43 protein-coding genes and 1 pseudogene (1 of these 44 running past the window's edge) are annotated in these 57,671 nt (G+C 72.8%); 19 read left to right on the forward strand and 25 right to left on the reverse strand.

The features are described from left to right. The first annotated feature begins 45 nt into the window (after positions 1-45). A complete protein-coding gene (gene fxsT, locus GA0115242_RS29545) occupies positions 46-4,092 on the forward strand; it encodes an FxSxx-COOH system tetratricopeptide repeat protein (protein ID WP_093833846.1) in 4,047 nt (1,348 codons plus the stop codon). 262 nt (positions 4,093-4,354) lie between these two features. On the opposite strand, the gene GA0115242_RS29550 is transcribed toward fxsT, so the two are convergent. Together GA0115242_RS29550 and GA0115242_RS29555 are read right to left on the reverse strand one after the other, a co-directional pair. Continuing rightward, the gene (locus GA0115242_RS29550) at positions 4,355-6,226 is read right to left on the reverse strand and encodes an HEXXH motif domain-containing protein (protein WP_093833848.1); all 1,872 of its coding nucleotides are present in this window, start codon (positions 6,224-6,226) and stop codon (positions 4,355-4,357) included. Between the two features lie 6 nt (positions 6,227-6,232). After that, positions 6,233-6,442, reverse strand: coding sequence for a hypothetical protein (locus GA0115242_RS29555; RefSeq protein WP_141721802.1), 210 nt, complete (start codon positions 6,440-6,442; stop codon positions 6,233-6,235). A gap of 195 nt (positions 6,443-6,637) precedes the next feature. Here GA0115242_RS29555 and GA0115242_RS29560 point away from each other — a divergent pair, with 195 nt between their 5' ends. Then, positions 6,638-7,042 (forward strand): CU044_2847 family protein, encoded by a 405-nt coding sequence (locus tag GA0115242_RS29560; protein WP_093833852.1) that lies wholly within the window; start codon positions 6,638-6,640, stop codon positions 7,040-7,042. Here GA0115242_RS29560 and GA0115242_RS29565 read toward each other — a convergent pair. The 16 genes from GA0115242_RS29565 to GA0115242_RS29640 all read right to left on the reverse strand — a co-directional run bounded on the left by GA0115242_RS29565 (position 7,016) and on the right by GA0115242_RS29640 (position 26,708). Further along, positions 7,016-7,819: an endo alpha-1,4 polygalactosaminidase gene (locus GA0115242_RS29565; protein ID WP_093833854.1), complete on the reverse strand. Its 804-nt coding sequence runs from the start codon at positions 7,817-7,819 to the stop codon at positions 7,016-7,018. The two genes, GA0115242_RS29560 and GA0115242_RS29565, sit on opposite strands and share 27 nt — an antisense overlap. After that, positions 7,816-8,478 carry a spherulation-specific family 4 protein gene (locus GA0115242_RS29570; protein ID WP_093833856.1) on the reverse strand — a complete coding sequence of 221 codons (663 nt, stop codon included), beginning with the start codon at positions 8,476-8,478 and terminating at the stop codon, positions 7,816-7,818. The genes GA0115242_RS29565 and GA0115242_RS29570 overlap by 4 nt, the downstream gene beginning before the upstream one ends. Then, positions 8,475-9,377, reverse strand: a complete 903-nt coding sequence (locus GA0115242_RS29575; protein WP_093833858.1) for an NAD-dependent epimerase/dehydratase family protein — start codon at positions 9,375-9,377, stop codon at positions 8,475-8,477. Before GA0115242_RS29575 ends, GA0115242_RS29570 begins: the two co-directional genes overlap by 4 nt. 7 nt (positions 9,378-9,384) lie before the next feature. Next, complete coding sequence (locus GA0115242_RS29580) at positions 9,385-10,098, reverse strand: nucleotidyltransferase family protein (RefSeq protein ID WP_093833860.1); 714 nt, start codon at positions 10,096-10,098, stop codon at positions 9,385-9,387. Positions 10,099-10,160: 62 nt separating this feature from the next. Next, the gene (locus GA0115242_RS29585; RefSeq protein WP_093833862.1) at positions 10,161-11,162 is read right to left on the reverse strand and encodes a GDP-mannose 4,6-dehydratase; all 1,002 of its coding nucleotides are present in this window, start codon (positions 11,160-11,162) and stop codon (positions 10,161-10,163) included. Positions 11,163-11,223: 61 nt separating this feature from the next. Beyond that, entirely contained in the window at positions 11,224-12,648 is a 1,425-nt protein-coding gene (locus tag GA0115242_RS29590; RefSeq protein WP_093833864.1) for a hypothetical protein, read from the reverse strand. Continuing rightward, the gene (gene pelF / locus GA0115242_RS29595; RefSeq protein WP_093833866.1) at positions 12,645-14,165 is read right to left on the reverse strand and encodes a GT4 family glycosyltransferase PelF; all 1,521 of its coding nucleotides are present in this window, start codon (positions 14,163-14,165) and stop codon (positions 12,645-12,647) included. The genes GA0115242_RS29590 and pelF overlap by 4 nt, the downstream gene beginning before the upstream one ends. A 152-nt stretch (positions 14,166-14,317) precedes the next feature. Next, positions 14,318-16,444: a hypothetical protein gene (locus GA0115242_RS29600; protein ID WP_093833868.1), complete on the reverse strand. Its 2,127-nt coding sequence runs from the start codon at positions 16,442-16,444 to the stop codon at positions 14,318-14,320. 407 nt (positions 16,445-16,851) lie between these two features. Then, positions 16,852-17,373 (reverse strand): hypothetical protein, encoded by a 522-nt coding sequence (locus GA0115242_RS29605; protein ID WP_093833870.1) that lies wholly within the window; start codon positions 17,371-17,373, stop codon positions 16,852-16,854. A 362-nt stretch (positions 17,374-17,735) separates the two neighbouring features. Beyond that, positions 17,736-19,871 (reverse strand): galactose-binding domain-containing protein, encoded by a 2,136-nt coding sequence (locus GA0115242_RS29610; RefSeq protein ID WP_370672331.1) that lies wholly within the window; start codon positions 19,869-19,871, stop codon positions 17,736-17,738. Between the two features lie 108 nt (positions 19,872-19,979). Continuing rightward, complete coding sequence (locus GA0115242_RS29615) at positions 19,980-21,581, reverse strand: glycoside hydrolase family 13 protein (protein ID WP_093833874.1); 1,602 nt, start codon at positions 21,579-21,581, stop codon at positions 19,980-19,982. Between the two features lie 31 nt (positions 21,582-21,612). Then, positions 21,613-22,488: a carbohydrate ABC transporter permease gene (locus tag GA0115242_RS29620; RefSeq protein ID WP_093833876.1), complete on the reverse strand. Its 876-nt coding sequence runs from the start codon at positions 22,486-22,488 to the stop codon at positions 21,613-21,615. After that, the gene (locus GA0115242_RS29625) at positions 22,485-23,441 is read right to left on the reverse strand and encodes a carbohydrate ABC transporter permease (RefSeq protein WP_093833878.1); all 957 of its coding nucleotides are present in this window, start codon (positions 23,439-23,441) and stop codon (positions 22,485-22,487) included. The genes GA0115242_RS29620 and GA0115242_RS29625 overlap by 4 nt, the downstream gene beginning before the upstream one ends. A gap of 6 nt (positions 23,442-23,447) precedes the next feature. After that, entirely contained in the window at positions 23,448-24,794 is a 1,347-nt protein-coding gene (locus tag GA0115242_RS29630; RefSeq protein ID WP_093833880.1) for an ABC transporter substrate-binding protein, read from the reverse strand. A 113-nt stretch (positions 24,795-24,907) separates the two neighbouring features. After that, on the reverse strand, positions 24,908-25,903 hold the full coding sequence (locus tag GA0115242_RS29635; RefSeq protein WP_093833882.1) for a LacI family DNA-binding transcriptional regulator: 996 nt from the start codon (positions 25,901-25,903) through the stop codon (positions 24,908-24,910). A 148-nt stretch (positions 25,904-26,051) separates the two neighbouring features. Continuing rightward, a complete protein-coding gene (locus GA0115242_RS29640) occupies positions 26,052-26,708 on the reverse strand; it encodes an MmyB family transcriptional regulator (protein ID WP_161353357.1) in 657 nt (218 codons plus the stop codon). A gap of 223 nt (positions 26,709-26,931) precedes the next feature. On the opposite strand from GA0115242_RS29640, the gene GA0115242_RS29645 reads away from it, so the two are divergent. The 3 genes and pseudogenes from GA0115242_RS29645 to GA0115242_RS29655 all read left to right on the forward strand — a co-directional run bounded on the left by GA0115242_RS29645 (position 26,932) and on the right by GA0115242_RS29655 (position 28,711). Then, complete coding sequence (locus GA0115242_RS29645; protein WP_093833885.1) at positions 26,932-27,582, forward strand: helix-turn-helix domain-containing protein; 651 nt, start codon at positions 26,932-26,934, stop codon at positions 27,580-27,582. A 32-nt stretch (positions 27,583-27,614) separates the two neighbouring features. Beyond that, a pseudogene (locus GA0115242_RS29650) lies at positions 27,615-28,162 on the forward strand (toxin-antitoxin system, toxin component). Between the two features lie 321 nt (positions 28,163-28,483). Further along, a complete protein-coding gene (locus GA0115242_RS29655) occupies positions 28,484-28,711 on the forward strand; it encodes a hypothetical protein (RefSeq protein ID WP_093833887.1) in 228 nt (75 codons plus the stop codon). 16 nt (positions 28,712-28,727) lie between these two features. Here the strand turns inward: GA0115242_RS29655 and GA0115242_RS29660 are convergent, their stop codons facing one another. Both GA0115242_RS29660 and GA0115242_RS29665 read right to left on the reverse strand, forming a co-directional pair. Next, entirely contained in the window at positions 28,728-29,408 is a 681-nt protein-coding gene (locus GA0115242_RS29660; RefSeq protein WP_093833888.1) for a 4'-phosphopantetheinyl transferase family protein, read from the reverse strand. After that, the gene (locus GA0115242_RS29665) at positions 29,405-30,265 is read right to left on the reverse strand and encodes a metallophosphoesterase family protein (protein WP_093833890.1); all 861 of its coding nucleotides are present in this window, start codon (positions 30,263-30,265) and stop codon (positions 29,405-29,407) included. The genes GA0115242_RS29660 and GA0115242_RS29665 overlap by 4 nt, the downstream gene beginning before the upstream one ends. Before the next feature lie 590 nt (positions 30,266-30,855). Here GA0115242_RS29665 and GA0115242_RS29670 point away from each other — a divergent pair. Both GA0115242_RS29670 and GA0115242_RS29675 read left to right on the forward strand, forming a co-directional pair. After that, positions 30,856-32,010, forward strand: coding sequence for an ATP-grasp domain-containing protein (locus GA0115242_RS29670; RefSeq protein ID WP_093833892.1), 1,155 nt, complete (start codon positions 30,856-30,858; stop codon positions 32,008-32,010). 168 nt (positions 32,011-32,178) lie between these two features. Further along, positions 32,179-33,864: a carbohydrate binding domain-containing protein gene (locus GA0115242_RS29675; protein WP_093833894.1), complete on the forward strand. Its 1,686-nt coding sequence runs from the start codon at positions 32,179-32,181 to the stop codon at positions 33,862-33,864. Positions 33,865-33,882: 18 nt separating this feature from the next. Here the strand turns inward: GA0115242_RS29675 and GA0115242_RS29680 are convergent, their stop codons facing one another. The 4 genes from GA0115242_RS29680 to GA0115242_RS29695 all read right to left on the reverse strand — a co-directional run bounded on the left by GA0115242_RS29680 (position 33,883) and on the right by GA0115242_RS29695 (position 40,237). Further along, positions 33,883-34,758, reverse strand: coding sequence for a sulfotransferase family protein (locus tag GA0115242_RS29680; protein WP_093833896.1), 876 nt, complete (start codon positions 34,756-34,758; stop codon positions 33,883-33,885). A 175-nt stretch (positions 34,759-34,933) separates the two neighbouring features. Continuing rightward, positions 34,934-37,984: an alpha-mannosidase gene (locus GA0115242_RS29685; RefSeq protein ID WP_093833898.1), complete on the reverse strand. Its 3,051-nt coding sequence runs from the start codon at positions 37,982-37,984 to the stop codon at positions 34,934-34,936. Positions 37,985-38,138: 154 nt separating this feature from the next. Next, positions 38,139-39,476, reverse strand: coding sequence for a 6-phospho-beta-glucosidase (locus GA0115242_RS29690; protein ID WP_093833900.1), 1,338 nt, complete (start codon positions 39,474-39,476; stop codon positions 38,139-38,141). Then, positions 39,473-40,237, reverse strand: a complete 765-nt coding sequence (locus tag GA0115242_RS29695; RefSeq protein WP_093833902.1) for a DeoR/GlpR family DNA-binding transcription regulator — start codon at positions 40,235-40,237, stop codon at positions 39,473-39,475. The genes GA0115242_RS29690 and GA0115242_RS29695 overlap by 4 nt, the downstream gene beginning before the upstream one ends. A gap of 128 nt (positions 40,238-40,365) precedes the next feature. Between GA0115242_RS29695 and GA0115242_RS29700 the strand changes: the two genes are divergently transcribed. The 9 genes from GA0115242_RS29700 (at position 40,366) to GA0115242_RS29740 (ending at position 53,290) form a co-directional block, all read left to right on the forward strand. After that, complete coding sequence (locus GA0115242_RS29700) at positions 40,366-41,385, forward strand: carbohydrate kinase family protein (RefSeq protein ID WP_093833904.1); 1,020 nt, start codon at positions 40,366-40,368, stop codon at positions 41,383-41,385. 115 nt (positions 41,386-41,500) lie between these two features. Then, the gene (locus GA0115242_RS29705) at positions 41,501-42,787 is read left to right on the forward strand and encodes an ABC transporter substrate-binding protein (RefSeq protein ID WP_093833906.1); all 1,287 of its coding nucleotides are present in this window, start codon (positions 41,501-41,503) and stop codon (positions 42,785-42,787) included. Continuing rightward, complete coding sequence (locus GA0115242_RS29710; RefSeq protein WP_093833908.1) at positions 42,787-43,746, forward strand: carbohydrate ABC transporter permease; 960 nt, start codon at positions 42,787-42,789, stop codon at positions 43,744-43,746. Before GA0115242_RS29705 ends, GA0115242_RS29710 begins: the two co-directional genes overlap by 1 nt. A gap of 13 nt (positions 43,747-43,759) precedes the next feature. Then, positions 43,760-44,596, forward strand: a complete 837-nt coding sequence (locus GA0115242_RS29715; protein WP_093833910.1) for a carbohydrate ABC transporter permease — start codon at positions 43,760-43,762, stop codon at positions 44,594-44,596. Next, positions 44,593-47,517: a glycoside hydrolase family 2 TIM barrel-domain containing protein gene (locus GA0115242_RS29720; protein ID WP_093833912.1), complete on the forward strand. Its 2,925-nt coding sequence runs from the start codon at positions 44,593-44,595 to the stop codon at positions 47,515-47,517. The genes GA0115242_RS29715 and GA0115242_RS29720 overlap by 4 nt, the downstream gene beginning before the upstream one ends. A gap of 1,152 nt (positions 47,518-48,669) precedes the next feature. Beyond that, a complete protein-coding gene (locus GA0115242_RS29725) occupies positions 48,670-49,458 on the forward strand; it encodes a Crp/Fnr family transcriptional regulator (RefSeq protein WP_093833914.1) in 789 nt (262 codons plus the stop codon). A gap of 116 nt (positions 49,459-49,574) precedes the next feature. Continuing rightward, entirely contained in the window at positions 49,575-50,096 is a 522-nt protein-coding gene (locus tag GA0115242_RS29730; RefSeq protein ID WP_093833916.1) for a hypothetical protein, read from the forward strand. Between the two features lie 225 nt (positions 50,097-50,321). Next, complete coding sequence (locus GA0115242_RS29735; RefSeq protein ID WP_093833918.1) at positions 50,322-51,590, forward strand: L,D-transpeptidase; 1,269 nt, start codon at positions 50,322-50,324, stop codon at positions 51,588-51,590. A gap of 299 nt (positions 51,591-51,889) precedes the next feature. Further along, positions 51,890-53,290, forward strand: a complete 1,401-nt coding sequence (locus tag GA0115242_RS29740; protein WP_093833920.1) for a glycoside hydrolase family 16 protein — start codon at positions 51,890-51,892, stop codon at positions 53,288-53,290. 119 nt (positions 53,291-53,409) lie between these two features. Here GA0115242_RS29740 and GA0115242_RS29745 read toward each other — a convergent pair whose 3' ends face one another. Further along, complete coding sequence (locus GA0115242_RS29745; RefSeq protein ID WP_093833922.1) at positions 53,410-54,309, reverse strand: helix-turn-helix domain-containing protein; 900 nt, start codon at positions 54,307-54,309, stop codon at positions 53,410-53,412. A gap of 801 nt (positions 54,310-55,110) precedes the next feature. Here GA0115242_RS29745 and GA0115242_RS40390 point away from each other — a divergent pair. The 3 genes in view from GA0115242_RS40390 to opcA are tightly spaced (each overlapping or abutting the next) and all read left to right on the forward strand, a layout consistent with a single transcriptional unit that may run on beyond the window. Then, positions 55,111-55,299: a hypothetical protein gene (locus tag GA0115242_RS40390; protein WP_141721804.1), complete on the forward strand. Its 189-nt coding sequence runs from the start codon at positions 55,111-55,113 to the stop codon at positions 55,297-55,299. Further along, on the forward strand, positions 55,296-56,855 hold the full coding sequence (gene zwf / locus GA0115242_RS29755; RefSeq protein ID WP_093833926.1) for a glucose-6-phosphate dehydrogenase: 1,560 nt from the start codon (positions 55,296-55,298) through the stop codon (positions 56,853-56,855). The genes GA0115242_RS40390 and zwf overlap by 4 nt, the downstream gene beginning before the upstream one ends. Beyond that, positions 56,852-57,671, forward strand: the 5' portion of a protein-coding gene (gene opcA / locus GA0115242_RS29760; protein WP_093833928.1) for a glucose-6-phosphate dehydrogenase assembly protein OpcA. The gene runs 116 nt beyond the window's last position; the window shows 820 of its 936 coding nt (coding positions 1-820); its start codon is at positions 56,852-56,854; its stop codon lies off the right edge, out of view. Before zwf ends, opcA begins: the two co-directional genes overlap by 4 nt.

The raw sequence follows: 57,671 nt of genomic DNA on the forward strand, positions 1-57,671 counted from the left end.
TCCGGTGCGGCGGGCGGGCCGTCGCGGGAGCGGGCGGGAGCGCCGGTGCCCGTGCGGGTCGGCGCCTTCGCGCGGTCCGTGCGGTCCGGCGCGTACGGACCTCCCGCCCTGGAGGGCGCGCGGCCGATCGAGCGGGCGCTGCGTCCGCTGCGGCTGCGGCTGCCGTCCGGGCGCGTCCGGCTGCTCGACGAGGAGGCGACCGCCGAGTCCCGCGCGGAGCACGGCAGTTGGTTACCCGTCCTCCGCCCGGCCGCGGAGCGCTGGCTGTCGCTGACGCTGGTCGTCGACAGCGGCCTGTCGATGGGCCTGTGGACGCGCACCGTCCGGCAGTTCGAGGCGACGCTCCTCGGCTCGGGCGCCTTCCGCGACGTCCGGGTGTGCCGCTGGGACGACGTGACGGGCCGCGGGCGCCGGGCCGTCGCCCCGGACCGCCCCGGCCGCCGCGCGGTGCTGGTGGTGACCGACATGTACGCGCACCACTGGCGGGACGGCAGCGCCCACCACCGGCTCGCCCGCTGGGCCGCGACGATGCCCACGGCCGTCGTCAGCACCCTGCCGGAGCATCTGTGGGCGCGGCTGCCCACGGTGCCGCTGCGCAGCCGGTTGCGCAGTCCCGGCCCGGCCGCCGCCAACGCCGTCTGGTGGCACCGCCCGGACGACTTCGCGCTGCCCGGGTTCCCCGAGGACAGGCAACCCCCCTGGCAGCCGGTTCCGGTGCTGGAGCTGACGCCGGACGCCGTGGCGCAGTGGGCGCGGCTGGTGCGGCACGAGCGGCCCGCCGAGTACGCGATGCGGGTGCTGCCGGTCTCCACCGGGACGCCGCCGCTGCCCCGGCCGCCGACCCCGCCCCGCCCGCTCTCCGCCGCCGACCACGCCCGCCGTCTGCGCGCCCAACTCAGCCCGACCGCATACCACTTGGCGCAGCTCGGGGCGGCCAGCCCGCTCAACCTGACGATCCTGCAACTGCTGCGGCGCACCCTGCTCCCGGAGGCCAGGCCGTGGCATCTGGCCGAGCTGCTGGTGAGCGGGCTGCTGCTGCCGTCGGCCGCGGGCCCCGACACCCCCGAGGTGCCGGGCCCCGCCCGGGTCGACCTGGAGTTCGCGACGGCGGGGCTGCGCCAGGAGCTGCTGGCCGAGGGGACCCGCGGGGAGACCGCGCGGGCGCTGCGGCTCGCCTTCGACCACCTGGCGGACACCGTGCCGGGCGCCACCGGGGGCGTACTGCGCCAGGTGCGGGACCTGGTCGCCGATCCGGAGAGCGCCGCGCGGCTGCCGCTGGAGGGGGTGCGGACCTGGCTGACCCCCGTCCTGCCCGCGCTGACCGCGCTGGACGGGCGGCACACGGCCGCCGCGGTCCTGCTGGACCGGCGGCTGCGGCACGACGCGCAACCGGCACCACCACCAGCGTCAACTGTGACCCAGCGTCACAACAGTGATACACAGGGCGAAGATTCCAGCGCTCCGGTCCCCGACCGCACCGTCGGCGGGACCCCGGCCGACCCGCGGGGAGAGGACGGGACCGGAGCACCCGAGGACGATGGAGGGAACGTGTCCGTGACGGGCGTGCGGTCCGATGCCGCGACGACAAGGGGGGACGGGACCCGGAAACCGCCGCCCGTCTGGGGCAACGTGCCCCCACGGAACCGCGCCTTCACCGGACGCGAACAGTTGCTCGAAGACCTGCACCGACGGCTCCAGGAGGGCACCACCGCCGTCCTCCCCGAGGCGCTCCAGGGCATGGGCGGGGTCGGCAAGTCGCAGCTCGCGGTCGAGTACGTGTACCGCCATCTGAACGAGTACCAGGTCGTCTGGTGGATTCCCTCCGAACAGTCCCAGCAGATCCGCCAGGTGCTGGTGGAACTGGCGCGGCGGCTGGGACTCGACGTCGGCACCGGCGAGGCCAACACCGCCGTCCCCGCCGTCATCGAGGCGCTGCGGACGGGCGAGCCGTACAAGAACTGGCTCCTCGTCTTCGACAACGCGGAGGTTCCCGAAGCCGTTCGCGAGTTCTTCCCCACCAACGGTCCAGGACGCATTCTCGTGACTTCCCGCAATGCCCAGTGGGCCACCGCAGCCCGCCCGCTGGAGGTCGACGTGTTCGCCCGCGAGGAGAGCCGCGAGCTGCTCCAGCTCCGCGCCCCGAGCCTCGACGACGACACCGCCGACCGGCTGGCGGAGACGCTCGGCGACCTGCCGCTCGGCATCGAGCAGGCCGCCGTCTGGCTCTCCGAGACCGGTATGCCCGCCGACGAGTACCTGCGCCTGTTCGAGCGGCAGGCCGCCGACCTGATGGTCAGCGACCCGCCCCCCGACTACCCGCTGTCGGTGGCCGCCGCCTGGAACGTCTCCCTGGAGCGGCTCCAGAAGAACCACCCCGCCGCCCTCCAACTCCTCCAGGTCTGCGCCTTCTTCGCGCCCGAGCCGATCTCCAGGCGGCTGCTCACCGGCGTCCGCGACGCCCCGGTGCCGCCCGAGCTGGCCGCCGCCCTGAGCGACCCGATCCGGCTCGGCCGGGCCATCCGGGAGATCAACCGGTACGCGCTCGCCCGCATCAACCACGCCACCAACACCGTCCAGTTGCACCGACTGGTCCAGCGCGTCCTGATCAACCAGATGTCGGACACGCTCAAGGAGCAGATGCGCAACGGCGCCCACCGGCTGCTCGCCAAGGGCGACCCCGGCGCCCCCTCCGACTCCGGGCAGTGGCAGCAGTACGGCGAGCTGCTGCCGCACGTGATCAGCAGCCACGCGGTGGAGTCCGGCGACCCGTGGGTGCGCCAACTCGTCCTGAACGAGATCCAGTACATGTTCACCTGGGGCGACCACGAGGGCTCCCTCGAACTCGCCAAGCAGGCGTACGAGACCTGGCGCGCGGTCGACGGCGAGCGTGCCGAGCCGGTCCTGATGGCGGCGAAGCTCTACACCGACGCGCTGCGCATCCTCGGCCACTACCGCGTCGCCTACGAGCTGGACCAGCGCACCCTGGAGCTGATGACCGAATCCCTGGGCCCCGAGCACGAGATGACCCTGGAGATCACCGGGATGCTCGCCTGGGACCTGCGGATGCGCGGCGACTTCGGCGCCGCCTCCGACCTGGACCGGCAGTGCTTCGACGCGTGCAGGCGGCTGTTCGGGCCCAACGACCTGTCCACCCTGATCGTGGCCCACCGGGTGGCGCTGAACCTGCGGCTGACCGGCGACTTCCGCGAGGCGCTGGAGCTGGACCAGGACACCCACCGCCGCAAGGTGGAGGAGCTGGGCGAGAACGCCCTGTCGACCCTCGGCACCCTCGCGGGCGTCGTCGTGGACCGGCAGGAGGCGGGCGAGTACATGCAGGCGCGCGACCAGCAGCAGGACGTGGTCGGGCGCTACGAGTACAACTACGGCGTCAAGAACCCCACCACGATCTCCGGTTACCGCGGCCTCGCGGTCGCCGAACGGCGGGCGGGGCGGCACCCGGAGGCCATCGAGCTGTCCGCGAAGGCGCTGCGGATGTTCCGCAACCGCTACGGCGACCACTACCCCGACACGCTGGCCGCGCTGCTCGCCCACTCCGTCGACGTCCGGCACAGCGGCGACCTCCCGCGCGCCCTCGACCTCAGCGCGCAGGGCTGCGCCGGGTACCAGCGGCTGTTCGGCGCCGACCACCCGCACACCCTGGGCGCGCAGGTCAACCACGCGGTCTGCCTGCGGCTGCTGGGGCGCGGGGAGGAGGCGCGGCAGCTCAACGAACGGCTGCTCGCGGCCCTCGCCGGGGCGGTCGGCGAGGACCACCCCAACACCCTGGCCTGCGCCACCAACCTCGCCGCCGACCTGTACGAACTGGGCGAGGTCCAGGCGTCGGTGGAGCTGAGCACCGCCACCCTCGAACACAGCCGCCGACGGCTCGGCGAGGACCACCCGGCGTCCCTCGCGGCCTCCGTCAACCTCGCGGCGGGACTGCGGCTGCTCGGCCGCGCCGAGGAGGCCGACGCCCTGCACGCCGACACCGTCACCCGGTACGGCCGCACCCTGGGCGACGACCACCCGGCGACGGCGGCGGCAGCGGCCCACAAGGTGGCCAACTGCGACATCGACCCGATGCCGCTGTAGGACGGGAGCGTCGGACCGTCCCCGTGCCGGGACCCGTCCCCGTCACGGGGTGGCGCGGCCCGGGGGGGCGGTCCCGAAGGTCGCCCGTCGTCATCGGGACCGCGCCGTCCCGCCGGGCACAGCGGCCGCCGTCACCGGGACCACGCCGTCCCGCCGAGTGGACGGCGGCCGTCGCCCGCCCGCGTCGTGCCCCGGGCAGGATGGCCCCCCGTCCGGCCGGTGACGGCCCCTTCGCCCCGTCGGCCGTGCCGGACGGCCTGCGTCACCCCGCCCCTCCCGTCGTCCCGCCGAGCCAGGCGGCCGTCGCGGCCGGGTCGGCGGGGCCGGGGGCGTGCGCGTGGAGCGCTCTGACCAGTTCCGGGCGGCGCAGGAGGGCGTCCGCGGCGGCCGGGGGGCCGCAGTCGCGCAGGGCGAGGCCGAGACCGGCCCACGCGGACACCGCCTCGGGGCGGTCGGCCAGCACCGCCCGGTAGGCCGCGGCCGCCTCCCGGGCCGCACCGCGCAGCAGCAGGACGTCCGCCTCGGCCAGCGCCACGGACCGGGTGGCGGACGTCGCGAGGCGGGCCTGCCGCTCCAGCGCGTCGGGGTCGGCCAGCAGCACCCGGCGCAGTTCGCTGCGCGGATCGGGGACGACGACGCCCGGGTCGGGGCTGACCACGGACCGCACCGCGGGGACGGCGCGCGGGTCGGCGCCGGAGCGCAGGGCCTCGGCCAGCGCGGCGGTCCCGGCGGGGTCGGGCCGCAGATGGTGCACCCGCCACACCGCGCGCAGGTCGGCGAGTTCGGCGCGGGCGAGCGCCCCGGGGCGGGCGGGCACCGTCTCCCGGTCCCAGGTCGCGGCCCGCGCCGCCAGCCGCCCGGTGAACAGCCGCCCGGCGGTGGTCAGTCGGGGCGAGGCGAGCAGCGTGGCGAGCGTCTCGGCGACCGCGGCGCGCCACACCGCGAACTCGAAGTGGGCCAGTTCCGCCGCCGGTCCGCGCAGCGCGTGCCGTTCGACCCGCCAGAAGTCGGCGACCCCGGCGAACGCGTAGGCGCCGTGCAGGAGTCCGGAGAGCGGGCGCGGATCGCCGCGCCACGGCGCGTACAGCAGCAGCTCCTCCTCCCCGCTGTGCAGGGCGAGTTGGTGGAGCAGGCCGTTGAGCACCGAGTGCCGGGCCTCGTGCACCAGGGTGACGGCGAGGTCCTGCGGGGTCGGGGGCAGCGAGAGCAGGGCGCTGCCGACGGCCTCCTCGTAGGAGGCGCTCGCGGTGCGGAAGCGGGGCGCGGTGGGCAGCGGCACCAGGACCCGCAGGGTACGGGCGAGCATCCCGGCCGCCTCCGGGTGCCGTTCGCGCAGGAGGTCACCGGCCGCGCGCAGCAGCAGGTGCCAGTCCCGGGTCTCGGGGCCGGTGAGCGGGGGCGCGGTGGCGGGCGGGAGCGCGGTCCTGAAGTCGCGGTAGGGGTCGGCGTCCTCCAGGGTGAGCGGCGGGTCCTGCGGCCGGGGGCTCCAGGCGATCCGGCGGGACGGTTCCCAGGGGCCGCGCGCCCGGCGCAGATCAGCGGGGAGCGCGAGCGGCAGCTCCCCGGTGAGCAGCAGCGCGGGGCCCGCGCCCGCGGCCGGGACGCGCAGGGTGACGACGGCGGGCGGTCCCGGCAGCGCGGTGCCGGGGAGGCGGACGCGGCCCAGGGTGGGGAAGGCGACCAGGGTGCCGTGCACCGGTAAGCGAATCGTTCCTTCGATGCCGGAGCGCAGCGCCCCCGCGGCGGCCAGGCAGTGCAGGTACCCGACCTCGGCCCACAGCGGCGGCGCCGGCGCGCGGGGCCGCTCGGCGGAGTTCAGCCGCTCCAGGGCGCGGACGGCCCAGACACCGGTACCGGGGTGTTCCAGCAGGTCGGCGACGACGTCGGGGCGGACCCGGTCGACGCGCAGCAGCAGGTCCATCGCGGCGTCGGGGGGCAGCGGCGCGGCCGGGGCGCGGCGGCGGGCGAGGTCCGTGACCGCGCGCAGCATCAGCAGCCTGCGGCTGCGCTCCACGGCCCACAGACGGCGGGCGGCGCCGGGGGTGACGCGGCCTGCGGCCAGGTCGTCCAGATCGGTCGCGGGCGTGCGATGACGCCCCAGCACGGTCCGGGTGCGGGCATGCGGCTCGGTCATCCCGGGCTAGTGCTCGGCGCCGTCGCAGTCCGCGGCCAGGTACGGGCTGTTGCCTGCTCCGCTGTTGCTCTGGAACGTCGGCCGCTCGCCGAGATGCCGCACCAGGACGTCCAGCGCGTCCACGAACAGCGGGTCGTGGAGGGTCATCACCTCGTGGAGCCCGCATCGGCTGAGATCGACCAGATCGGACTCGAACTCGGTCGCAGTAGTCGTCACGTCCCGCTGCCCCCTAGTCGGCGCGTTGGAGAGGTCGCCTCGCATCCGCGGGCTCCCCCTCATACTGACCCCTCGATTGCGTCACCGAAAGGGCACCCGGCAGCCACCGGGGCCGGAACTGGGCCGTCCACGCGGGGTGTTCGGGCCTCCGGGCGCCCGGCGCGCGAGGGTTCGCGGGGCCCGGCGCGGGGCACAGTGAACGCGTCCGGGACGGCGGTCGAGCGGGGCGGGGGCGCGTTCGTGGGGGAGTTGCTGCGTTTCGAGCTGGAGGACGGCGGGTCCGTGGTGGCGCGGATGGACCCCTTCGACAGCGGTGTGGTGGAGGCGACGGGCGCGTCGGACGTGGTGGCGCGGGCGACCGGCTCCTTCGAGTCGGCGCTCGAAGGCGTGCGCAGGGCCGCCGCCGCGACCCTGCGCCGGATGGGGGACCTGCCCGAGCGGCCCGACGAGATCACCGTGGAGTTCGGCATCCAGCTCGACGCGGAGGTCGGCGCGGTGCTCGCCCGCACCGGCGCGCAGGGCCACCTCCAGGTGCAGGTGACCTGGCGCCGCACTCCCCCGCCCACGGGTCCGTCAGCAGGGCTGCCGCCAGACGTCTAGGTCCAGCCGCTTGCGCATGGAGGAGAGGCCGAGCCTGCGGGACTCGGCGCAGAACGCGCTGTTCTTCTCCTTGTACTCGACGTGGAAGACCGCCTTGCCCGCCTCGATGAACGGGGTGAGCCGGGCGCACTCGCCGTACTGGGCGCACTCCTCGTTGACGGCGAAGTCGAAGTGCGCCAGGAGCTGCGGGATCTGCGGGAGGTCGTTCTTCAGCCCGACGGAGAGGCCGCGCCGGTGGGCGAGGTCGGCGATCATCCGGTTGAACCTGAGCTGGTCGCCTGCGGTGAGCGGGAACCCGGTGTCGTTGCCGTAGCCCTCGACGAGGTCGGGTTCGACGGCGTCGAAGCCCTTCTCCCTGCACATGTCGAACCGGCGCTCCATGATCGGGCGCAGCACGTCCAACCGCCGGATGTCGAGCCAGCGTTCGCCCTCCCAGCCGTTGGTCCGGCCGAGCACGGAGGCCGGGAAGTCGGCCTGGTCGGGGCGGAACCTCTCCCAGGCGCCGACATTGATGTAGCAGATGACCTTGCGGCCGTCGCGGTGCAGCCGGGCGACGTCGTCCCGGGAGTTCTCGAAGCCGTCGATGTCGTAGACGGGCACGTCCGCCGACGGCGTGACCCTTCCGTCGAGTTGCCACTGCCAGGCCAGGCCGGGGGCGGGCCGCCAGCGCCGGTCGGCGGGTTCCGGCGGTGCCGTCCGGCCCTCGGTGCGCGCGCATCCGGCGAGGAGCGCGGCGGCCAGCAGCAGGGTGGCCAGCGTCCCCGGCCTCGTCCTCATCGTTCGGCTCCCGTCAGGGCGGGCGTCAACGCGGCCCAGGGGTTGGGGGGTTCACCGGTGACCGGGCCGCAGACGGCCGCGCCGCGCTCGTGCGCGGTGCGCACCGCGAGCGGGACGAGCGCCTCGGGCACCCCGTACACCAGGTGGCAGAGCCGCTCGGGCGGCTGCCGCACCGTCCAGTCGGGCCTGCTGAAGGCGGAGACGTACGTCGACCAGTGGCCCTCGAAGGTGACGGTCAGGTCGGCGATGCGGGCGTACCCGGCGGCCGGGTGCACCCCGGGGTTGAGGACGACCGTCGCGGTGCCCGAGCGGCGCACGGCGCGCACCAGGCGGCGGCAGGCGGGCAGCGCCTGCGGGGTCGCCGTCACCCGGTCGAGGAAGCAGCCGTCGGCCGCGTACCACTCGCGGTGGCGGCGCAGGTCCTCGGTGATGTCGGCGGTCGCGCGCATGCCGTAGTCGGTGTCGACGTAGCCGAGGAGGCGGGCGCCCGCCGCGCGCAGCGCCGAGGCCGCCGCGGTGAACGCGGGGTCGGGCCGCTCCCCCGGGCCGTCGGCCGGGTTGAGGACGACGCCGTAGGTGCGGGTCGCCGCGGAGATCAGGCGGTGCCAGGCGCCCGGGTCCTCGGCCGGATGGACGTAGAGCGGGACGAGCAGGTTCACGGGGTGCCGCCGCCTTCCCAGAGGGCGGCCAGCGCGTCGTCCAGGGTGTGCGCCGGGCGCCAGCCGAGGGCCTCGCGCGCGGCGGTGATGTCGGAGCACTGCCAGGAGACCCGAGCGGAGCGTACCGAGCCCGCCCGGTCGTCGGCGCTCTCCTCGATCCGGCCCCGGAACCCGGCGTGCCGGGCCAGGCCGTGCACCACCTCGCGCACCGGGACCGCGGCGCCGCCCCCGATGTTGAGGACGGGCGGCAGCGGTCCGGGGGCGGTGACGGTGCGGCGCACCGCGTCGGCCAGGTCGCGGACGTCGACGAAGTCGCGGTGTGCGGAGAGGTCGCCGAGGCGCAGCACGGCCCCGGGGTCGGCCCCCGCGTCCCGCAGCAGCGCGGCGACCCTGCCGGGCAGTCCCGCGGCCGGTGCGCCGTGTCCGACGGGGTTGCCGACCCGCAGCACCACGGCGTCCAGGCCGGAGGCGGTGACGGCGGCCGTGCCCGCGAGCTTGGTCGCGCCGTACGGGCCCACCGGGCTGGTGGGCGCCGTCTCGGTGACGTAGGTGTCCTGGACTCCGGGGCCGTACTCGGCGGCCGAGCCCAGGTGGACCAGGCGGGCGGCCGGGGCCGCGTCGCGGAGGGCCGCGCACAGCACCGCGGGGCCGCGCGCGTTGGCCTCGGCGAGGGTGACGGGGTCGCCGCCGGTGGCGCCCGCGCAGTTGACGACGGCGTCGGGCGCGGCCGAGGCCAGGGTCTTCGCCAGCCGTTCCGGCCGTACGGTGGCGAGGTCGACGCGGTGTTCGGCACCGGCCGAGCGGCCCGCGCCGAGCACCCGCGCGCCGGGCAGGGCGCGCAGGTGCTCGGCGACATGGCCGCCCAGGTAGCCGGTGGAACCCAGGACGAGAATGCGCATGGGGTGCTCAGGCTCCCTTGAGCAGAAGCGACTTGCGGGTGGTGAACTCGGCGTTGGCCCGGTCGTAGTCGTCGGGGCGGCCGATGTCGAGCCAGTACCCGTCGAAGTCGTAGGCGTGCGGCGGGGTCCGGGCGGCGAGCAGGTCGAGGACCAACTCGTCGAATCCGAGGGGCAGTCCGGGCGTGTACTCCTCAAGGGTGGCGCGGGAGAGTCCGTAGACGCCCATCGAGACGCGGTAGTCGACGCTGGGCTTCTCGGTGAAGGCGACGACCTTGCTGTCGGTGGTGGTCAGTACCCCGAAGTCGATGTGCACCTTGCGGGCGTAGGTGGCGATGGTGAGCGGGGCGCCGGAGGATCTGTGGCGCCGCAGGACGTCGGCGTAGTCGAGGTCGGTGAGGACGTCGCCGTTCATGACCAGGAAGGTGTCGGGCAGCCGGTGGCGCAGGTTGAGCAGGGGGCCCATGGTGCCCAGGGGGCTCTCCTCGGTGGCGTAGTCGACGGCCAGGCCCCACTGGGAGCCGTCGCCGACGTAGGCGCGGATGATCTCGCCGAGGTGCCCGATCGCCAGGGTGCAGCTGGTGAAACCGGCGGCGGAGAGCTGCCGCAGCACGATCTCCAGGATGGCGTGCTGGTCGCCGATGGGGACGAGCGGCTTGGGCAGCGCCGTGGTGTACGGCCGCAGCCGGACGCCCTTGCCTCCGGCCAGGATGACTGCGTGCATGGGGCTCCTCCTTCGTTGACGTGCGCAGACGCGCGCAGAGGTGCGCGGACGTGCCGGGCGGGTCAGATGTTGTAGATGCCGGTCTTGTAGCGGGCGAGGTTGGCCGGGTCGCGGAAGAACGCGACGGTGTGCGCGAGTCCTTCCTCCAGGGTGTGCGCGGGCTGCCAGCCGGTGGCGGCGGTGAGCCTGCTCGCGTCGGCGACCAGGCGCATCACCTCGGAGGCGGCGGGCCGGATGCGGGCCTCGTCCGCGCGGACGTCGAGGGCGGTGTCCATGACCTTGCCGATCAGCGCGACCAGGTCGCCGACCGAGATCTCGCCGCCGGTCCCGGCGTTGAAGGTGCGGCCGACGACCCGTTCGGCGGGCGCGGTGCCCACGGCGAGGAAGGCGCGCGCGGTGTCCTTGACGAACGTGAAGTCGCGGGTGGGGCGCAGGTCGCCGAGGGTGAGGGTGCGCTCCCCCGCGGCGACCTGGCCGATGACGGTGGGGATCACGGCGCGCATGGACTGGCGCGGTCCGAAGGTGTTGAAGGGCCGCAGGGTGACCACGGGCGTCTCGAAGCTGGCGTGGTAGCTGTCGGCGAGCCGGTCCCCGCCGGCCTTGGAGGCGGCGTACGGGGACTGGGTGTTGATGGGGTGGTCCTCGGTGATGGGCACGGTCCGCGCGGTGCCGTAGGTCTCGCTGGTGGAGGTGTGCACCAGCCGGGGTGTGCCGAGGGCGCGGACGGCTTCGAGGACGTTGAGGGTGCCGGTGATGTTGGTGTCCACGTAGCTGTGCGGGGCCTGGTACGAGTACGGGATCGCGATCAGGGCGGCCAAGTGGTAGGCGGTGTCGGCGCCTTCGAGGAGGCCGCGGACCGACCCGGGGTCGCGGACGTCACCGAGGACGATCTCCACCTGGTCGAGGACGTCCGGGTGCAGGGACTCCAACCACCCGTAGGAGGAGAAGGAGTTGTACTGGGCCATGGCCCTGACCCGATGGCCGGAGGCGACGAGGGCCTCGGTGAGGTGGGAGCCGATGAAGCCCTCGGCCCCGGTGACGGCGGCGAGCGGTGCGGAGGTCAACTGCGGTGTCCTTCCGGTCGGTTGTGCGTGGGCGTACGGGTGGGCGCGGTGGCGGCCGCGGTCAGGCGTGCGGGGCGGGACGGCCGAGCAGCCACAGCGCGCACCCCGCCAGGCAGAGGGAGGCGGCGCCGCAGCTCACGGCCAGGGCGGTGGTGGCGCCCGCCAGGCCGAGGAGCGGTGCGCCGGTGGCGCAGGCCGCCGCGGTGAGGCTGACGACGGCGGAGGGCCAGGCCACGCCGAACGCCTGGAGCAGCAGGGCGGTCCACAGGGTGGCGGCGAGCGGCAGTAGGGCGGCGGGTTCGGCGCCGGTGAGCAGGGCCGCGGGCAGCAGCGGCAGCAGGTAGGCGGTCAGGCAGAGGGCGAGGACCGCGGCCGAGCGGAGCAGGAACGCGGCGGGGGTGGCGGTGGCGCGCAGCGCGGCGACGGACAGGCCCCGGTAGCGGTAGAGCAGCCATTCGGCGGGTCCCATGGAGACCGTCAGCACGATCACCGCGTACGGCTCCTGGCGCCCTTCCAGCAGCACCATCGCCCCGGCGGCGAGCCCGAAGAGGCCGTAGGGCAGGGACCGCAGCGGGCGGGGCCGGGCGGCGCCGGTGACGGGTTCGGCGGCCAGCGTCGTGCGCAGGACCAGGGCGGTGACGACGAGGGTGGCGAGCAGGGCGAGCAGCGGGAGTCCGGCCCTGGTCGGGGTGCCGGGGTCCCACCAGGGCAGGGCGGCGGCGCCCGCGATCAGCGGGGTGAGCGCGGCCAGCAGGAGCCGTTCGCGGGCCAGCACCAGCAGGACGCCGGCCGCGGCGAGGTAGGCGGACTGGGCGGCGGCGACCAGGGTCACCGGGCCGCCGCCGGTGGTGAGGGCGGCGGCGGTCGTCGCGAGGACGGCTCCGACGGGGGCCCCGGCGAGCAGGGTGCGGCCCGCCTCCCGGCGTCCGGTGGCCATCCGCAGGTGGGCGCGGTGGCCGAGGGCCTGGCCCCAGGCCCAGGAGACGAGGCCCGCGACGATCAGCGCGCGGGTGTGTCCGGCGGCGTTCCACAGGGGCGCGGTGAGCAGGTAGGCGAGTCCCGGCAGCGCGAACAGCACCCCGCGCAGCAGGCAGCGCACGGTGTCGGGGCGCCAGGGGTCGGGGGCGGGCGCGGGCTGCGGGAAGGTGCGCGGGACCCGGTCGTAGAGGGCGGCGGCGAGCGAGAAGAGGGTGGGGTGGCCGTAGCGCTCCTTGATCTGGGAGGCGGAGAGCCCTTCGGCCTCCAGGAGCGCGGCGACCTCGTAGGGGTGGACGGCGGGGCCGACGCGGTCGGCGAGTTCGGCGGCGAGTTCGCTGACCGCCGCCTCGTCGGGGCCGTGCCGGGGCAGCCGGATGGCGAGCGTGGCGTCGTCGAGGGCGCCGCGGGCCCAGCCGGGACGGCGGCGGGGCGGCCTGGTGTCGGCCAGCCGCAGGGCGAGGGTGTCCTGTTCGGCGCCGCCCGGCTCCAGGGACATCGGTCCGCTCACAGCGCGAGGCTCCCGGTGCCGGTGACGGTCGCGGCGGGCAGCGGTGCCGGTACGGGCACGGTTCTGCGCTCCGGGGTGAGGTGGGGCAGTTCGTGGTAGATGGCACGGAAGGTGTCGATGGTCTGGCGCAGGGTGAACTGCTCGATCACCCGGAGCCTGGCCGCCTCGCCCATGGCCCTGCGGCGCGCGGCGTCGGCGAGCAGGTCGAGGGCCGCGGCGGCCATCGCGTCCGGGTCGCGCGGCGGGACGACGAGTCCGGTGTCGCCGACCGCCTCCCGGACGCCGCCGACGTCGGTGGAGACGGTGGCCCGTCCGCACGACATGGCCTCGATCAGGGTGAAGGGGAAGCCCTCGCTGATGCTGGAGAGCATCACGACGTTCCCGGCCGCGTAGGCGTCCTTGATGTCGTCGACCCGGCCCTCGAAGGTGACGGCGTCGGCGTGGCCGAGGTGCGCGGCGAGCGCCTCGCAGCGGTCCCGGTAGCCCTCGCCGCCGCGCGGGGTGCCCCCGAACAGCCGCAGTCGGGCGTCCGGGAGGCGGTCGCGGACCAGGGCGAAGGCGCGGATCAGGGTCTCCAGGTCCTTGATCGGGTCGACCCGTCCGGCCCAGCTGAGCACGGGGGTGTCCGGTTCGGGCCCGGCGGCGGGGAACGCGGCCGGGTCGACGCCGTTGTAGACGGTGCGGATGGCCTCGGGGGCGGCGCCCCCCTCCTCCTCCCAGAGCCGGTTGTAGCGGTTGCCCGGGGTGATCAGGGCGGCCCGGCGGTAGGTCTCCCCGGCGAGCAGCCGGAAGAAGCCGAGGACGACGGCCTTGACGGGCCAGCGGTAGGGCGCGGTGCGGTAGCCGAGGTAGCGCTCGCGCAGGTAGACGCCGTGCTCGGTGAGCAGCAGGGGCACGCCGTGCCGTTCGAGGGCGGCGAGTCCCGGCAGGGCGGCGACGCCCCCGCTGACCGCGTGGGCCACCCCGGTCTCGGGCGGCGGGGTGGCGAGCGGGCGCAGGGCGTGTTCGAGCAAGGCGGTGGCGGTGAGCGCGTCGTGCAGGGTGGGTCCGGCCTCGCGCACGGCGAGTCCGGGCCGGTTCCACAGTCCGGTCAGCACGGTGATGGCCTGGTCGGAGCGGAGGAACGGGCTCAGGGTCCGGTCGGCGGCGGCGCGGGCCAGGGCGTAGAGGGCGGGGGCGAAGCCGTCCTCGGCCCGCGGGTCGAGCAGCGCGGTGAGGAACTGCTCGTAGGAGGCGGCGAGTCGGCGGCGGGCCCGGCCGCGCGGCGGGGCGCCCGCGGGCGGCGCGCCCCACATCGGGACGGACCGCACGGCCGAGACGTGCGCGGGCAGGTCCCAGACGACGGGTTCGCGGCCGGTGCCGGTGACGGCCACGACGTCGAACTCGACGTCGGGCATGCCCTGGACGAGCTGGTCGCACCAGACGCTGACCCCGCCGTGGCTGTGCGGGTAGGTGCCTTCGGTGAGCAGGGTGACGCGCGTCGCTCGGGTACGTCGCGCGCCGCGGTGAACGGACATCGTCTGTGCTCCACGGCCGAGGTGTGGGTGGTCGTGCGGGTCCCGGCCGCCTGGTGGGCGGCCGGGACCGCGGACCGCGGCCGGGCGCCGTCCGTGACCGGGCTCTGCGGTCACGGGCGCGGCGGGCGGCGGTCCCTGGTGTGGAGCGTCGTTCAGTTGTCCGCGGTGGCGTGGACGTGCTCGCGCGCCCCGGCGGGGACCCGGGTGCGGGGTGCCGGGGCGGTGGTCCGGGCGGTCTTCGCCGGGGCGAGGGCCGGGGCCGCGGCGGAGGCGGGCAGGGTCAGGGTGATCGCGGTGCCGGTGGAGGCGGTCCAGCCGGAGACGGCGCCCGCGTAGGCGGTGCCGAACGCCGTGCCGTTGCGGGTGGTCCCGGTGGGCAGGGTGGCGGTGACCTGGAGGCCGGAGGGCGCGTTCACGGTGACGGCGGTGCCGATGCGGTAGGCGGTGATCTGCCCGGCCTGGACGGCGGTGTTCCAGGCGGCGCGGCGCTTCAGCTCGGTGCCGATGTCCTTCATCCGCAGGTTGACCACCGGGGTGCTGGTGGCGAACAGGTCCTGGTAGCCGTCGAGGACGCCGTCCAGGACGGGGTAGGCGATGCGTTCCTCGGCGAGGTTGGACTGGTGGATGAAGTGCGGCCTGGGGTCGTTGGACAGCACGTGGCCGAGGGCGATCCTGGTCTCCAGCGGCACGATGTGGTCGGCGTAGCCGGTGGTGGTGCTCAGCGGCGCGGACAGGCAGGTGGTGGTGGCGGGGTTGTCCTCGCAGACGCCGCTGCCGCCCTGGGCGCGGCTGGTGTAGATCCAGTTGTACTCGTCGACCTGCTCGGCGGCCTTGCCCGCGTTGTAGAAGACGTTCATCGGGTAGCGGGGCACGGTGGTGGCCTGTCCGACCGCACGCTGGACGGGCTCACGGGAGTTGTCGGAGCCGAGCCAGGCGACGCCGTTGTCGGCGAGGGCGGGCGCCAGGTTGGGGTTGTCGTCGGGCTGCTGCGGCAGGACGCGCATGCCGGAGTGCTCGCCGGTGACCAACTCGTCGTTCTGCAGCGGGAGTCCGACGCCCTGGCCCCAGATGCGGTTGTTGGATATCTCGGCGGATATCTCGCCGCGGCCGACCCACTGGGTGGAGCCGTTCGCGTTGGTGGCGCACTTCCAGGGGACGACGGCGGTGTCCTGGACGCAGCCGAGGAAGGTGTGCGTGTAGGTGTGGTTGATCCAGCGGAACTTGGCGCGCTGGGCGATGAGTCTGTCGGCGAGCAGGTCGACGCCGTTGTTCTCCGCGCGCTGGTCGACGGTGCCCACGGCGTTGTAGGCGAAGTCGAGGGTGAAGTTCTTGCTCTGCTCCCAGGCGACGGCGTGGTCCACGTCGGCGGGGGTCATCCGGATCGGGTCGGGGGTGGCGTTCGGGTCGGTGCAGTCGACGTCGCCCGGGGTGCAGTTGAGGTCGCTGTTCCAGCGGTCGTCGGCGGCGAAGACGTCGTCCACGTGGACGGCGAAGTAGTTGCGGGAGGCGCCGAGGTGCACGCCGCCGGTCATCCACTCGACGATGCCCCGGGCCAGCAGCCGGAACTGCTCCTGGTACTGGTTGTAGACGAAGGTGACGACGAGTTCGCGGCGTCCGTCGTGGCGGTACTCGCCGACCAGGGAGCCCTTGGTGGTCTGCCCCGGGATCGCCGCCTCGACGTAGGGGGTGAAGTCGGCGCCGGCCACCGGCTGCGACAGGTAGGCGTAACTCTCGCCGACAGCGGGGTCGTTGTCCTCGAACGGGACGCTTCCCTTGAGGTACCCGAAGGGCCCGGCCTTGCCCGCGGCGGTCACGTCGGCCTGCGCGCCGTCGAGGCTGCCGGAGTAGCCGCCGTAGACGGGGTACTGGAGTCCGGCCTCGGGACGCGCGTAGGTGTAGGCGTCGACCTGCGGCACGGAGTAGGCCTGCTCGTACGCGGCGAGGGCCGCCATCTCGGCCGAACCGGCGGGGAAGGGATTGTCGTTGGGCAGGACGACGGCCTGGAACTTGGCGCGGGGCCGGCCGCCCACGGTGTCCGCGAGGAACCCGGCGTCGATGGTCTGCCGACCGGCCTGGGTGAGGTCGATCCTGGTGAACGGGGTTCCGGCGGCGCCGAGTTCGGCGGCTATCGCGTCGGTCGACGGGCCGCCGTCGCTCACCACGAGGACCCGCAGGTCGACTCTGGGTGCGGTGTCGGCGTGGGCCGTGCCGGCCGGCAGGCCCAGCGCGGCGATCAGCGCGCCCGCCGTGAGCACGGCGGTGCGTATGGTCCGCTTCATGCGGTGAAGTCCCCTCCCCGGGCAGGGGTGAGCATGGCTCCGCAGAGCGGACGCACCCCCTGGTGCGACGCCGGCGCCCCCTCAGAAGCCAGTCGTCGACACATCCGTCGGGTCACATTGTGGTGGCTGTGTGTAGCTTTCATGGTCATGTCGCGAAACATGACGGAAAAGAGCAGGTGTCCAACGGGGCTTCGGGGGAACCGAATTGCTGATTTTTCCCTCCGGGGCATGGCACGTCACACGATGTCCTGGCGCGTCCGTCCGCTGGTCCGGGGCCAGGACGGCGCACCGGCGGACCCGTGGGGCCCGCCGGCGGGAGCATCGGAGGCGCGTACCGCGACGATCAGCGGCTCATGCATCATTTCAGGTCAACCGCCGTGCGGCCGAGGCCCGTCACGGGTGGTCCGTCAGGCGCAGAGGACGCGGGTCTCGGGGGTGTAGACCGGGCCGCCGCTGAGGTTCGTGGAGTCGCTGAACTCGGCGTAGAAGTACGAGTAGAAGCCGATGTTCCCGTTGCAGCCGGAGTCGGCGGCGACGGTGAGCGCGAGGGTGACGGTGCGGCTCTGACCGGGCGGGACGGTCGTGCCGTAGTTGCCGCCGAGGTTGGCGGGACCGGTGCCGGAGCACGGGGTGGAGCCGGTCGCGGTGGCGAGGCTGCACCCGGTGAAGGAGTACTTCAGGTCGGGGCGCTGGGTGGTGAGGTACGTCGGGTCGATGGTCTGGTAGACGAACCAGATGTCGTAGGTCTTGTGGTTGGTGATCGTCATCGACAGGTTCACCGTGCCGCCGGGCGTGGTGGTGGCGGTGTCGGTCGCGAAGGTCAGCTCGGCCGGGGCCGGGTCGACCGCGCTCGCGGTCGGGGCCGTGCCGAACAGGGCGAGGGCCAGGACCGCACCGACGCCGAGACGTCTCATCAGGGGTGATCGCATGGCCGGGAGGCTAGGCAGCGGCAGACCCGGCCGTCTCCCCTCCGTGACATGTTCACCACGCCACGTGACCGAAAGTGTGTACATCGTAAAGGTCGTGCGATGAAACGATGAAGGCCTGAAAGGGCGGCCATATGCGCACGTGACCGACGCGCACCCGTACGGCGGGATCCGCCCCGGGCCGCCGGGCCCCGCCGGGAGGGCGCGGATGATATTGGCGCGTACCGGACGGTCCGGACCACCGTCCCGCCGGACGGCGTCCCGGGGCTTCTCGGCCATTCACCGCTTTCCGGCCGCCCGGCACGCCACCGCGCGCCGGGACCTCCGTTCGACACGGACCGGCGCGCGGGGACGGACCGGACCGCTCACGGTGTCAGGTAGGCCTCCACCTCACTGAACTGGGCGGCGGGCCACGCGGTGTTGGCGCTCACCGAGAGGCGCAGGTACCGCAGGTCGGTGCTCGCGGGCAGGGCGACGGTGGCGGTGTTGCCGGTGGCCGGGTCGAACCGGTAGCCGGTGGCGCCGACCGCGGTCGACCAGGACGAGCCGTCGGTGCTGCCGAGGACGGTGACGGTCTGGGTGCGGGCGCCCCAGGCCGCGGCCGGGGGCAGCTTCAGGACCAGCCGGCGCACCGCGTAGGAGGAGCCGAGGTCGACCGTCAGGGCCTGCGGGAAGGCGTTGTTGGCGGACTCCCAGTAGGAGGTGGCGTCCCCGTCGACCGCCCTGCCCGGTGTGTAGACGTCCTGCGAGCCGGTCGCGGTCGCCGTGCGGCCCTTGGCGAGGTTGCGGGCCGGGTCCGGGTCGGGGTTGCTCTGGCCCGGCTGCGGCCAGGCCGAGCAGTTCGACCAGGTGCTGTTCCAGCCAGAGTTGCCGCCGCCGTCGGTGAGCGTGAAGGTGCCGCTCGGGTAGGGGCAGTTGTAGACGCCCGCGGCGCCGACCGAGGTGGCGGTGACGTTGCGCAGGGTGGCGGCTCCCTGGGTCTCGGCCTGGACGACGACGGTCCCGGTGTTGCGCACGGTCGCGCCGTCCACGGTGACGTTGCGGACCGGGCGGCCCTGGCCTCCGCCGGAGACGAACTCGAAGGCGCTGTAGGGGCTGTCGATGATCGTCGTGTTGGTGACGGAGACGGTGGCGTCGATGGCGCTGTCGTAGGAGTCGACGCGCAGGGCGCCCATCGGATGGCCCCAGTTGGGGTTGATCGCGCCGGTGCGCACCAGGGTGTTGCCGTCGACCGTGATGGTCCCGGCGAGCGGGGAGAACGGGTCGGCGAACTTCTGGTTGGAGACGGCGATGCCGCTGCCGAGGGCGTTGGTGTCGGAGACCAGGTTGTTCCTGACGGTGATGTTCGTGCCGCCGTATATCGCGATGCCGTTGGCGAGGTTGGGCTGCGAGACGGTGTTGTTGACGAAGCTGCTGTCGGTGTCGGCCGCGTACAGCGACCACATGGCGAGGGAGTCGTCGCCCTGGTTGCGCAGGAAGTTGTTGCTGACCCGGACGCCGCGCGCGTTGCCGTTGAGGTTGAGGCCGTCGGCGGTGGTGTCGAGGATGCGGTTGTTCTCGACGACCAGGTTGTCGTTGTTGCCGGTCAGCCAGAGGCCGACCTTCAGGTGCTGGATCCACATGCCGGAAACCGAACTGTTCGGTCCCAGGCTCCCGTTGACGAAGTTGTCGGGGCTGGAGTCGACCCGTTCGGTGACATCGCCGATGACCGCGAAGTCCTTGATGCGGACGCTGCCCGCCGAGCTGCTCTGGTCGATGAAGCGGGAGGTGCGCAGCACGGACCACCAGTTGCCCGCGCCCTGGAGCGTCACGTTCTGCACCCCGCTGAGCGAGGAGGTCAGCCGGTACTCGCCCGGCGGTATCCACACCACCCCGCCCCGGGCGGCGGCGATCGCGTCGCGGAAGGCCTGGGTGGAGTCCCCTGCGCCGCTCGGGTCGGCGCCCTTGGAGGTGACCGAGACCGATCCGGCGGGCTGCGCGGACGCCGCGGCGACCTGCTCGAAGTCGGCGACGTCGACGGTGACCTGGGTGCCGGTCGACTGGAAGGCGACCTTGTCGCCCGCCTGCACGTTCTGGCCGAGCAGCAGGCGGGCGTTGTCGAAGAAGTGGTGGGTTCTGGAACCCGCGATCCAGCCGGTGTCGACGTAGGAGTACCGGGAGGTGACGGCGAGGGTCCTGGCGATCCGCTGGCCGTTGACGTACACGTCGAGCGAGCCGGACTGGCCGTCCGGGACGCTGTAGGAGACGTTCACCGCGTTGGCGGCGCGGGGCACGGTGAACTCGACGCGCTGGCCGGAAGTCAGCCTGACCGCCTGGCGGCCCGACGCCTCGGAGGCGAGGCTGCCCTGGGTGTGGTCGGGGCCGATCCGGGTGCCGGTGGTGGTCGCGGACTCCGCCTCGACGGAGGTGAAGGGCAGGGTGGCGCCGACCGCCGCGTGGGCCGCGGGGGCGGTGGCGGTGAGCAGGCCGGCGGAGAGGGCGACGACCAGTGCGGCGGGCATGCCTCTGACGGTCCTGTGCATGTGCTGATCCCTTCGTGGTGGGGGTGCGGGGATAGCGGGAGAGAAAGGGGGGGGCGGCGGGGCGGTGACCGCGGTCCGGCCGCGGGGTCAGGGACGCAGCCAGACCGCGGTGTCCTTCGGCAGCCGCCCGTCCCCGTCCAAGGGGGCGCTGGAGAGCAGGAGCGCGGAGTGGGTGGGCAGCTCGGCGGGGGTGTCCGTCAGGTTGACGGCGCAGACGCCGCCGTCCGCGCGGCGGAAGGCGAGGACCCCGTCGGGCGCCGGGAGCCAGTCGAGCGGGCCGTCGCCGAGGGCGGGCCGCAGCCGGATCGCCTCGCGGTAGAGCGCGAGCATGGAACCGGGGTCGGCGGCCTGCCGGTCCGCCGCGTACCCGGCCCAGCCCGCGGGCTGCGGCAGCCACGGTTCACGGTCCGCGCCGAACCCCGCGTGCGGGGCCCCGGCGCTCCAGGGCAGCGGCACCCGGCAGCCGTCGCGGCCCGGGTCGGCGCCACCGGAGCGGAAGTGCATCGGGTCCTCGATGCGGTCGAGCGGGATGTCCGCCTCGGGCAGGCCGAGTTCCTCGCCCTGGTAGACGTAGACGGCCCCCGGCAGGGCCAGCGACAGCAGTGCGGCGGCGCGCGCCCTGCGGGTGCCGAGGGCCAGGTCGGTCGGGGTGCCGAACGCCTTGGCGGCGAAGTCGAATCCGGTGTCGGCGCGGCCGTAGCGGGTCACCGTGCGGGTCACGTCGTGGTTGCAGAGCACCCAGGTGGCCGGGGCGCCCACCGGGGCGTGCTCGGCGAGCGTGGTGTCGATCGAGGCGCGGAGCCGGTCGGCGTCCCAGGGGCAGGACAGGAAGGCGAAGTTGAAGGCGGTGTGGAGTTCGTCGGGGCGCAGGTAGCGGGCGAACCGCTCGGTGTCGGGCAGCCAGACCTCGCCGACGAAGACACCGCCGTACTCGTCGGCGACCGCGCGCCAGGAGCGGTAGATGTCGTGGAGGTCGTCGCGGTCGACGAAGGGGTTGGGGTCGCGGCCCTCGACGAAGTCGGGGAGTGCGGGGTCCTTGGCGAGCAGCGCGGCGGAGTCGATGCGGACGCCCGCGACCCCGCGCTCGAACCAGAACCGCAGGATGTCCTCGTGCTCCTGGCGGACGGCCGGGTGGGCCCAGTTGAGGTCGGGCTGTTCGGGGGTGAAGAGGTGGAGGTACCAGTCGCCGTCGGGCAGGCGGGTCCAGACCGGCTCGGTGGAGCCGACGAACTGCGACGGCCAGTCGTTGGGCGGGAGTTCGCCGTTCTCGCCGCGCCCGGCCCTGAAGTGGAACAGCTCCCGCTCGGGGCTGCCGGGTCCGGCCGCCAGCGCCGCCCGGAACCAGGGGTGCTGGTCGGAGACGTGGTTGGGGACGATGTCGACGATGGTGCGGATGGACAGCTCGCGGGCCTCCGCGATCAGCTTCTCCGCCTCGGCGAGGGTGCCGAACGCCGGGTCGATGGTCCGGTAGTCGGCGACGTCGTAGCCGCCGTCCTTCAGCGGGGACAGGTACCAGGGGTTGAACCACAGGGCGTCCACGCCGAGTTCGGCGAGGTAGGGCAGTCGCGCCCGGACGCCTGCGAGGTCGCCGGTGCCGTCGCCGTCGCCGTCGGCGAAGCTGCGGACGTAGACCTGGTAGATGACGGCGGAGCGCCACCACTCCGGCTGGGCATGGGTGGGCTGTCCCACGGTGCCTGCCTTTCTGTTCGTCAGGAGGGCGTCAGCCCTTGGTGCTGCCCGCGCTGATCCCGGCGATGATGTGCCGCTGGAAGACCAGGAACATCACGACCATCGGGATGCTGGCGATGACCATCGCGGCGATCAGCACGGTCAGTTGGATGTTCTGCGAGAGCTGCACCAGGGCCACGCTGATCGGCTGCCTGTCGGTGTCGGAGAAGACCATCAGCGGCCACAGGAAGTCCTGCCAGACGGCGACCAGCGCGAAGATCGAGACGACCCCGAGCACCGGCCGTGACATCGGCAGCACGATCGACCACAGGACGCGCAGCGTTCCGGCGCCGTCGATCTCGGCGGCCTCCAGCACGTCGCGCGGGATCTGGTCGAAGAACCGCTTGAGGAGGTACAGGTTGAAGGCGTTCGCGACGGCCGGCAGCCAGATGGCGAGCGGGTCGTTGAGCAGGCTGACATGGATCAGCGGGAGGTCCGCGACGGTCAGGTACTTGGGGACGACGAGGGCCTGCGCCGGGACCATCAGGGTGGCGAGGATGCCGCCGAGCAGCACCTTGCCGAACGCGGGCCGCAGCTTGGACAGGGCGTAGGCGGCGGCCGTGCAGAGCACCAGTTGGAACAGCCAGGCACCGGCGGCCTGGACGACCGTGTTCCAGAGGTGCTCGGGGAGCTGCATCAGGTCCCAGGCGTCGGTGTAGCCGCCGGGGTGCCAGTCGTGCGGGACGAGGGTGGGCGGGGTCCGCGCGATCTCGTCCGGCGACTTCATCGCGCCGGAGACCATCCAGTAGACGGGGAAGAGGAAGGCGAGCGCGAAGAGGACGACGACGCCGGTGAACACCGTCCAGTAGACGGCCCGTCCGCGCGGGCGGGCCAGCGTCGCCGGGGAGACGAGGGTACGGGTGCTCATACGTCCTCCCCGGACCGGGTGAGCCGCAGGTAGAGGGCGGCGAAGGCGCCGAGCAGCACGAGCAGCATCACGCTGAGCGCGCAGGCGCCGCCGAAGTCGTTGTAGAGGAAGGCGTACTTGTAGATCAGGTAGAGCACGGTGACCGTGGCGTTCTCGGGTCCGCCGCCGGTGATGACGAAGGGCTCGGTGAACACCTGCATGGTGGCGATGATCTGAAGGAGCATCAGCATCAGGATGACGAACCTGGTCTGCGGGACGGTCACATGGCGCACCCGCTGGAGCAGGCTCGCGCCGTCCAGTTCGGCCGCCTCGTACAGCTCGCCCGGGATCGACTGGAGGGCGGCCAGGTAGATCAGCACGGTGCCGCCCATGTTGGCCCAGGTCGCCACGATCACCAGGGAGAGCAGGGCGGTGTCGGCGCCGTTGGACCAGTTCGAGGTGGGCAGGTGCAGGAACCGCAGCGCCTCGTTGGCCAGGCCCGCCCCCGGGTCGTAGAACCACTTCCACAGCAGGGCGCTCACCACCGGCGGGATCATCACCGGCAGGTAGACGACCACGCGGAAGAAGGCCTTGGCGTGCCGGAGTTCGTTGAGCACCAGGGCCATCACGAACGGGACGGCGAAGCCGAGGAGCAGGGCGAGCACCGTGAAGGTGAGGGTGTTGCGCCAGGCCGCGGTGAACTCGGGGTCGTGCCAGACGCGGGTGAAGTTGGCGGTGCCGACCCACTCGGGGGACGAGCCGGGCGTGTACTTCTGGAAGGCGATCACGACGGCGCGGATCGCCGGGTACCAGGAGAACAGCGCGAAGCAGATCAGTCCGCCGACGAGGAAGGCGTAGGCGCGGGCCTGTTCGGCGAGGCGGCGCCGCCACCTGTCCCCCGTCGGCGGCGGCGCCTGCACCGGGCGCACGGCGACCGCCTCGACGGGCCGCCGCGCTTCGGTGGTCTTCGTCATGCCGGGTCAGCTCCGGGCCAGAATGCCGTCGATCTTGCCGGACGCGTCCTTGAGGAGCCGGTCGATGTCCGCGTCCTTCTTGGTGAGGACGGCGGAGACGGCGCCGTCGAGGACGGAGTAGATCTGCTGGGCGTCGGGCGGCTCGATCTTCATCTGGAGGCCCTGGTTGCCGTCGAGGAAGGACTGGTAGTTCTCCACGGGGACGTTCGCGTTGGCCTTCTTGACCTGCTGGTCCCTGGCGTCGGCGGCGCCGGTGAACAGGCGCGGCTCGGGGAGTCCGACGGGCGCGTCGGCGCCCTTGGCGCGGGCGTAGTCGCCGAGGAAGCCCTTGCCGGGGCTGAGGAACATGTGGTCGAGCCACTTCAGTCCGGCCCTGATCTGGGCGGGCGTGTCGTGCTTGTTGAACATGTAGCCGTCGCCGCCGATGAGGGTGCCCTTGCCGCCGGGCATCGGGGCGAGCGCCAGGTCCTTGTAGTTGCCGCCCTTCTCCTTGACCAGGATCGGGATGTTGTCCGGCGCGGAGAGGTACATGCCGAGCTTGCCCGAACCCATCATCTGCTGGACGTCGTTGATGACGAGGAGCTGCTTGCTGCCCATCGAGTCGTCGTTCCAGCGCATGTCGTGCAGGTTCTGCAGGACGGCCTTCCCCTCGGGGGTGTCGATGGTCGCCTTCTTGCCGTCGGCGCTGACCACGTCACCGCCCTGGGAGTACATCTCGGCGGTGAAGTGCCAACCGCCCTGGTTCTGGGCGCTGTAGTCGGCGTAGCCGACGGTGCCGCCGCCGAGCGCGGCGATCTTCTTGGCGTCGGCGCGCACCTCGTCCCAGGTGGCGGGCGGCCGGTCGGGGTCGAGCCCGGCCTTCTGGAAGAGCGCGCGGTTGTAGATCAGGCCCATCGAGTAGCCGGTGCGCGGGACGCCGTAGATCTTGCCGTCGACGGTGTAGATGTCCCGCAGTTGCTGCTGGAGGGTGCCGTAACTCTTCAACTCCTTGACGTAGGAGGTGAGATCGGCGGCCTGGTTGATGTCGACGACGTGCTTGGCGTCGGTGAAGTACGTGTAGAAGACGTCCTCCATCTGGCCGCCCGCCAGTTTGGCGTCGAACGTCTTGGGGTCCTGGCAGGGGAACGCGTCGTGGGCGACGACGTCGATGTCCGGATTCTGCTTCTCGAAGGAGGCGATGTCCTCCTCGAAGAACGTCCGGTCGACCTTGGCGCTCTTGGGCGGCATGCAGTTGACCGTGATGCGGGTCTTGCCGCTCGCCGCGTCGTCCCCCGAGCCGCAGCCTGCGGCGGTGAGGGCGAGCGAGCAGACGCTGAGCGCGACGACGGTACGGCGGATCCCGGTGTGTCTCATCGGTGGACCCCTCTGGGCAGGAGCGGTGGGCGCCGCACACTCAAGCACCGACGACATCACTTCGCAAGATGTCGCGCAGAATCTGTAATTGTTTGACAGAAGAGTGGATCTCGCTAACGAGGTACTTGCGCGGTCGATCCGCGGACCACCAGCTCGGGTTCGAAGAGGAGTTCGTCGGCGGCGACCGCACTGCCCGCGATCTGCGCGTTCAGCAGCTCCACGGCGGCCTTGCCCATCGACTCGATGGGCTGCCTGACGGTGGTCAGCGGGGGCTCGGTGCAGTTCATCAGCGCCGAGTCGTCGTAGCCGACGACGGAGATCTGCGACGGCACGTCGAGGCCCTTGCGGCGGGCGGCGCGCACCGCGCCGAGGGCAAGGGGGTCGCTGGCGCAGATGAGGCCGGTGACACCGCGGTCGATGAGCTTGGCGGCGGCCGCGTGGCCGCCCTCGATGGAGAACATCGCCCGCACCACGAAGGCGTCGGGCACCTCCCCGGCGACGGCCCGCGCGGCGGCCAGCTTGCGCGCCGAGGGGACGTGGTCGGCGGGGCCGAGCACCAGGCCGATCCGCTCGTGGCCGAGCGACGCGAGGTGCCGCCACGCCTGCTCCACCGCGACCGCGTCGTCGCAGGAGACGGCGGGGAAGCCGAGGTCGGCGATGGCCGCGTTGACCAGCACCACCGGGATGTTCCGCTCGGCGAGCCTGCGGTAGTGGTCGTGCGGCGCGTCGGCCTGGGCGAAGAGGCCGCCCGCGAAGATGACGCCGGAGACCTGCTGCTGGAGCAGGAGCGCCACGTAGTCGGCCTCCGAGATCCCGCCCTTGGTCTGGGTGCAGAGCACCGGGGTCAGGCCGAGCTGGGCGAGGGCGCCGCCGATGACGTCGGCGAACGCGGGGAAGATCGGGTTCTGCAGCTCGGGCAGGACCAGGCCGACCAGCCGGGCGCGTTCGCCGCGCAGCTGGGTGGGGCGCTCGTAGCCGAGCACGTCCAGCGCGCTCAGCACGGACTGCCGGGTGGCGTCGGAGACCCCGGGCTTGCCGTTGAGCACCCGGCTGACGGTGGCCTCGGAGACCCCGACCTTCTTCGCTACCTCGGCAAGTCGTCGCGTCATGAGCGCAAGAATAGCGCAAGGAGCGCAAACGGCTTGCGTCGAGGACGGCCGGAAAACGCCGACCGGCCGGGGGCGCCGGCCGGTCGGCCGGGGGCCGGGAACGGTACTGACAAGGCGCCGTCGGCGACCTGAACGCCGACGGTGCCCGTCAGGACTCGGGGGCGGGGACCACCCGCAGATGACCGGCCGGATGCCGGGCCGCCCGCGGACGCGGACGGCGGGACTCGCGCAGCACCAGCGTCAGCCGCGTGTACCCCAGCTCACCGAGCGTGCGCGGGGTCTCGTCCACCAGACGGCAGTCGGTGGCGCCCCAGCGCGGATCGGGGTGCAGCACCGGGCGGACGGCGCCGTCGTGGGCGACCGCCCGTTCGCCGACCGCGCGGATCCAGTGCGGCAGCCCCTGCCGGTAGGCGGCTTCCATGATCGGGTCCTGGGCGATGTCCCGGCGCACCGCCTGGAGGACGTGGTCGTGGGCGTACCGCTCGACGGCCGACGCGAAGTGCGCGAGCGTCGGCAGGAACCAGCTCGACTCGTGCTGCCCGAGGACCGTGCCCGCGTCCGGGTGGAACAGGACGAAACGGAGCAGGTTGTCGGCAGGCATCGCGGTCGGGTGCGGCCCCACCTCGCGGAAAAGTGACGCGAAAGCGCTGTTGGACAGGACGACGTCCCACCGGTGGTCGAGCACCACGGACGGGAAGGGGACGGCCTCCAGCAGGGACGCGTAGTCCTGCAGGTACGCCTGGGCCTCAAGACTCTCGGGGACGGGCCGCGGTGCCCGCCGCCGCCCTCCTGCCTGGTACGCCATCGGGAGGTCACCCCTCTTGCCTATGCGGCCTTCACGCGGCGCCCTGATCCTGCGGCCCCGACGCAAGTCATGTCAACTATCGTGGCATTCCATGCCGGTTCACGGCTGAAATGGGCCACAATTGTGGCGAGACCTGGATGAGGGTTCCTACCAACAGGTAGTGTCCGTCAGGTTCACGGCAAAGGCTCGTGAGAGGCCTGTGAGAAAAGTAGGAGATCTGTCGGTGACGGATGGCTTCGAGGGTCCGGGCACCACGGCGACCGCCGCCCTGCCGGCCGTCGTCGCTCGCGTCTCCGCGCTCGCCGACCGGCTCGGCGTCCCGCACGCGGAGGTCTTCCACACCGGCCGTCTCTCCGCCGCCTCCGGTGTCCCCGAACCCGTCGTCAAGGACCTGCTCGGCGGGCGCCCCGCGGGCGAACCCGACGTCCAGGCACGGTTCCTGCAGCGGCTCGGCCTGCTGCGCCGCACCCGGCTCAAGCCCAACGGACGCAAGTACACCCAGCAGGAGATCGCCGACGGCGCGGGCATGTCGCGCCAGCAGGCCGGAGCGCTGATCAACGGCGACCGGCGGCCCACCATGGAGCACTGCGACGCCCTCCAGCGCTTCTTCCGGGTGCACGCCGGGTTCCTCACCGCGGAGGACCCGGAGGCGCTCTCCGGCGCCCTCCAGTCGACCGAGCAGGAGCTGCTGCAGAAGCTCGCCGAGCGGGAGGCGGCGGCCGCCCTCGACGACCCGCTGGAGCGGCTGCTCCAGGACCACGGGGTGCGCGGCATCGCCTGGCGGGCCGCCCAACTCCCCACCGACCAGCACCGCGACAAGGTCGCCGAATGGCTGGACATGCTCCTGGAGAGCGTCAAACGGCCCGAGTCGTGATGCGGGGGAGAACTGTGGGCATCGGCAAGGACATGCGCCGTCTGTGCGGCGGACTGGTCGCGGAACTGACCCTCCCGGCCCCGCCCCGCCGGCGGAGCTGTACGGCGCCCTGTGCGCGGCGATGAGCAGACGGCGCGGACGCCCCGTGCAGTTCCGGATGTCCGCGTTCCCGCCCGGCACGGCGAGCGGGCTCTGGCTCGACATGGCCGACCGCGACCTCGTCGTCATCGAGGAACGCACCGCGCCCGACCACCAGTTGGTGATCCTCGGGCACGAGCTGTGGCACATGAGCGCCGGGCACAGCGGCCACGACGTGGAGGGCGCGCGGGTCGCGGCCCGCCTGCTCCTGGCCGCCGGTGACGGCATCGACGACGGCGCCCTGCGCGACACCGTGCGGCGGGTCGCCGCGCGCAGCCGCTTCGACCTGGCCGACGAGCGCGAGGCCGAGACCTTCGGGCTGCTGCTGGCCAGCAAGTGCCGTGCCTGGCTGGCGGGTTCGTCGCTGCGCGGCCCGGTCCAGCGCGACCATCTGGCGGGCCGCATCGAGGCGTCCCTCGGCTACCTCGGCCCGCAGGGCTGACCGCCACGGCGGACGGCCGCGCCGACCCCGCACCCGGGGCGGCCACGGCGTCCGGGACGGCGGCGGCCGTCCGCTCTCCGGCCCCTCCCCCGCCACCGGACCCGGGCCCGGCGCGGCCCCCTCGGGTGGAGGATGCCGCGGCGGTTTCACCTCCGCTAAGCGGGCGAACCGGGCTGCCGAGGTGACCGATTGTCAGTGCCGGGCGGCAAGCTGGGAGTGCGCCCTGTCGCGGGCCCGCCGGTCGGGCGGGCGGGGCCGGTCGGACAGGTTCCGGGCGGCGGGCGCGCGAGCCACGACGCCGACCACGGGGAGAGCCGACCGATGCACACCGACACCGCCGTACTGACCGACCGCGAGCGCGCCGCCGTCCAGGCGTACCTGCGGCTGCTGCACACCGTCAGGGCCGCCTTCGACGGAGCCCCGGCCCGCCCGCCGGTGGTGCCGCCCGCGGTGCTGGCCGAGGCGGAACAGGCCCTGGCGGAGGCGGGCCTGAGGGGCAACGAGGAGCGCTTCTTCCACCTGCTGCGGAGCTGGCACACCGGCCCCTGACCGCGGGGCGGCGCGGCTACGGGTGCGGGACCGCGATCGCCGTCGCCACGATGCCCCGGCGCACGCTCCAGCGGCCGTCGAAGTGGCCGATCCGGTGACCCGCGAGGACCGGTCCCGGGACCAGCAGCTCGGCCCGGAAGGTGCCGCGGGTGCGCTCCCCCGGGTCGAGGGCGATCTCGATGTCGGCCTCGGAGAAGTCGAGCCAGAGCCGGGTCAGCGGGAACCACGCCTTGTAGACGGACTCCTTCGCGCTGAACAGCAGCCGGTCCCAGTGGACCTCCGGGACCCGCTCGGCGAGGGCGCGCAGCCGGGCCGCCTCCGCGGGCAGTGCCACGGTCTCCTCGACGCCGTCGGGGAGCGGGCCGTTCGGCTCGGCGTCGATGCCGACGGAGGCGAGGTCGGTGGTGCGCACCAGCGCGGCGGCGCAGTAGCCCGCGCAGTGGGTCATGCTGCCCGCCAGGCCGGGCGGCCAGCCGGGGGCGCCGCGCTCGCCGGGCAGCAGCGGCACCGGCGGCACGCCGAGCTTCTCCATGGCCCGGCGGGCGCAGGAGCGCACCAGGGCGAACTCCCTGCGGCGCTTCTCGACGGCCCGCGCGACGACCGCGGCCTCCTCGGGGTACAGCGGCGCGGGCTCGGTGCCGTCGTCGCCGTGCACCTCCACGGCCACCACCTCGCCCGGCAGCAGTTCCTCGATCACGCGGTCCCGACCTCCTTCGGCAGGATCCGGCGCAGCTGCCCGGGGGGCCCGGACCGCTTGCGCCACTCACGGGGGTATCCGACGGACACCTCTTCGAAGCGGACGCCCTCGTGGAAGGTGGTCCGCGGGATGTGCAGATGGCCGTAGACCATGGCCTCGACCCGGAACCTGCGGTGCCAGTCGGCGGTCAGCCGGGTCCCGCACCACATGGCGAACTCGGGGTACCACAGGACGTCCGTGGGGTGCCGGTCCAGCGGGTAGTGGTTGACGAGGACGGTGGGCAGGTCCTCGGGCAGTTCGGCGAGCCTGCGCTCGGTCTCGGCGACCCGGGCCCGGCACCACGCCTCGCGGCTCGGGTAGGGGTCGGGGTGCAGCAGGTACTCGTCGTTGCAGACGACGCCGGTGCCGTGCGCGTACTCCAGGCCCTGTTCCTTGGTGGTGCGGCCGGGCGGCAGGAACGAGTAGTCGTAGAGCAGGAACAGCGGCGCGACGACGACGGGACCGCCGGGGCCCTCCCACACCGGGTACGGGTCCTCCGGGGTGAGGACGCCCAGCTCCCGGCAGAGGGCGACGAGGTGCTCGTAGCGCGCGACACCGCGCAGCGTCACGGGGTCCTTGGGGTGGGTCCACAGCTCGTGGTTGCCCGGGACCCACACGACCTGCCGGAAGCGTCCGGCGAGGGTCTTCAGGACCCAGCGGATGTCCTCGGTGGTCTCGGAGACGTCACCGGCGACCAGGAGCCAGTCGTCGTCCGAACCGGGACGCATCCGCTCGACCAGCGCGCGGTTCTCGGCGTAGCCGATGTGCAGATCGCTGATGGCGAGCAACTGCCCGGCCCCACCGGCCCTCGACGTCACTTTCCGCCACCTCCCGCGCGAGCTCGCGCGTCCGCGCACCCTGGACGTCGACCAAGAGAACACACCGAGGGGCTCCCGGACAAGGCGGGCCCGATCCGGAGCCCTCCGGACGGCGCGCGGGCACGGCTCGGGCGGGGACCGGGCAGCCGCCGGTGACAGGCGCGGGCGCAGGTCCGGGGCGGGTCCCGGCCCGGGACGGACAGGAGCCGGACACGCCTCGGGCACGGGCCGGAACCCGCAGCGGGCGGGACCCGGACACGGGTCAGGGGGCGGTGCGCGGCCGGGTCCGGGACGGTGGCGAGCGAGGCTCGGGGGCCGGGCGGGGACAGGGTCGGGCGGGGCTCAGGGGCGGCGCCGGGACGGTGGCGAACGGGGCTCGGGGGCCGGGTCGGGGCCGGGTCCGGTGGCGTCCGGCCAATGGCCGGAATTCCGTAACACGCGCGTTGCACGGGGTACCCCGGCGAAGCCGTATGATCGCCCCAACACCACCGCCCTGACTCCCTTCGCACGGGGGTTTTCGGCGACCCTCCCTTCCTTCTGCCCGGGCACGGGCCGCTTCGCCCTGCCCGCGAACCCGAAAGGCGGCCTGCATGGTCTCTCGCGTACGCGTCTGGCTCAACCGCACGTACGCGGAGAACGTGTTCTTCATGGAGCAGCTACGCCGAAATCCCAGCGATCGCGCGGTCGAGATCCACGCCACGCACGGCGACGCCGACTCCCCCGTGCTGGCCGCCGCCGACACCGCGGAGCTGGAGCCGGAGGGCCTCTCCCCGGCCGCCTACGCGGAGTTCGCGCTCGACCAGTGCGCGCGGCGCGGCATCGACGTCTTCGTGCCCCGGCTGCACCAGTCGGCGATCGTGGCGCACCGTGCGGAGTTCGCGGCGGCCGGCACCGCGCTGCTGGCGCCGACTCCGGAGGCCGTGGCCGTCTTCCACGACAAGGTGATCGCCTACGAGGCGGTGCAGGCGATCGGCGCCCCGGTGCCGCCGTGGTGGCGGGTGCGGACGGCGGCCGAGCTGGTGGCGGCCGTGGAGGCGCTGGAGGCGGACGGTCTGAAGGCCTGCTTCAAGCCGGCGTCGGGCGCGGGCGGGGTGGGCTTCCGGGTGATCACCCGGTCCCCCTTCTCGATGACCCAGCTCAACGGCTTCCCGAGCCCCTACGTGCCGCTCGACCTGGTGGTCGAGGCGCTGGAGTCGGCCGCGGAGGAGGTCGACTGGCTGGTCATGCCGCGGCTGGAGCAGCCGGAGGTGTCGGTGGACTGCCTCACCGGTCCCGACAACCGCGTCCGGCTCGCCGTGGGCCGCACCAAGAACGGCAGGCGGCGCGGGTTCACCCTGGACGAGCGGTGGCTGGAACCGGCCACCCGGATCGCCGAGGGCTTCGGGCTGCACTACCTGTCCAACATCCAGTTCCGGATGTTCGGTGACCGGCCGGTGCTGATGGACGTCAACACCCGACCGGCGGGCGGGCTGCACCAGCTCTCCCTGTGCGGGGTCAACGCCCCTTGGGCGGCTGTGCAGTTGGCGCTGGGCGAGGACCCGGGCGCGATGGTCCCGCCGTTCCTCGGGCAGGACTACACGGTGGTGTCGGGCCCGCGTCCGCTGCTCCCGCCGACGCTGCGCCCGCAGCGGATCGAGGAGGTCACCGAGCCGCTGCTGCCGCCGGTCCCCGCGGTGGCCGTGGAGCAGTCGGCCGCGGCGGCCGTCGAGGCGACGGGTCCGACGGCGGGCGCGCTGCGCCTCTGACCCCGCCCCGCCCTCCGCCCACCCGCCGTTCCGTCCACCGGTATGGACCAATTCCGTCGTTCTCCTTGACACGCGGATTGGTCCACACCAACTTGGTTGCGCACCTCCCGCTCCTCCCCGCACCCTTCCGTGCACTCCCGAACACCCCCATTCCTCCAGGGAGATCGCGTGCGCAACACACTCCGGCGGCACAGACGCCGCCTCCTCGCGTTCCTCGGCACCGCGGCGCTCGCGCTCGGCGGTGCCGTCGCCCTCCCGGGCACGGCCCAGGCGGCCAACGTCCTCACCAACCCCGGCTTCGAGTCGGGGGCGCTCTCCCCATGGAGCTGCACGGGCAACCTCGGTTCGATCGTCTCCTCCCCCGTGCACGGCGGCTCCAAGGCGCTCGCGGGCGCGGTGAGTTCGAGCGACACCGCGCAGTGCAGCCAGACCGTCGCGGTGCAGCCGAACACCACGTACAGCCTCAGCGGCTGGGTGCGCGGCTCCTACGTCTACCTCGGCGTGGACGGCGGCGCGTCGACGTGGACCAGCTCCCCGTCGGCCTACAGCCAGCTCAGCGTCTCCTTCACCACCGGCGCCTCGCAGACCAGCGCCACGATCTACGTGCACGGCTGGTACGCGCAGGGCACCTACTACGCGGACGACATCAGCCTGGACGGTCCCGGCGGCGGCGGGGGCGGTGACACCCAGGCGCCGACCGCGCCGTCGGGTCTGACCTCGACCGGCAAGACGTCGTCGAGCGTCTCCCTCAAGTGGAACGCCTCCACCGACAACGTGGGCGTCACCGCGTACGACGTCTACAGCGGCTCCTCGCGGCTGCTGAGCGTCTCCGCGACCAGCGCCACGGTCAGCGGGCTCTCCCCCAGCACCGCCTACACCTTCACGGTCAGGGCGCGCGACGCCGCGGGCAACACCTCGGGCGCCTCCAACGCGGTGAGCGTCACGACGGACGCGGGCAGCGGCGGCACCACCGGCTTCAAGCAGGCCGCCCCCTACCTGTACGAGGGCTGGGGCGATCCGCCGAACCCGGCGACGGTGATGAGCGCGACCGGCGTCAAGTGGTTCACGATGGCGTTCATGCTGGACTCGGGCGGCTGCAACCCGGCCTGGGACGGCAGCCGTCCGCTGACCGGCGGTGTCGACCAGAGCGCGATCAACCAGATCCGCTCGGCGGGCGGCGACATCGTGCCGTCGTTCGGCGGCTGGCAGGGCAGCAAGCTCGGCGCCAACTGCTCCTCCGCGAGCGCGCTCGCCGGGGCCCTCCAGAAGGTGATCGACGCCTACGCGCTGAAGGCGATCGACATGGACATCGAGAACACCGACGAGTTCGAGAACGAGGCCGTGCAGGCGCGCATCCTCACCGCGCTCAAGACGGTCAAGGCCAACAACCCCGGCCTGCGGACGATCGTCACGTTCGGCACCTCGACGACCGGGCCGACCTACTACGGCAACCGGCTGATCGAGCAGGCGCAGTCGCTGGGCGCCAACATCGACGTCTTCACGATCATGCCGTTCGACTTCGGCGGCGGCTCCGACATGTACGGCAACACCGTGAACGCGGCGGAGGGCCTCAAGGCCAAGCTGAAGTCGACGTTCGGGTGGGACGACGCGACGGCCTACGCGCACCTCGGCATCTCCGGCATGAACGGCCTCTCCGACCAGCAGGAGAACACCACCGCGGCGATCTGGACGAGCATCCGCGACTGGTCCAACAGCCACCACATCGCGCGCCTCGCGTACTGGGCGGTCAACCGTGACCGGCCGTGCCCCGGCGGAGGCGTGGTGAGCAACTGCTCCGGGATCAGCCAGGACACCTGGCAGTTCACCCGGATCACGGCCGGGTTCACCGGCTAGGCCAGACCCCCCAGGGGATCAGGGCGTGGGGGTGTCCTCCTCGGGATACCCCCACGCCTTCGCCAACTCCCGCAGCCTGGGCGGTAGTTCCACGCCCGGTGTGGCGGTGCGGGCCGGGCGGACGCGGCCCGACCTGATGGTCTCGGACCAGTCGCCGAGCTGCGGGCGGAAGGTGCCGTGGTCCTGGGCGCCGTAGTCGAGCATGGCGGGCTCCCAGTCGACGCCGAGGCGGTCGCAGAGGCCGCGGGTGACGCCCTCGGGGTCGGCGGTGAGGTCCTCGTAGGTGATCACATGGGGGTTCAGGTGGGTCCTGGCCTCGTCGAGGCGCTCCGCGTAGTCGAGGACCTCGGCGCGGACCGCCGCGGGGTTGGGGTCCTGGCGCCGCTCGGTGAGCGAGGCGACGACCGCGCCGGGGTGGCGCAGCAGCAGCACGAACCGCGCGTCGGGCCAACATCGGTGCAGGCGCGGCCAGATGAGGGTGTTGGGCGGCGTCTTGTCGACGATGACGTCCTTGCCGCTGCGGGTCAGCTCCAGGTGCAGCACCCTGTCCCACAGCAGGTGCTCCAACTCCGCCCGGTCGAGGTCGAGTTCCCTCATGGCGTCGGCGCTGAAGGAGCGGGAGAGCCGCACGTGCAGGGTGCGCAGGTGCATCTCGTGCGGGGCGCGGATCCGGCTGTGGCTGTTCAGCAGCACCCGCAGCAGGGTCGAGCCCGAGCGCACCGAGGAGAGCACGAAGACCGGCGAGGGGACCAGGCGCGGGGCGATCGGCGCCGTCCAGGAGGGGTCGGGGGCCGGTCCCGAGCCGGGGTCGGCGTCCGGGTTCCGGCGCGGCGGGCTCACCGCCTGGGCCATCAGCCGCCCCCTGCGCCTGAGCCCCTTGCCGATCGCGGACATGCGCGCTTCTCGCACCGTGACACCTTCCTCTCGCCGTTCGTGCGCATCTCAGGCGCGACGGGCGAACTCCAGGTGTCCCGGAGACGAACACCCCAGGTCACGGCGGCCGGAACACCCGCCGTGACCTGGGGACTTACCCTTTTCTTAATTGTTGATGGGAATCGCGGCCCCGGGCTCAGTCCCGCGCCGCGCGGCGCAGCCGCAGGGTGAGGATCTGGAAGGGCCGCAGCTCCACGGCCACGCCCCGGTCCTCGGTCCGCGCGCTCTCCAGGGTGCGTTCGAGCAGGTCGGTGACCTCGGCCCCGGCCAGCGGGAATCCGGTGCGCAGCACACCCCGGGCCCGGCCGCCGTGCGCCTCGTAGAGCCGGACGACGACGTCGCCCGAGCCGTCGTCGGCGAGCTTGACGGCCTCGACGGTGATGCCGTCGCCGTCCACGGAGACCACCGGGGCCGGTGCACCGGCCGCGTCGGCCACCCGCAGCGGGAGGTTGAGGGCGTACCCCTCGGCGACCGCGTCCTCGATGCTCGCGCCGGGCAGCAGCGCGTAGGTGAAGCGGTGCCGCCCCTGGTCGGCGCCGGGGTCGGGGACGCGCGGGGCGCGCACCAGGCTGAGCCGGACCGTGGTGGTGGTGCCGCCGTCCTCGCGGACCGTGCGGGAGACGTCGTGGCCGTAGGTGGCGTCGTTGAGGACGGCGACGCCGTAGCCGGGTTCGGCGATGTGCACCCAGCGGTGCCCGGAGACCTCGAACCGGGCCGCCTCCCAACTGGTGTTGGTGTGGGTGGGCCGCTGGACGTGGCCGTAGGCGATCTCGGCGGAGGTGTGCGCGGCGCGCAGGTCGACGGGGAACCCGGCCTTGAGGAACTTCTCGGCCTCGTGCCAGTCGATGTCCGTCTCGAAGTCGATGCGGGCGCTGCCCGCGCGGACGGTGATGGTCTGCACGACGGTCGAGCCGGCGCCGAAGGAGCGGGTGACCCGGATCGAGCCGAGCAGCGGGTCGCTGTCGGCGACCGTGACGGAGTCGGCGTCGAGGAGGTCGGTGTACCGGTTGCGGTAGTGCTTGTCGACGTCCCAGGCGTCCCAGTAGTTGGGCAGGTCGGTGTGCAGCCGCAGCAGGTTGCCCTGCCCCGCGAGGACTTCGCGGTCGGCGCGCAGGTCGCGCACGGAGGCGAGGGTGCCGTCCTCGGCGACCTCGACGCGGACGATGCCGTTGTCGAGGACGCGGCCGGTGACCGTCACCGGCTCGACGGGCTGGGCGTCCTCCAGCGGGGCGCTGCCGCCCGCCGGGACCTCCACGTAGGCGAGTTCGCCGCCGGGGGCGCGCACCACCTCGGCCCGGTCGCGGGGGCTGGTGTTGAAGACGCGGGTGGCTCCGGTGCCGAGCGCGGCCACCGCCTCGACCGTCAGCGTCTCCAGCTCCTCGGCGACCCGGGCGTACTCGGCCTCGGCCTCGCGGTGCACCCAGGCGATCGAGGAGCCGGGCAGGATGTCGTGGAACTGGTGCAGCAGGACCGTCTTCCAGAGCCGGTCGAGGCGCTCGTGCGGGTACCGGTAGCCGGGGGCGTGCAGGGCGGCCGTCGTCGCCCACAACTCGGCCTCGCGCAGCTTGTGTTCGCTGCGCCGGTTGCCCTGCTTGGTGCGGGCCTGCGAGGTGTAGGTGGCGCGGTGCAGCTCCAGGTACAGCTCGCCGACCCAGACCGGGGCGTCCTCGTACTCGGCACGGGCCTTGGCGAAGAACGCGTCGGGGTGCTCGACCTCGACCTTCGGTGAGCCCTCCAGGTCCTTGAGGCGGCGGGCGCGTTCCATGATCTCGCGGGTCGGGCCGCCGCCGCCGTCGCCCCAGCCGAAGGGGGCCAGCGAGCGGGTGCCGCCGCCCTTCTCCTGGTAGTTGCGGACCGCGCGGGACATCTCCTCGCCGCTGAAGCGGGCGTTGTAGGTGTCGACGGGCGGGAAGTGGGTGAAGATGCGGGTGCCGTCGATGCCCTCCCACCAGAAGGTGTGGTGGGGGAACTTGTTGGTCTGGTTCCAGGAGATCTTCTGGGTGAGGAACCACTCGTTGCCCGCCAGCTTGGCGAGTTGGGGGTAGGCGGCGTTGTAGCCGAAGGAGTCGGGCAGCCAGACGCCCTTGGTCTCGATGCCGAAGTGCTCGATGAAGAAGCGCTTGCCGTGGATGAACTGGCGGGCGACGGCCTCGCCGCCGGGCAGGTTGCCGTCGGCCTCCACCCACATGCCGCCGACCGGCGCCCACTGGCCCTTGCGCACGGACTCCTGGATGCGGGTCCAGACCTTGGGGTAGTTGTCGCGGACCCACTCGTACTGCTGGGCCTGGGAGCAGGCGAAGACGAACTCCTCGTACTCCTCGGCCAGCGCGGTGACGTTGGAGAAGGTGCGGGAGGTCTTGCGCTTGGTCTCGCGGATCGGCCAGAGCCAGGCGGAGTCGATGTGCGCGTGGCCGACGCCGGAGACGACGTGGGCGCTGGCGTGCGCGGGCTTGGCCAGGGCCGGGGCGAGGGCCGCGCGGACGGCGGCGGCCGAGCCGGAGACGTCGTCCAGGTCCAGGAGGTCCATCGCGCGGTCGAGGGCGTGCGTGATCTCGTGGCGGCGCGGGTCGTGCTCGCCCAGCTCCAGCATCAGCTCGTACAGCACCTGGATGTCCAGGTCGAGGTGGAAGACCTCCTCGTCGAGGACGGCGATGTCGGCGCGCCTGAAGGTGTAGAGCGGCTTGTCGCCCGCGGTGCGGACGTCGCCGAGCGGGGTCGGGCCGGCGAAGTCGTCGGCGAGGATGTCCGGGTTGGAGGCGGCCTCGACGAGGTAGTCGATCCGCTCGCCGCCGGTGGCCGGGTCGGCGATCGGCACGTACTGGTTGAGCGGGTTGACGGCCTTGAGCGGGGTGCCGTCGGTGAGGTGGACGAGGGCCTCGGCCTGGTTGCCCGGCCAGTCGCCGACGAAGCCGAGGTCGATGACGGCCTCGACGCGGCGGCCCGCCCAGGCGGCGGGCACCTGGCCGCGCATCCGGAACCAGGTGGTGCCCCAGGGCGGGCCCCAGGGGGTGTCCATGGCGAAGGGGGCGTAGGTCGCGGCGGCGGCCTCCTCGAAGGGGACCGGCTCGCCCGGCGCCTGCCACGCCTCGACCTCGAAGGGGACGCTGGCGGCGTGGATCGCGGGCTTGATGCGCTGGTTGTGGAGGCGCGCCACGCGCTCCTCGATCCGGCGGCGTTCGTCGTGCATGGAAGATCTCCAGGGAGGAAGCGGAGAGGTCGGCGGCTTGCGGGACGGGGAGCGCTCAGCTCAGATCAACTCAGATCAGATCGGCTCAGATCGACTCAGATCGACTCAGATCGACTCAGATCAGATCAGTGAGAAAGCGCTTTCCGTCGGGAGCTTACTTCAGGTAGGCGAGGCCGGGATGGACGGCCGTGTAGCCCTCGACCAGGCGGCGGGCCACGGTCACGGAGTCGACCAGCGGGTGGAGCGCGAACGCCTTCACCGCGGTGGTCCGCGAGCCGTTCTCGGCGGCGGCGAGCACCTCGCGCTCGACGCCCTTGACCGCGCAGACCAGCCCGGTGGCGTGGTCCGGCAGCGGGGCGACGGTGACCGGGTGGGCGCCGTTGGCGTCGACCAGGCAGGGCACCTCGATGACGGCGTCCGCGTCCAGGGCGGCGAGGGTGCCGTTGTTGCGCACGTTGAGGATGAGGGTGGTGCGCTCGTCGCGGGCGATGGCCCGCATCAGGGCGAGGGCGACCTTCTCGTACCCGCCGGAGAGGTCGTCGGCGTCGCGTTCGCCGGCGCCCGCGCTCTCCCGGTTCTCCGCCATGTAGGTCGCCTCGCGCTCGGCGCGGGTGCGGTCCCAGGCGGCCAGGGCGGCCGCGTCCGGGTCGCGCAGCTCCTGGTAGAAGCGCGCCTGCTGGTCGCGGAGGAAGGCGCCGCGGGTCTTCTCGGCCTGCTGGTAGGCGCGGACGGTCTCGCGGTTGAAGTAGTAGTAGTGCAGGTACTCGTTGGGGATCGCGCCCAGCGAGCGGAGCCAGTCGGCGCCGAACAGCTTGCCCTCCTCGAAGGAGCCGAGCAGGTCGGGGTCGGCGAGCAGCCGGGGCAGTTCGTCGCGTCCGGCGATCTTCAGACCGCGGACCCAGCCGAGGTGGTTGAGGCCGACGTAGTCGATCCACGCCTCGTTCGGGTCGCCGCCGAGCACCCGGGCGATCCGGCGGCCGAGGCCGACCGGGGAGTCGCAGATGCCGATGACCCGGTCGCCGAGGTGACGGGACATGGCCTCGGTGACCAGGCCCGCGGGGTTGGTGAAGTTGATCACCCAGGCGTCGGGCGCGAGCCGGGCCACCCGGCGGGCGATGTCGACGGCGACCGGCACGGTGCGCAGCCCGTAGGCGATCCCGCCCGCGCCGACCGTCTCCTGGCCGAGGACGCCCTCGGCGAGGGCGACCCGTTCGTCGTCGGCCCGGCCTTCGAGGCCGCCCACCCGGATCGCCGAGAAGACGAAGTCGGCCCCGGTGAGCGCCTCGTCGAGGTCGGTGGTGGCGCTCACCTCGGGGGCGCCGGGCACCGCGGCGGCCTGTTCGGCGAGCACCCGGGTCACCGCGGAGAGCCGCCCGGCGTCGAGGTCGTGGAGGACCACGCGGGTCACCCGGCCCTCGGCCCGGTCGCCCAGGAGCGCCCCGTACACGAGCGGTACCCGGAATCCTCCGCCGCCCAGAATCGTCAGCTTCACGCCTTCACCCTTCCTGCGACGGCCACCTCGACGCCCGCCTCCTCCAGCGAGGAGCGGGTCGCCGGGTCGACCGGCGCGTTCGTCACCACCACGTCCAGGTCCTCGGGACCGCAGACCTTCGCCATCCCGGTGCCCGGGAACTTCGCCTGGTCGGCGAGGAGGACGACCGTGTCGCCCGCCTTGATCATGGCCCGCTTGACCGGCACCTCGACGACCGTCGTGTCCATCACCTCGCCGCCCGGACGGACCCCGCTGGTGCCCAGGAAGACCCAGTCGGCGTGCAGCTGGCGCAGGTTGTCCTCGGTGAGGAACCCGACCAGGGAGCGGTACTCGCGGCGCAGCATGCCGCCGAGCAGCACCAGTTCGATGCCCTCGTCGTCGGCTAGCTCCTCGTAGACCACCAGGTTGCTGGTGATCACCGTGAGGCGGCGGCCGTGCAGCTGCCTGGCGAGCCGGTAGGCGGTGGTGCCGATGTCGAGCAGCACCGACTGGCCGTCGCGGACCAGGGCGGCCGCGTGCTCCGCTATGGCGTCCTTCTCGGCCACGCGCACCTCGGCGACCTCGGCGAACGGCTGGTCGCCGTCGTCCGCGACGGCGCCGCCGTGGACGCGGGTGAGCAGGCCGTCCTCCTCCAGCTTGACCAGGTCGCGCCTGATCGTGGCCGGGCTCACACCCAGCTCCTCGGAGAGATCGGTCACTGCCGCGGGGCCACCGGAGCGCAGGGCCCGCAGGATGAGTTGATGTCGTCGTTCTGCCAGCACGACACGAACACTACTCGTCATCTTCAATCATTTCTATGCTCAGTTCTGTTCGACTATTGACCAATCTCGTCCAAGGGCGCACGATTCCGTGCACTGAATTTGAACAGTTCTGACGAGAGGACGCTTGCGTGGACGACGACCGGCCCCAGGTGCTGCTGACCGGGCTGCTCTTCTACGACCTGGTCCTGACCGGGCTCGGCAAGCCGCCGACGCCGGGCGAGGAGATCTGGACCTCCGGCATGGGCTGCGGCCCCGGCGGGATCGCCAACCTCGCGGTCGCCGCGTCCCGCTTCGGCCTGCGCACCTCGCTGGCCACCGTCCTCGGCGACGACTTCTACGGCGCCCACTGCCGGCAGGTGCTCGCCGACGAGGAGGGCGTCGACCTCGCGCTCTCCCGCACCGCCGAGGGCTGGCCCACCCCCGTCACCGTCGCGCTCGCCCACGGCGACGACCGCGCCCTGGTCACCCACGGCCAGGAACCCCCGTACTCGCAGGACGCGCTGATGGGCGACCCGCCCGACGCGCTGACCGCCCTGGTGCACCTGGAGGCCGAGCCGCCCGAGTGGCTCGCCAAGGCCGCCGCGAACGGCACCCGGATCTACGGCGACGTCGGCTGGGACCCCACCCAGCAGTGGTCCCGCGACCTGCTCGACCAGCTCGCCCTCTGCCACGCCTTCCTGCCCAACGAGCTGGAGGCGATGGCCTACACCCGCACCGACACCCCGGTCGCCGCCCTCGGCGCCCTCACCGAGCTGGTGCCGGTGGCCGTCGTCACCCGGGGCGGCGACGGCGCTGTGGCCGTGGACCAGACCACCGGCGAGTACGCCGAGGTGCCCGCGCTCGACGTCGACGTCCTGGACGCCACCGGCGCGGGCGACGTCTTCGGCGCCGCCTTCGTCACCGCCTCGCTGGGCGGCTGGCCGCTGGCCGAGCGGCTGCGCTTCGCGGTCCTCGCGGCCGGGCTCTCGGTCGGACACCACGGCGGGGCGCTCGCCGCGCCCGGCTGGTACGGCGTCGACCGCTGGTGGCGCTCGCTCACCGACCCCGCGCTCCGCCGGGATTACGGCTTCCTGGCCGACCGGATCCCGGCCGACGTCGGCCCGCCGCGACGGCACGCCCCGGTCACCCCGCCCCTCCTGCGCCCCTGAGCCCGCGCGCCCCCTCCCCCCTCCCCCTCCCCCTCCCCCCGCACCGCAGTACCGACTGACTCCACCCCCCGCACCCCTGCGAACACCCGAACAGATCCGAAAGGCGGTGGGAGCTGTGCGGCTCTCACGAAGAGGCCTGCTCCGCGCCGGTCTGGCCGGTACGGCCGCCACGACGCTCGGCGGCCTGGCGACCGGCTGTGCCGTTCCGACCGGCTCGACCGGCCGGAACATGGTCCTGTGGTACTGGGACGGCGGTCTCGGCGACACGGTCGTGAAGAAGGCCAAGGCCCGCTACGGCGACTCGGTCGACCTCCAGGCCATCAAGATCGGCGGCTACTACCGGTCCAAGCTCATGACCACGATGACCGGCCGGTCCCACATCCCCGACATCGCGGGCCTCAAGGGCGAGGACATGGCGTCCTACCTGCCCAACGCGGACCAGTTCGTGGACCTCAGGACGCTGGGCGCCGAACGGTACAGGAGCCGCTACCTGGCCTGGAAGTGGGACCAGGGCATCGCCGACGACGGCAGCATGGTCGGCTTCCCCATCGACTGCGGGCCGGTCGCGCACTACTACCAGTACGGGGTGTTCCGGAAGGCGGGACTGCCCTACGACCCCGACGACGTCTCGGCCGAGCTGAACACCTGGGAGAAGTTCTTCACGGCGGGCGAGCGGCTGAAGAAGCGCATCCCGGGCACGTACCTGCTCTCGGACGTCAACATGGTCTTCGAGAACGTGGTGCAGCAGGGCGACCGCCGCTACGTCGACAAGGACCGGCACTTCATCGGCGACGAGCAGCACGTGCGGGACGCCTGGGCGCTGGCCGTCGAGGCCAAGCGGCGCGGGATCGTCTCCGACCTGGTGGCCGGGACGCCCGACCAGCTCTCCGCCGTCCAGGACGGCAAGCTGCCCAGCCAGCTCAACGCCTCCTGGGCGACCAACGACATCAAGAGCGGGGTGCCCAGGACCAAGGGCCGCTGGCGGGTCGCGCAGATGCCGGTGCGGCCGTCCAACAACGGCGGCTCCTTCCTCGCCGTCACCAAGGCGTGCCGGGAGCCGGAGCGCGCCTTCCAGATCATCACCTGGCTGCTGGACGCCGCCAACCAGGCCCAGGGGTTCGTCGACGCGGGTCTCTTCCCGTCCACGCCCGCCTCCTACACCCTCGGCGCGCTCCGCGAACCGGACCCGTTCTTCGGCGGGCAGATCACCATGGACGTCTTCGGACCGGCCGCGCAGCGGGTCGAGGTCGCCTACAACAGCCCCTTCGACGTGGCGCTCGGCCAGCCCCTCAAGGACGAGATCAAGAACGTCGGAGTCCTCGGCAAGGACCCACGGAAGGCCTGGAACGACGCCATGCGCAAGTGCCGCCGCATCGCCACGCACCTGGGGGTGAGCCACTGATGGCCACCACGCTCCGCAAGCCCCCGGTCGCCGACCCGGCGACGGCGGGCGGCAGCAGGCCCCGCACCGGCGCGCGCAGGTACTGGCACCTGTACGCCGCGATCTCGCCGTTCTACCTCCTCTTCCTCTGTTTCGGCCTGATCCCGGTCGGGTTCTCGCTCTACGTCTCGCTGCATCGCTGGGACGGCCTCGGCTCCATGGAGTGGGCCGGTCTGTCGCAGTACCAGTACCTGCTGGGCGACTCCGACTTCTGGACCGCGGTCGGCAACACCATCGTCATCTGGGCGCTGGCCACCTTCCCCATGATCTTCCTGGCGATGGTCACGGCCGTGATGCTCAACTCGGCGGTCCGCCTCAAGAACCTCTACCGGTTCGCCTACTTCCTGCCGAACGTCACCTCGGTGGTGGCCATCGCGATCATCTTCGGCTCGGTCTTCTCCACCAACTTCGGCCTGGTGAACGCCCTGTTGCAGGCGGTCGGGCTGGACCAGGTGGCCTGGCTGAACACCCCGTGGGGCATCAAGATCGCCGTCGCCACGCTGATGACCTGGCAGTGGACCGGCTACAACGCCATCATCTTCCTCGCGGGCCTGCAGACCATCCCGGGCGAGCTGTACGAGGCGGCCCGCATGGACGGCGCCGGACCGGTGCAGACGTTCTTCCGGATCACCCTGCCGATGATGCGCCCGGTGCTGCTGTTCGTGCTCGTCGTCTCCACCGTCACCGGGCTCCAGAGCTTCTCCGAACCGCAGGTGCTGCTCCAGACCACCTCCAACGACTCGACGTTCGCGGGCGGTCCGGGACACGCGGGCCAGACGATGGTCCTCTACTTCTTCCAACAGACCTTCGACAACAACGACTTCGGGTACGGCGCCGCCGTGGCCTGGGGCGTCTTCCTCGTCGTCGTGCTCTTCTCGATCATCAACTGGCGCCTGGTGCAGCGCCGGGGCGAAGACTGAAAGGCCCGGACCCATGACCTCCATCAAGGGAACCCGCCGCAAGGGCGTCGCGCTGCACGCCGTCCTGCTCGTCGGACTGCTGCTCTCGGCCTTCCCGTTCTACTGGGCCGTCATCATGTCGACGCACACGTCGTCGGAGATCTTCACCTACCCGCCCAACCTGCTGCCCGGCTCGCACTTCCTGGAGAACCTGCGCGGCCTCTTCGACGCCGTGGACTTCTTCGGGTCGATGGGCAACTCCCTGCTCGTCGCGGGGAGCGTCACCTTCCTGGTGCTCCTCTTCGACTCGCTGGCCGCGTTCGTCTTCGCCAAGTTCGACTTCCCCGGCAAGCGCGTCCTCTTCGCGCTGCTCATGCTGATCTTCATGGTCCCGGCCCAGCTCGCCGCCATCCCGCAGTTCGTGATCATGGCGAAGCTCGGCTGGATCGGCTCCATGACCTCCCTGATCGTGCCCGCGGCGGCCAACGCGTTCGGCATCTTCTGGATGCGCCAGTACATGACGGGCGCCATCCACGACGAACTCCTCGACGCCTCCCGCATCGACGGCGCCCACTTCCTGCGCCAGTACTGGCACGTGGCGCTCCCGGTGGTCAGGCCCGGCCTCGCCTTCCTCGGCATCTTCACCTTCATGGGCCAGTGGAACGACTACGCCTGGCCGCTGATCGCGCTCACCAACCCGGACAACGTCACCCTCCAGGTCGCGCTCTCGCAGCTCAACGGCACCCACGGGACCACCGACTACGGGATGGTCATGACCGGCGCGCTGCTCGCCCTGATCCCGCTGCTGCTGGTGTTCGCGATCGGCGCCCGCCAGATCATCGGCGACCTCGCCAAGGGAGCCATCAAGTGACCGACCCGCTGATCGCGCTCCGCCCCTGGCAGGCACCGGAGCTGACCTCCTGGCGGCGGCTGCCGATGAACGCCGTCGACCGGCGGCCCGGCGCCCTCGGCCTGGACGGCGACTGGCGCTTCCACCTGCTGCCCGCCCCGGACGCCCCGCTGCCCGCGGACGCCTGGACGACGTCTGCCGTGCCCGGTGTGTGGACCGTGCAGGGCACCGACGACCTGCCCGGCTACCTCAACGTCCGCATGCCGTTCCCGCAGTTCCCGCCGCACACGCCCGACGCCGACCCGACCGGCGTCTACGAGCGGGAGATCGACGTGCCCGCCGAGTGGGCCGGGCGGCGGATCGTGCTCCAGGTCGGCGCCGCCGAGAGCGTCCTGCTCGTGCACGTCGACGGCGAGCCCGTCGGCGTCTCCAAGGACTCCCACCTGGCAGCCGAGTTCGACCTCTCCGGCACGGTACGGCCCGGCAGGCCGAGCACCCTGCGGCTGACGGTGGTGAAGTGGTCGGACGCCTCGCACATCGAGGACCAGGACCAGTGGTGGCACGGCGGGATCACCCGCTCCGTGCTGCTGTACGCGACGGACCCGCTGCACCTCGCCGACGTGGGCGTGCGGGCCGGGCGCGACGGCCGGCTGCGGGTCGACTGCCAGGTCAGGGACGCCCGCGGCGCGCTGCCCGCGGGCTGGTACGTCACCGGCGACCTCGACGGCCGCCCCCTCACCCAGGACACGGAGTTCGACCGCGCCAACGCCGAGGACGAGCGGGTCTCCGGCTTCCTCGGCGAGGCCCGGATCGAGACCGTCGTACCGGACGTGCGGACCTGGAACGCCGAGACGCCCGAGCTGTACACGCTCACCGTGCGGCTGCACCGCGCGGACGGCACGGTCGCCGACACCGCGACCCAGCGCGTCGGCTTCCGGGACGTCGAGATCGTCGGCCGCGACCTGCTCGTCAACGGCGAACGGGTGTACATCCGGGGCGTCAACCGGCACGACTTCCACCCGCTGACCGGCCGCACCGTCTCGCGCGAGGACATGCGCGCCGACCTGGCGCTGCTCAAGCGGTTCGGCTTCAACGCGATCCGCACCGCGCACTACCCGGGCGACCCCGCGCTGTACGACCTCGCCGACGAACTCGGCCTCTACGTCGTCGACGAGGCGGACATCGAGGCGCACGACCACGCGCACGAGATCGCCGACGACCCCCGCTATTTGGCCGCGTTCGTCGACCGGGTGGCGCGGATGGTGCTGCGGGACAAGAACCACCCCTGCGTGATCGTCTGGTCGCTCGGCAACGAGTCCGACTACGGCGCCAACCACGACGCGGCGGCCGGCTGGGTGCGCCGCCACGACCCGAGCCGCCCGGTGCAGTACGAGGGCGCCGCCAAACGCGGCTGGGCCGACCCCGGCGTGGCCTCCGACATCGCCTGCCCGATGTACGCGCCGCTGGAGGAGTGCCTCGCGCACGCCCTGTCCGGGACGCAGACCAAGCCCCTCATCCAGTGCGAGTACTCGCACGCCATGGGCAACAGCAACGGCACGCTCGCCGACCACTGGGCCGCCATCGAGGCCACGCCCGGCCTTCAGGGCGGATTCATCTGGGAGTTCTGGGACCACGGGATCCTGCAACGCGTGAGCGACGGACGACCGGCCGGGCCCGCGGGCACCGGACTGTACGGCGGCGGAACGACCGCGCCCGGCTACCGCTGGGCGTACGGCGGCGACTTCGGCGAGGCCGACCACGACGGCGCGTTCATCGCCGACGGCGTGGTGTTCCCGGACCGCACGCCCAAGCCGGTGCTGTTCGAGCACCGGGAGATCGCGGCGCCGGTGCGCATCGAGTCCTACCGCCACGAGGGCATCGTCCTCGGCAACCACCAGCACTTCCGCGGCCTCGAATGGCTCGCCGCCACCTGGGAGTTGGCGCTCGCCGACGGCCGGACGCTGACCGCTCCGGCCCACCTGCCGGCGCTGCGGCCCGGCGAGACGGCCGCGGTGCAGCTGCCCTTCGCGCTGCCCGACGACGGCGGCGAAGCGTGGCTGACGCTGCGGGTGACGACGGCCGAGGACCAGCCGTGGGCCCCGCGCGGCACCGAGGTGTGCTCCCCGCGGACACCGCTGCGCCCGGCCGGACCGCCGAAGCCGACGCGGCCGGGCGGCGAGCCGGTCCGGCTCGACGGCGACGGCCTGCTGGTCCACCCGCTGCTGACGGCGGCCCCGACGCTGTCCCTGTGGCGGGCGCCCACCGACAACGACGAGCTGGGCGGGACGGCCCCGCGCTGGCGGGAGCTGGGACTCGACGCGCTGGTGCGCAAGCTGTCCTCGGTCGAGCGGGACGGCGCACGCGTCACCGTGGTCGCCGAGTACGCGGCGGCGGCCGGGGTGGTGCTGCACCGGCAGGTGTTCACCCCGTTCGCGGGCGGGCTGCGGATCGACGAGAGCGCCGAACTCCCCCCGGAGTTCTCGGACGTCGCCCGGGTCGGGTCGGTCTTCGAGACCGTCGCCGGGCTCGATCTGCTGGAGTGGTTCGGACAGGGCCCCTGGGAGTCCTACCCGGACCGGGCTGCGGGCGCCCCAGTCGGCCACCACGCGTCGCCGGTCGACGCGCTGTTCACGCCGTACCTGCGCCCGCAGGAGAGCGGCGGGCGGCACGGGGTGCGCCGGTTCACGCTGTCGGCGCCGGACGCCACCGGCCTCGCGGTGGAGCTGGACGCGCCGCGCCAGGTGTCGGTGACCCGGTTCCGCGCCGAGGACCTGACCGCCGTCACGCACCACGACCAACTGGTGCCGCGCGCCGGGTGCGTGGTGCACCTGGACGCGGCCCACCGGGGTCTGGGCACGGCGTCCTGCGGCCCGGACACCTTCGCCGCCTACCTGGTGCCGACCGGCGTCCACCGCTGGAGCTGGACCCTGCGGGCGCTGTGACCCCGGGCGCCGGTTTTCCGGTGGACGCGACACCGAGCGGGATGAGCGTTCCTGACGGAACGTCATCCGCATAAACACATTCCGTCACCGGCGGGTTCGGCGGCATGTGTGCACCGTATCCGAATGGCTACCCTGAGTGGAGTGGCGGGAGATTACGGGCATCCCGCGGCCCTCGACCACCGCGGTGGGGTGCGCGCCGACTCGGCGCGCACCCCACCGTCACGTCATGGCCCCATTTCGCGGTCGCACACACCGTGAGAGGCGCCGGAATCCGGGAGAATTCTTTTAGGAATTTCCCGCGCACCACTATTTTCGCGGGCGGTTGGCAGGTGAGGAAGTCGCGTCCGGCGGGGCCCGCGGCCCGACCGGGCCCGGCCGTGATCAGCGCCGCCGGGGGGCGCATAGATTTATGCACGCTACCGCCCGTGCGCCGTACAGATCGAACATTCGCCCCCAGAAGTGCGGCAACTAGGGGCGCACTCGACAGCCGAACCAAACAGCCTCCGAAACAAAACCGAACCACTGGGACAAACGAGGTCGATGAGGCGGCACGCGTTAGGCCGTGCGCCGTCGTCCGGCGACAGCAATGACGGGAAAAATCCCCTCCCGTGAGGGCGTCGCCCGCCCGAACCGGTACCCCGCTGTGACCTTTTCCTCGCTCATGGTGTTTACTGGTTCCCGGTCTGAACCTCGACGGGTCCAGGCCCTTTCCGGAGGCTCCGGGGTGGCCCCCCGGGGCCTCCTTTTATCCCGGACCAGGTCTCCGCAATTCGCGCGGCAAACCGCGAAAACAATTCCCGGCGCATTTCCAGGACGCGCATCGGGCCCGGGTGGTCCACACCACTGGGACCGCGAAGTCGGCGTTCCCCGATCCGCGGCTGGCTATTTCATCGCGCGAAGGAGTAACGTCACCCGGAACGTCTTCACCTCCGCACCCGGACCAGCCATCCGGATCGACGACGCGGTGGAGAGGGCACTGGACCCGTCGCCCGCGTGCGCGCCGCTCCTCGCGGACGCACCCGGGACCCCTGTTCCTCCGGACCGAAGGACCGCAGACCGATGACCACTGGCCTGACTCCGTGTCATCACGGCCATCCCCCGGGCGCCGTGCGCCCCGCCGCGCCCGCCCCGCCCCGCACCGGGGAGTGAGCGATGGTCCCCGACGTCGGGGCGTTCCGCACCGGTGACGTGCTCAAGGGGCTCCAGACCATGCCCGCCGGGAGCTTCCTGGCCCATCTCCCGCCCGAGCTGTGGCCGTTGCTCGTCGGCTTCTGGGGCCCGGTGAGCCGCGTCTACCAGCGGGAGGACTCCCTGCCGATCGGCCCGCGGGACAGCGACGTGCACATCGTGCTGGGCGGCTGTGTGCGCCAGGACCGCTTCCCGTTCGGCACCGGCGGCTCTCCGGACGACGGCGGCGACGGGAAGGACCCGCGGATCACGCGCTTCCGCGGCGTCGGCCAACTCCTCGGCGAGGCCAAGCTGATCGAGGAGCACGCCGCCGTCCGGACGACCTGCCTGACCACCACCTGGGTCATGTCCTGCTCGGCGACCCGCATGATGGCCTTCCTCACCCGCCATCCGCACTCCGAACGCGCCCTGCTGCGCAGCCTGGAGGACCGCAACCGCGACGACGAGATGGTCTACGGCACCGCCACCCGCACCCCGGTCGAGCGGGTCGGCGGGCTGCTCGCCCATCTGGCCCGGGTCGCCGGGACGACCGACCCGGAGCGGCCCGGCCACATCAGCGTCCTCGGCCTCAGCCAGCGGGACATCGCGGAGGCCCTCCTGCTGGGCGTCTCGACCGTGGAGACCGCGATCCGGCGGCTGCGCACCCCCGCCAAGGGCAGCGGTCTGCCCCCGGGCGGCGTCCTGCGCTCCAAGTACCGGCAGTTCGTGGTGACGGACCTGCCCGCCCTGCAACACCTCACCGGGGTCCGGTAGCCGGTCGGGCCCCGTCCCGGCCGCCCGCGCTCCCGCCCGCCCCTCCTCCCGTCCCCGCACCGCGGCGGCGACCCCGCCGGGTGCTGTTCGCGTGTTTCACGAACGGATCACCGCAGATGATGTTCAGTTCGACCCCTCTGGCGTCCGGCGCCGACCCCGGCTCCGTGATCGTGGGCCTGCTGTCGGGCCTGGCCGGGATCGTGTTCGCCACCCTCACCCTGCGCCACCACCGGCAGGTGTGGGCCTGGACCCGGCGGCTGCGCGCGAGCGACGACGTCGGCAAGGACCTCGACGACGCGCTCACCTATCTCAGGGAACTCGCCGAGCACCTCAGCGAGCGCGCCCAGAAGCCGTGCCGGGAGGCGGAGTTCGCGCCGCTGCCCCGGCTGCGCCACCTCCTCGACGACGCCGCGGACGACGCCGAACCGATCCGCCCCGAGCTGCGGACCGTCGTCGAGCGCTTCGACCGCTACCTCGCCGCGGTGCTGCCGCCCGCGACCATAGCCGCCCGCGTGACGGCGACCGAGCACGCCACCCAGCTCGCCGCCGCGATGCGGCAGGAGCAGGCCCGCATCGACCTGAAGGGCGCGGTCAGCACGGCCCAGCAGCGCATCCGCGCCCTGCGCAGGGCGGCCTGAGGGACGGGAGCGCGGCCGGGCGGGAGGGGGCTTCCCTCCGCCCGGCGCGCCCCTGTGAGACACCCCACTCCCGGCCCGCCGCGGCCCCGTGTCCAGGCGGTTTCCGCGGTTCCCGGGACGGTCCTCACCGGAATCTCAGACAGCGGGGGCCGATTCACAGGTGCGCCCCATGTACGGGGCGCAGGATGCGGGACGTACAGGTGGAACACCCCAGAAAGGTCAGCCGTGGGCGTCTCGCACATATCGAACCGGACCGAGGAGCGGGCGCCGGGGTGGTCCCGGCGCGGGGTGCTCACCGCCCTCGGGGTCTCCTCGGCCGCCGCGCTCACCGGGTGCGCCGGCGCGGCCGGTGCCGCCGAGGGCACGACCGGGGCGACCGGGTCCGCGTCCGCGACGGCCTCCGCCTCCGCCTCCGCGCGGGCCACGGCGCGGCGGGAGCCGACCGTCACGGTCACCCCCGCCGACGGCACCAGGAAGGCGTCGTTCACCAGCCCCGTCTCGGTGACGGTCGCCGACGGCACCCTGACCTCGGTGACGGTGACCGGCAACGACGGCTCGACCCTGGCCGGGTCCCTCGACGGCACCGGGACCACCTGGACGTCGGCGCGACACCCGTACTCGGGGACCAGGTACACGGTGACCGCCCGGGTCGACGGGGCCGCCACCCGGACGTCGACCTTCACCACCGCGGCGCCGGGAGCGACCTTCGCCGGGTACTTCACGCCCGAGGCGGACTCGACCTCCGGTGTCGGGATGCCGGTGTCGCTGAACTTCACGCACGCCGTGACGGACCGCGCCGCCGTCCAGAAGGCGATCACGGTGACCGCCGAGCCCGCCGTCGAGGTGGTCGGCCACTGGTTCGACGACACCCGGCTGGACTTCAGGCCCGAGACGTACTGGGCGGCGGGCACGACGATCACGCTCACCCTGCGGCTGAAGGACGTCGAGGGCGCGGACGGCGTCTACGGCGTCCAGTCCAAGACCGTCACCTTCCACATCGGGCGCGAGCAGATCTCCACCGTCGACCTCTCCCGCAAGGAGATGACCGTCCGGCGCGACGGTGTGCGGACCGCCTCCTACCCGGTCACCGGCGGCGACGCCGACCACACCACCTGGGGCGGGATCATGGTGATCAGCGAGCGGTTCGAGCAGACCCGCATGCAGTCCTCGACGGTCGGGCTCGGCGACGAGTACGACATCGCGGACGTCCCGCACGCCCAGCGCCTCACCACGTCCGGGACCTTCATCCACGGCAACTACTGGGCGGCCGACTCGGTCTTCGGCGGCCGCAACTCCAGCCACGGCTGCGTGGGCCTGCACGACGCGAAGGGCGGCGCCGACAGCTCGGTCCCCGGCTACCGCTTCTACGAGAGCTCGATGCTCGGGGACGTGGTGATCGTGAAGAACTCGGGCGACAGGACCGTGGACCCGGCCAACGGGCTCAACGGCTGGAACCTCTCCTGGAAGCGGTGGAAGGCGGGCAGCGCGCTCTGACGGAGCCGACCGTCGAACGGGGGCGCCCGGCGTCGAACCCGGCGGGCGCCCCCGTCCGGCGCCGCGCGCCTTCCTCCTCCTTCGCCCCCTTCATCGGGTGAACTCCCCCTCGACAAAAGGGGTTTCTTCGCTTTACCTCTTGACGACGGCAGTACCGGGGAGCACATTGGCCGCACTGTGAGAGCGCTCTCAAAGCATCGGGTCCTTGGGCAGGTCCGGGGTCCACCCCTCCTCCCGGGGTTCCGGGCGCGCTCTCGGAGGCACCCGCGCTCCCCACTCCGCTCCCAGGAGGCACCCCCATGCGTGACACCTCCGTCACCCCTCACAGACGGCGCCCGCTACGGCGGGTGCTCGTCGCCGCGTTCGCCACCCTCGGGCTCGCGGCCGCCGCCACCACGGTCTCCGCCCCGTCCGCCGACGCCTCCGCGCCCACGCCCCCGTCGGGCTGGTCGCAGGTGTTCCTCGACGACTTCAACGGCACCGCGGGCTCCGGCGTCTCGACCGGCAACTGGCAGTACGACCTCGGCACTTCGTACCCCGGCGGCGCCGCCAACTGGGGCACGGGCGAGGTCGAGACGATGACGAACTCCACCAACAACGTCTCGCTCGACGGCAACGGCAATCTGCGGATCACGCCGCTGCGCGACTCGGCCGGGCGCTGGACCTCGGGCCGGATCGAGACCAACCGCACGGACTTCCAGCCCCCGGCGGGCGGCAAGCTGCGCGTCGAGGCCCGCATCCAGATGCCCAACGTGACCGGGGTCGCGGCCGAGGGGTACTGGCCGGCCTTCTGGATGCTGGGGGCGCCGTACCGCGGCAACTACCAGAACTGGCCCGGCGTGGGCGAGCTGGACATCATGGAGAACGTCCAGGGCCTCAACAAGGTCTGGGCGACGGTGCACTGCGGCACCAACCCGGGCGGCCCGTGCAACGAGACGACCGGCATCGGCAACTCCACGGCGTGCCCCGGCAGCACGTGCCAGTCCGGCTTCCACACGTACAGCATGGAGTGGGACCGCTCGGTCAGCCCGGAGGCGATCCGCTTCTACGTCGACGGCGTCAACTACCACACGGTGAAGGCCAATCAGGTGGACGCGACCACCTGGGCGAACGCCACCAACCACGGCTACTTCATCATCCTGAACGTGGCGATGGGCGGCGGTTTCCCCGACGCGTTCGGCGGCGGCCTCGACGGCGACACCCAGCCCGGCCACCCGATGCTCGTCGACTACGTCCAGGTGCTCCAGTCGGGCAGCGGCGGCGGCACCACTCCCCCGCCGACCGGCAACCGGGACGCCTACAGCGCGATCCAGGCGGAGTCCTACGACAGCCAGTCCGGCACCATCACGGAGACCACCACGGACACCGGTGGCGGCCAGAACATCGGCGCGCTGGCCAACGGCGACTGGGCGCAGTACAAGGGCGTCAACTTCGGTTCCACGGCGGCCACCCAGTTCTACGCGCGGGTCGCGAGCGGGGCGGGCGCGAACGTGAGCGGCCTGGTCGAGGTCCGGCTCGACAGCCGCACGGCGACCCCGATCGGCAGCTTCGCGCTGGCCAACACCGGTGGCTGGCAGTCCTGGAGAACCGTCCCGGCCAACATCAGCTCGGTGACGGGCACCCATGACGTGTACCTCACCTTCACCAGCGGCCAGTCGGCGGACTTCGTGAACGTCAACTGGTTCAACTTCGGTCACTGACCGACGCGTCGCCCCCTCGGGGCGATGGAGCGGACCCCCTGTCCCGCTCCAGGACGCGCGAGCCCGCTGCCTTCCGGCGATGTGCCGGGGCGGCGGGCTTCCGCGTGGGTGGGGAGCCGTCAGTGCGTGTCCGCGCGGAACGCGGCCGGGGTGCGGTCGGTGTGCTGGTGGAAGAACCTGGAGAAGTTCGCCGGGTCGGGGAAGCCGACCGACGCCCCGACGCGGCCGATGGGCAGGTCGGTGTGGGCGAGGAGGCGTTTGGCCTCCAGGACGACCCGTCGGTCGATGAATCCCTTGGGGGTCTCGCCGGTGGCGGCGCCGACCGCGCGGGCCAGGGTGCGGCGGGAGCAGCCGAGGGTGTCGGCGTAGCCGGTGACGCTGTGGCGGGTGGCGAAGTCCCGCTCCACGGCGTCCCGGAAGAGGGTGAAGACGGTGTCGTCCTGGCGCCGCGCCGTCGCCGAGCCGGCCGCGAGATGGGCGAGGCGGAGCAGGAACGCGGTCAGGGTGTGCCGCAGGACGGCGGTGTGCAGGCTCGGCGGCAGGGTCGTGCCGTCCTCGTACTCGCGGCGCAGTTGGGCGAGTTGGGCGCGCAGGGCGGCGAGCTGGGCGGGGTCGGGGTCGAGCAGGGGCGGCAGGTCGTGGCGGTGGAGGCCGGTCGCCTCGACGGTGGCGCGGGGCAGGAATCCGGGCTGCATGATGAGCACGGTCCCGTGGTACTCGCTGGTGCGGGAGAAGCGGTGCACCTGGCCTGGCCTGATCCAGAGCAGGTCGCCCGCGGTGACCTCGTGCTCGGCGAAGTCGATCATGTGGCGGACCGGGCCGCCGTCGAAGAGCATCACGACGTGGAAGTCGATGCGGTGGACGCGGTGCAGCGGGGCGTCCGCGTGCCAGGTGCGGTCCGGGCCCATGGGTCCGACCTGCATGCCGACCCCGCAGACGCTCAGCTCGGCCGGGAAGGGGAAGGTTCTGATGGCGTCCGCTCCGCCGCCGTCCGCGCCCAGGGTGGTTCTGTCCGCCATGTCCTTCTCGCGCCGCCTCGTCCCCCGGTCCGGTGTGGGTGGGTGTCCCACTTTCACCACAGGCTGGCACACGGCGACCTTCACCCGGAAAAGTCAGACTTTTAAGCTTGAAGGTCGAACGCCGTCCTTCCGCTCCGATCGAGGATCTCTTGAAGTCGCGCACCCGGAGTTCCGGCCCCGTCCGAGGGACCGGTACCGACCGTCACGCCGTCGGCGGCACCCGTATTCCCAGGGCCGGTGCGGCGGGGCGCGGCCGTGGCGGCGACCCGGGCACCGGACCGGATCGGGAGCCGGTCGCGGGTGCGTCCTTTCAAGGAGTGACGTGTCGGGGGTCCGTCCGTCCCGGACCGGGCGTCCTCGCCCGTGCCGCGTCCGGGGGCGTGGCCGACCCGTACGGCCGAACCGCCCGCCGCGGGGTGCGCGGGGCCGCCGTGACCGCCGGGTCGGACCGCCTCCCCCGGCACCGGCGCGCCCGCGTCCGTTGCGGCGCCTTCCCGCCGGACGCCGTGACCGGCCCCCCGGCGGGGTCCCCCGGCGGGCGGTCCACCGTCCGCTGCGGGCGCGTTCCGCCGTCCGCGCCGGTGGCCCCGGTCGCCGTCGGGGCGGGAACGGCCCCGGCGTGGTACCGGTTCCTAGAGGACGCCGGACCCGTCGTCCCCGTCGACCGCCCGTGCGCCCGCACCGACGCCAGGACCCTGTTCACCGACCTCCGCCGCACCGCCGAGAACGCCGCCGTGGCGGCCCGGGAATCCCACGCCCCGTCGCGTGGTTGACCCGACCGCCGGAAAGAAGATGATCACTGTGACCGAAGCAACCGCGACCGCGGGAGCACGCGGACGCCCCACCGACGAGGGCGTCCCGATCCGGCCGGGCGCGCAGCCGCCCCGGCCGACCACCCCCGCCACCCCGGCCGTGCCGGGCGCGGACCGGCGGGAGCGGCAGGACACCGGCAGCACATCACCGAGGAACGAGGGGGTCGACGGAGCATGAGCACCGTATCCGGGGTTTCCGGGGGCGCGGCCGACGCGTGGGAGAACCCGCTGCGCGATCCGCGCGACCGGCGCCTGCCGCACGTCGCGGGCCCCTCCGGGCTCGTCATCTTCGGCGTCACCGGCGACCTGTCCCGCAAGAAGCTGATGCCCGCCGTGTACGACCTCGCCAACCGCGGGCTGCTGCCGCCGGGGTTCTCCCTGGTCGGCTTCGCCCGCCGGGACTGGGAGGACCAGGACTTCGCGCAGGTCGTCCACGACGCCGTGCGCGAGCACTCCCGCACCCCGTTCCGCGAGGAGGTGTGGCAGCAGCTCGCGGAGGGGATGCGGTTCATCCCCGGCGACTTCGACGACGACACCGCGTTCAAGTCGCTGCGGCAGACCGTCGACGAGCTGGACGCGGCCCGCGGCACCAGCGGCAACTACGCCTTCTACCTCTCCGTGCCGCCGAAGTTCTTCCCGAAGGTGATCCAGCAGCTCAAGCGGCACGGGCTCGCGGACACCCCCGAGGGCTCCTGGCGACGCGCGGTCATCGAGAAGCCGTTCGGGCACGACCTGGAGAGCGCCCGCGAGCTGAACGCGCTGGTGCACGACGTGTTCGCGCCCGACCAGGTGTTCCGCATCGACCACTACCTCGGCAAGGAGACCGTCCAGAACATCCTGGCGCTCCGCTTCGCCAACCAGATGTACGAGCCCGTCTGGAACCGGTCGTACGTGGACCACGTGCAGATCACCATGGCCGAGGACATCGGCATCGGCGGCCGGGCCGGGTACTACGACGGCATCGGCGCCGCCCGCGACGTCATCCAGAACCACCTGCTCCAGCTCATGGCGCTCACCGCGATGGAGGAGCCCCTCGCGTTCGACGCGGAGTCGCTGCTCACCGAGAAGCTGAAGGTGCTCAGGTCGGTGCGGCTGCCGGAGGACCTCGGCGAGAACACCGTCCTCGCCCAGTACGCGACCGGCTGGCAGGGCGGCGAGCGGGTGGTCGGCTATCTGGACGAGACCGGGATCGACCGCGCGTCCAGGACGGACACCTACGCGGCGGTGCGCCTCGAAGTGGCCAACCGGCGCTGGGCGGGCGTCCCCTTCTACCTGCGCACCGGCAAGCGGCTCGGGCGCCGGGTCACCGAGATCGCGGTGGTCTTCAAACGGGCCCCGCACTCCCCCTTCGACGCCACCGCCACCGAGGAGCTGGGCGAGAACGCGATCGTCTTCCGCGTCCAGCCCGACGAGGGCATGACCGTGCGGTTCGGCTCGAAGGTGCCCGGCACGTCGACGGAGATCCGGGACGTGTCGATGGACTTCGCCTACGGCGAGTCCTTCACCGAGTCCAGCCCCGAGGCGTACGAGCGGCTCATCCTCGATGTGCTGCTCGGGGACGCCAACCTGTTCCCGCGGGTGGAGGAAGTGGAAGAGTCCTGGAAGATCCTCGACCCGATCGAGGAGTACTGGGCGCGCAACGGCGCACCCGCGCAGTACCCCTCGGGAACCTGGGGACCGAAGGAAGCCGACGAGATGCTCGCACGAGACGGACGGAGCTGGCGCAGGCCATGAAGATCGACCTGACCGACACCACGGCAAGCAAGATCAACAAGGCGTTGGTGGAGGGCCGCCGGGCCATCGGCACCCCCGCCGTGGGCATGGTCCTGACGATGGTCATCGTCACGGACGAGGAGAACGCCTACGACGCGATCAAGGCGTCCGAGGAGGCGTCGCACGAGCACCCCTCCCGCACCCTCGTCGTCATCAAGCGGCACGCCCGCAGCCCGCGCGACCGCACCACGTCCCGGCTCGACGCCGAGGTGCGGGTGGGCGCCGACGCGGGCACCGGCGAGACGGTCGTGCTGCGCACCTACGGCGAGGTCTCCGACCACGCCGACTCGGTCGTCCTGCCGCTGCTGCTGCCGGACGCGCCGGTCGTGGTGTGGTGGCCCGCCGAGTCGCCCGAGGTGCCCGCGCGCGACCCGCTCGGCGCGCTCGCCCAGCGCCGGATCACCGATCTGTACACCGTCGAGCGCCCGCTGGAGGCCCTCGACGCCCGCGCCGACGCCTACACCCCGGGCGACACGGACCTGGCCTGGACCCGGCTGACGCCGTGGCGCTCGATGCTGGCCGCCGCCCTCGACCAGGCCCGGGTCCCGGTCACCTCGGCGGCCGTGGAGAGCGAGGCCGACAACCCGGCCGCCGAACTGCTCGCCCGGTGGCTGGAGGCCCGCCTGAAGGTGAAGGTCGACCGGGTCGTCACCGACGGTCCCGTGGTCACGGCGGTGCGCCTGGGCACCGCGGGCGGCGAGATCGTCATCGACCGCCCCGAGGGGCCGCTGGCCACCCTCACCCTGCCCAAGCAGCCGCCCCGCACCCTGGCGCTCA

The sequence above is a fragment of the Streptomyces sp. SolWspMP-5a-2 genome, assembly GCF_900091845.1.
In the GTDB taxonomy this organism is placed as follows: domain Bacteria; phylum Actinomycetota; class Actinomycetes; order Streptomycetales; family Streptomycetaceae; genus Streptomyces; species Streptomyces doudnae.

Coding starts and splice junctions, on each gene's coding strand:
- GA0115242_RS29550 (WP_093833848.1), bottom strand. CDS start 6,226: ATGACCGAGCCGCATGCCCGCACCCGGACCGTGCTGGGGCGTCATCGC.
- GA0115242_RS29565 (WP_093833854.1), bottom strand. CDS start 7,819: ATGAGGACGAGGCCGGGGACGCTGGCCACCCTGCTGCTGGCCGCCGCG.
- GA0115242_RS29575 (WP_093833858.1), bottom strand. CDS start 9,377: ATGCGCATTCTCGTCCTGGGTTCCACCGGCTACCTGGGCGGCCATGTC.
- GA0115242_RS29580 (WP_093833860.1), bottom strand. CDS start 10,098: ATGCACGCAGTCATCCTGGCCGGAGGCAAGGGCGTCCGGCTGCGGCCG.
- pelF (WP_093833866.1), bottom strand. CDS start 14,165: ATGTCCGTTCACCGCGGCGCGCGACGTACCCGAGCGACGCGCGTCACC.
- GA0115242_RS29600 (WP_093833868.1), bottom strand. CDS start 16,444: ATGAAGCGGACCATACGCACCGCCGTGCTCACGGCGGGCGCGCTGATC.
- GA0115242_RS29605 (WP_093833870.1), bottom strand. CDS start 17,373: ATGCGATCACCCCTGATGAGACGTCTCGGCGTCGGTGCGGTCCTGGCC.
- GA0115242_RS29610 (WP_370672331.1), bottom strand. CDS start 19,871: ATGCCCGCCGCACTGGTCGTCGCCCTCTCCGCCGGCCTGCTCACCGCC.
- GA0115242_RS29620 (WP_093833876.1), bottom strand. CDS start 22,488: ATGAGCACCCGTACCCTCGTCTCCCCGGCGACGCTGGCCCGCCCGCGC.
- GA0115242_RS29625 (WP_093833878.1), bottom strand. CDS start 23,441: ATGACGAAGACCACCGAAGCGCGGCGGCCCGTCGAGGCGGTCGCCGTG.
- GA0115242_RS29630 (WP_093833880.1), bottom strand. CDS start 24,794: ATGAGACACACCGGGATCCGCCGTACCGTCGTCGCGCTCAGCGTCTGC.
- GA0115242_RS29635 (WP_093833882.1), bottom strand. CDS start 25,903: ATGACGCGACGACTTGCCGAGGTAGCGAAGAAGGTCGGGGTCTCCGAG.
- GA0115242_RS29640 (WP_161353357.1), bottom strand. CDS start 26,708: ATGGCGTACCAGGCAGGAGGGCGGCGGCGGGCACCGCGGCCCGTCCCC.
- GA0115242_RS29655 (WP_093833887.1), top strand. CDS start 28,484: ATGCACACCGACACCGCCGTACTGACCGACCGCGAGCGCGCCGCCGTC.
- GA0115242_RS29670 (WP_093833892.1), top strand. CDS start 30,856: ATGGTCTCTCGCGTACGCGTCTGGCTCAACCGCACGTACGCGGAGAAC.
- GA0115242_RS29680 (WP_093833896.1), bottom strand. CDS start 34,758: ATGTCCGCGATCGGCAAGGGGCTCAGGCGCAGGGGGCGGCTGATGGCC.
- GA0115242_RS29685 (WP_093833898.1), bottom strand. CDS start 37,984: ATGCACGACGAACGCCGCCGGATCGAGGAGCGCGTGGCGCGCCTCCAC.
- GA0115242_RS29710 (WP_093833908.1), top strand. CDS start 42,787: ATGGCCACCACGCTCCGCAAGCCCCCGGTCGCCGACCCGGCGACGGCG.
- GA0115242_RS29715 (WP_093833910.1), top strand. CDS start 43,760: ATGACCTCCATCAAGGGAACCCGCCGCAAGGGCGTCGCGCTGCACGCC.
- GA0115242_RS29725 (WP_093833914.1), top strand. CDS start 48,670: ATGGTCCCCGACGTCGGGGCGTTCCGCACCGGTGACGTGCTCAAGGGG.
- GA0115242_RS29730 (WP_093833916.1), top strand. CDS start 49,575: ATGATGTTCAGTTCGACCCCTCTGGCGTCCGGCGCCGACCCCGGCTCC.
- GA0115242_RS29740 (WP_093833920.1), top strand. CDS start 51,890: ATGCGTGACACCTCCGTCACCCCTCACAGACGGCGCCCGCTACGGCGG.
- GA0115242_RS29745 (WP_093833922.1), bottom strand. CDS start 54,309: ATGGCGGACAGAACCACCCTGGGCGCGGACGGCGGCGGAGCGGACGCC.
- zwf (WP_093833926.1), top strand. CDS start 55,296: ATGAGCACCGTATCCGGGGTTTCCGGGGGCGCGGCCGACGCGTGGGAG.